Source organism: Rathayibacter sp. AY1F4, from assembly GCF_002931775.1.
GTDB lineage: Bacteria > Actinomycetota > Actinomycetes > Actinomycetales > Microbacteriaceae > Rathayibacter.
In genome coordinates this window covers 57,672-113,597 of the sequence record NZ_PSVE01000011.1, presented here as the reverse complement: position 1 = coordinate 113,597, position 55,926 = coordinate 57,672, and the positions used below count along the sequence as shown (strand labels likewise).

The window sequence follows — 55,926 nt, the reverse complement described above, 5'->3', positions numbered from 1 at the left end:
ACGAGGCGCCCGACGGCTCGGGCCCGATCGAGACCGCCCGCGGCATGGAGATCGGCCACGTCTTCCAGCTCGGCCGCAAGTACGCCGACGTCCTCGGGCTGAAGGTGCTCGACGAGAACGGGAAGCTCGTCACCGTCACGATGGGCTCCTACGGCATCGGCGTGACCCGCATCCTCGCCATCATCGCCGAGGCCACCCACGACGACCGAGGACTGCTCTGGCCCGCGAACGTCGCGCCGTTCGACGTGCACGTCATCGCGACCGGCAAGGACGCGGCGGCTCTCGAGCTCGCCGAGTCGGTCGGCGCCTCCCTCGAGGCCGCCGGCCGCGACGTGCTGATCGACGACCGCCCGAAGGTCTCGCCCGGCGTCAAGTTCGGCGACGCCGAGCTGATCGGGGTGCCCGTGATCGTCATCGCGGGCCGAGGAGCGGCCGACGGGATCGTCGAGCTGTGGGACCGCCGGTCCGGCGAGCGCGAGCAGCTCCCGGTCGCCGAGGCGCTCGCCCGGCTGGGCGCCTAGACCCGACACGCCGAGGGCCCCGCCACCGCTTCCCGTGGCAGGCGGGGCCCTCCGTGCGTCGGCAGGATCCGCGGGTGGAACCCCGGGCCGCGTCGGGTACCCTTGAGGGCTGATCCGGGTGAGAGCCCGGCAGGCGAACGACCGCGGTCACCACCGCGGCATCCAAGTGAATAGAGAGAAAGGCCCGCCCGTGGACATCGACCTGAGCGTTCTGCGACTCATGGAGCGCGAGCGCGAGATCCCCTTCGAGGAACTCGTGCAGATCATCGAGCAGGCGATCCTGACCGCCTACCTCAAGCACATCGGCCAGGCCGACGACGCCGACAAGGCCACCGCCGTCGACGCGCGCGTGCACCTCGACCGCAAGACCGGTCACGTCTCGGTCTTCGTGCCCGAGCTCGACGAGGAGGGCGCCGTCGTGGGCGAGGCCGAGGACTCCCCGCGCGACTTCGGCCGCATCGCCGCCTTCGCCGCGAAGCAGGTCATCAACCAGCGCCTGCGCGACATCGCCGACGAGCACGTGCTCGGCGAGTTCAAGGGCCGCGAGGGCGACATCGTCGCCGGCGTCATCCAGCAGGGCCCCAACCCGCGGATGATCCACGTCGACCTCGGCTCCATCGAGGCGATCCTCTCGCCCGAGGAGCAGGTGCCCGGCGAGGACTACAGCCACGGACGCCGCATCCGCGTCTACGTCACGAGCGTCGGCCGCGGACCCAAGGGCCCGTCGGTCCAGGTGTCCCGCACCCACCCGTCGCTGGTGCGCAAGCTGTTCGCCCTCGAGGTCCCCGAGATCGCGTCCGGCGTGGTGGAGATCGTCTCCCTCGCCCGCGAGGCGGGCCACCGCACCAAGATCGCGGTGCGCGCGACCGAGCCCGGCGTGAACGCCAAGGGCGCCTGCATCGGCGAGCTCGGCCAGCGCGTGCGCGCGGTGACCGCCGAGCTCAACAACGAGAAGATCGACATCGTCGACTACTCCTCCGACCTGCCGACCTTCGTCGCCAGCGCGCTCTCGCCCGCCAAGGTGACCAGCGCGTTCGTGATCGACCAGAGCCTCAAGGCCGTCCGGGCGCTCGTCCCCGACTACCAGCTCTCGCTCGCCATCGGCAAGGAGGGCCAGAACGCCCGCCTCGCCGCCAAGCTGACCGGCGCGAAGATCGACATCCAGCCCGATTCGGTGATGGACGGGGAGTGATCCCCGAGCATCGGCCGTGCGGGGGAGCGGTCCCGGAGGGGAGGGAGTAGAGTGGAAGCCGTCAGAACGTGCGTCGGCTGCCGTCTGCGCGCCCCCCGGGCCTCTCTTCTGAGGCTGGTCCTCCACTCGAACGTCCTCGCGGTAGACCCGCGTGCCGTCCGTCCTGGTCGGGGAGCGTGGCTCCACGACACAGCCGACTGCTACGAGCTCGCGGTCAAGCGCCGCGCGTTCGGAAGAGCGTTCCGGACACGCGAGAGCGTGGACGCGAGCGAGCTGGAGCAGTACATCGCACGATCCGACCGGCTCGGCCCCTCGACCGGAGGGGCCGGAGCAGCGCACGATCACACCATAGAGAACAGGCAGAACGGCCCGTGAACTGATCATGAGCGAAGACTGATGAGCGGCTCGAAATGAGACCCGTCCGTTCGTGACGCCTGCCCCCGTCTTGGGTGCAGGCCCAAGACAGGAGAGAAGTGGCAAAACCACGCGTACACGAGATCGCATCTGAACTGGGTGTCGATAGCAAGGTCGCACTTGCGAAGTTGAAGGAGCTCGGCGAGTTCGTCAAGGGCCCGTCCTCGAGCATCGAACCCCCGGTGGCGCGCAAGCTCCGCCAGGCCCTCCAGGGCCAGGGCGGTTCCTCCGCGGGAGCGTCGGCGACCCCGGCAGCCCCCGCCGCCGGCGCTCGTCCCGGGGCCCCGCGCCCCTCCGGCGCGCGTCCGTCCGCGCCCACGCCCGGACCGGCCAAGCCGCCCGCTCCGGCGCCGGCACCGCCGATGTCGGTCGCCGAGCGCCAGGCCCAGGCTCAGGCCGCCCAGGAGGCCGCCGCCGCTCAGCGCGCTCAGGCAGCCAAGGACGCGCCCGCCGAGGCCGCCGCGGCTCCGGCTCCGACCGAGGCCCCCGCGGCTCCGGCCGCCGCCGAGAAGCCGACGTCCGGCGCGACCCCCGGCGGACCCAAGCCCGTCACCCCGCGTCCGGCTCCGGCCGCGAACACCCCGCGCCCCGGCGGCGCCTCGGGCGGCGCCAACCGCCCCGGCGGCACCCCGCGCCCGGGCAACAACCCGTTCGCCAGCAACCAGGGCATGGGACAGCGTCCCGCCGCCCCGCGCCCCGGCAACAACCCCTTCGCCAGCTCGCAGGGCATGGGATCGCGTCCGACCCCGGGCAACATCCCCCGCCCCGCTGCTCCGCGCCCCGGCGCGCCCCGACCCGGCGGACCCGGCATGGGCCAGCGCCCCGCCGGCTTCGGCCAGCGTCCCGGCGGACCCGGCGGCGGAGCAGGACGTCCCGGCGGTGCCGGTCGTCCGGCCGGCGGCGGCTTCCAGCGCCCCGGCGGCGCTCCCGGTGCCGGTGGCGGGTTCGCCCCGCGTCCCGGTGGCGGCGGCGGTCGCGGTCGCGGCCCCGGCGGTGGAACCGCAGGAGCCTTCGGTCGCGGTGGCGGCAAGAGCAAGGCCCGGAAGTCCAAGCGCACGAAGCGTCAGGAGTTCGAGCTCAGGGAGGCCCCGTCGCTCGGCGGCGTCAGCGTCCCCCGCGGCGACGGCAGGACGGTCATCCGTCTGCGCCGCGGCGCGTCGATCTCGGACTTCGCCGACAAGATCGAGGCCATGACCGGCGTGCCGGTGCCCCCCGGCAACCTGGTCACCGTCCTCTTCGCCCTCGGCGAGATGGCGACGGCGACCGAGTCGCTCGACGAGGCCACCTTCGAGGTGCTCGGCTCCGAGCTCGGCTTCAAGATCCAGGTCGTCTCGCCCGAGGACGAGGACAAGGAGCTCCTCGAGGGCTTCGGTCTCGACCTCGAGCAGGAGCTCGACGACGAGACGGACGAGGACCTCGAGATCCGTCCCCCCGTCGTCACCGTCATGGGTCACGTCGACCACGGAAAGACGCGCCTGCTCGACGCGATCCGCAACGCCAACGTCGTCGCCGGCGAGGCGGGCGGCATCACGCAGCACATCGGTGCGTACCAGGTCGTCGCGGAGCACGAGGGCATCGAGCGCCCGATCACCTTCATCGACACCCCGGGTCACGAGGCGTTCACCGCCATGCGAGCCCGCGGTGCCCAGGTCACGGACATCGCGATCCTCGTGGTCGCGGCGGACGACGGCATCATGCCGCAGACCATCGAGGCGCTGAACCACGCCCAGGCGGCCAACGTGCCGATCGTGGTCGCGGTGAACAAGGTGGACAAGCCCGACGCCAACCCGGCCAAGGTGCGCCAGCAGCTCACCGAGTTCGGGCTCGTCGCCGAGGAGTACGGCGGAGACGTCATGTTCGTCGACGTGTCGGCTCGAGCGGGCACCGGCATCCAGGACCTCCTGGACGCCGTGCTGCTCACTGCGGACGCCGGTCTCGACCTGCGCGCCAACCCCAACAAGGAGGCGCGCGGAGTCGCGATCGAGGCGAAGCTCGACAAGGGACGCGGTGCGGTCGCGACCGTGCTCATCCAGTCGGGAACGCTGCGCGTCGGAGACGCGATCGTCGCCGGAACGGCCTACGGCCGCGTCCGTGCGATGGCGGACGAGAACGGCAACGCCGTCCTCGAAGCCGTGCCGTCGCGTCCGGTGCAGGTGCAGGGACTCTCGTCCGTGCCCCGCGCCGGCGACACCTTCCTCGTCACCGAGGAGGACCGCACGGCCCGTCAGATCGCCGAGAAGCGCGAAGCTGCTCAGCGCAACGCACTGCTGGCCAAGGCCCGCAAGCGCATCTCGCTCGAGGACTTCACCCGTGCTCTCGAGGAGGGCAAGGTCGAGTCGCTCAACCTCATCATCAAGGGCGACGTGTCCGGTGCCGTCGAGGCGCTGGAGGAGTCGCTCGTCAAGATCGAGGTCGACGACTCGGTGCAGCTGCGCATCATCCACCGCGGTGTCGGTGCGATCACGGAGTCGGACGTCAACCTCGCGACGATCGACAACGCGATCATCGTGGGCTTCAACGTCCGCCCCGACCCGAAGGCCCGCGAGCGCGCTGCTCGAGAAGGAGTGGACATCCGCTTCTACTCGGTCATCTACAACGCGATCGAAGAGGTCGAGAACTCGCTCACGGGCATGCTCAAGCCCGAGTTCGAGGAGGTCCAGTCCGGTGTCGCCGAGATCCGCGAGGTGTTCCGCTCCTCCAAGTTCGGCAACATCGCGGGTGTCATCGTCCGCTCCGGCACGATCACCCGCAACTCGAAGGCGCGCGTCATCCGTGACGGCGTCGTGGTCGGGGACAACCTGGCCATCGAGTCGCTGCGTCGCTTCAAGGACGACGTCACGGAGGTCCGTACGGACTACGAGGCCGGTATCGGTCTCGGAAAGTACAACGACATCCAGATCGGCGACGAGATCGAGACGATCGAGATGAAGGAGAAGCCGCGAGGCTGATCCGCTCCACTGGAAGGCCCGGGTCCGCCCGGGCCTTCCGGCGTCTCACGGCGCTGTTCGTGCGGGATCGGGAGGGGACTCTCGTCCTCTCGCGCACTGCGGGAGGAACCGGGGGGCCGCCCTCCTCCCGGAGGTGCGGACCCTCCAGCGGCCGATTCCGCACCTCCGGGCGCAGGATCGAAGAGCAAGCGCTCCCGTCTCGGTGGGTGCGCCCGCTGAGCGAGCAGCTCGCGAGCAGCGAGCCTGCGGGCGACGTCCGGCTCCCGATCCAGCACCTGAGCCTTCCCGCCCCCCGGTCCCCGAGGATCAGGAAGCCGCGAGGAGGCACCCCACCCGCGCCGTCGCAGACGCGCGGTCGAGGGGCATCACGCCCCAGAAGCAAGGCCCCCTCGGACGCGACCGGTCGTCCGGGCGGAGAGTGGTTGAATGGCGAGCTGAACGGTTCGCCGAGAGAGATGTGAGGACCAGCCATGGCAGATCCGGCCCGGGCGAGGAAGCTCGCCGAACGTATCCAGGTGATCGTCGCGAAGCGGCTCGAGCGCGGTCTCCGCGACCCGCGCCTCGGCTTCGTCACCATCACCGATGTCCAGGTGACCGGCGACCTGCAGCACGCCTCGGTGTTCTACACGGTCTACGGCACCGATGAGGAGCGCGCCGATTCGGCCGCGGCCCTCAAGGCCGCCACCGGAATGCTCCGCACCGAGGTGGGCAGGAACATCACGTCCCGGCTCACGCCGTCGCTCGAGTTCATCCTCGACGCGGTGCCCGAGAACGCGAAGCACATCGAGGATCTGCTCGCCGCCGCGCGCAGCCAGGACTCGCAGGTGCAGTCGCTCGCCGCTCAGGCGGACTACGCCGGCGAGGCCGACCCCTATGTGAAGCCCCGCGAGGACGACGAGGACTAGGCGCCGAGCCTGAACACCGCGGAGCCCGTGGCGACGTCGACCGATTCCAGGACGACGACGACACGGGCTCCCGGCGTGAGCGGGGCCGGGACGTCGACGGTGATCTCCGGGTCGAGCAGCTGGACCGAGGAGCGGGTGCGCGCCGAGGAGACGACGATCCCGTGGAAGGAGGCTCCTTCGCGGCCGCGGAGGACGGCGGCCTCGACGATCGCGGTCGCCGCACGGGAGGCGGCTCCGGCCCGGCGGTCGCTCGCGGCGAGGAGCGGCGGGAGCAGGGGCAGCGCCTGGCGCAGCTGCGACGGGATCGTTCCGCCGCGGGAGACCGCGAGGCAGACGGCGAGGCCGAACCGGTCGACCAGGCGCCGCAGCGGCGCGGTGACGTGCGCGTACGGCGCGGCGAGAGCCGCCTGCGCGGGATGCTCCGGCGGGGCGCCGTCGAAGGCGGTGTAGCCGGCGCCGCGGAACAGGCTCGCCGCGGCGTACATGATGGCGAGCTGGGCGGGGTCGGCGGTGTCGAGGCGGCGCAGGTAGGCGCCGTAGGCCTCCTCCTCGGGCCACGGGACGCCGAGCGCCGCGGCTCGGGAGCGGAAGGCCGCGACGGTGGCGGGGTCGGCCTCGGGCATGGTCCGGAGGATGCCCACCCCCGCGTCGAGCATCATCGTCGCCGCGGCCATCCCGGTCAGCAGCGAGACCTGGGCGTTCCAGCCCTCGACGGCCAGGGGAGCGCGGCGCTCGACCCGGTAGCCGCCGTCGGCGGCGACGATCTCCTCCTCGGGCAGCGTCAGGCTCGCTCCTCCGCGCTCGGCCTCGCGCGCCAGGCGCTCGCGTCCGAACCAGGGGAGGAGGGCGAGGGAGGGGTGCGGATCGCCCGCGTCGACGCTGCGCTGCACGCCCTCGTAGTCGAGCCGGGCCACGCTGCGCACGAGCGCCCGCTCGAGGTGCACCGAGCGCGGCTCCGCCCGCTCGTCGAGGGTCAGCGTCCAGACCAGCGCTCGGCGCGTCTCGTCCGGCAGGAGCGACGCGGCCCCCTCGGAGAGGACCGCGGGGTGCAGCGGGACGCGGCCGTCCGGGAGGTAGTAGGTCTGGCCGCGGCGGCGCGTCTCGGCGTCGAGCGCTCCGCCGGTGCGGACGACCGCGGGCACGTCCGCGATGGCGTAGCGGAGGACGACGCCCTCCGACGTGCGCTCCAGGTGGAGGGCCTGGTCCAGGTCGAGCGAGCCGGGCGGGTCGATCGTCACGAAGGGGAGGTCCGTCCGGTCGACGCGGTCCTCGTCGTCCGCTCCGGCGTCCGCGTGCTCGGCCTCGGCCAGCGCGGCCGGCGGGAACGGGCCGGGCAGGTCGTTCTCGACGCGGACCGCGGCGAGGGCGCGCTGGACGTCCTGGGCGAGGTCGACGTCGAGGGCGCGCTCGACAGCGGCGTCGGGGCGGGGGAGGCGGAGGCGGCGACCGGTCACGGCGCCGACCCTACCCGCCTCCTCCGACGCGGACGGCGGTCGACGGGCCCTCAGGAGCCGGGGAGGAGGTAGCCGTCCTCCGGGCCGCCCGTCGCCAGGCCGTCGGCGAGGAGCCCGGCCAGGGCGCGACCGCGCTGGTCGGGGTCCGGCCAGAGAGACTCCACCTCGGCCGCGGTGACCGGGCCGTGCGCGGCGCGCAGCTCGGCGAGGATGAGGCCGCGGACCTGGCGGTCCGAGCCCTCGAACCGCTTCTGCTTCGCCTTCACGGGCCCGGTGTGCTCGGGGTACCCCTCCGCCCGCCAGCGGCAGAGGTCGCGGATCGGGCACTCGTCGCAGCGCGGAGCGCGAGCGGTGCAGACGATCGCCCCCAGCTCCATCGCGCCCGCGTTGAACGCCGCCGCCTCGGAGAGCGACTCGGGCAGCAGCGCCGACATCGCAGCGAGGTCGGCCCTCGCGCGGGGCGGACCGGGCTCCGCCGCTCCGTCGACCGCGCGCGCGAGGACCCGGCGGACGTTGGTGTCGACCACGGGGTGCCGCCTCCCGTAGGCGAACACGGCGACGGCGCGGGCGGTGTAGTCGCCGATGCCGGGCAGCGCGAGGAGGGTCTCGACGTCGTCGGGGACCACGTCGCCGTGCTCCTCGGCTATCGCCACCGCGCAGGCGTGCAGGCGCAGGGCCCGCCGCGGGTAGCCCAGGGACTGCCAGGCGCGCACCGCCTCGCCGGGCGGGACGGCGGCGAGTGCGGAGGGTGTCGGCCAGCGCTCCAGCCATTCCGCCAGACGCGGGACGACGCGGACCACCGGGGTCTGCTGCAGCATGAACTCGCTGACGAGCGTGCCCCAGGCGGGGAAGTTCTCGCGGCGCCACGGCAGGTCGCGGGCGCTCGTGCGGAACCAGGCGGTGATCGCGTCGGCGAGAGCGTCGGAGGGCATCAGCCCACACTAGGCGGCGGCGCGTATCGTGGGCGGATGACCAGGTGGGCTCCGCAGAAGGCCGATGTGCTCGACGCTCTCGCGGCGGAGGTGCTGCACAACTACGGGCGCGGACGGGTCAAGGTCGGGCTCGACGGCGACGACCCCGCGGTGAGCGCGGCGTTCGCGCTCGACCTCGCGGAGGCGCTCCGTCGGGCCGGCAAGGACACGATCGTCGCGCACCTCGCCGACTTCCGACGTCCCCGCGCCGATCGGGACGACCCCGCCGTGCCCGAGGAGCAGCGCTCCTACGCGGCCGGGTACGACTACGAGCTCCTGCGCCGCGTGCTGCTCGATCCGTTCACCCTCGGCGGCAGCACCGGGTTCGTGCTCGCGGGGTTCGACGCGGTGCGCGACGAGGCGCGGCAGGCGCGCTGGCGGACCGCCGGCCGCGACGCGGTGCTGCTCGTCGACGGCGAGTTCGCCCTCCGGCCGGAGCTGCGGGGCGCGTGGAGCACCAGCATCCGCCTCGACACGCAGGAGCCGCCGGTGGACGCGGCGTACCGCGCCACGACGGACCCGCGCCGGCTGGCGGGGATCCTCGTCGACAACCGCGATCCGGAGCAGCCCCGGCGCCTCTTCGCCGACTCCTGCTGAGCCCCGGGACGGAGGCCGCCGCCGCGGGCGGCATCCGTCCGACAGGGCCGCGGGCTCAGACCAGGGCGGCGCGGCGCACGACCTCCGCCGGCGGCACGAAGGCGCCCGCCCGCTCGACCTCGTGCACCAGGTCGACCAGCAGCTGGTTGACCGGCGCCTCGCGCCCGCCGCGGTGAGCGGTGCGGACCACGGCCCCGGCCAGGTGGTCGATCTCGCTCGGCACTCCGCGGCGGACGCTCTGCAGCGTCGACCCGGGGTTCGGCACCTCGCCCATCCGCGCGGCCATCCGGCGGGGGAGCAGCTCGACCAGGGGCAGGGGAGCGGCGGCGAGGGCGCGGACGGAGGCGTTCGAGAGTCCCTGCAGCGAGCCGAAGCGGACGCCCGACGCGAGGCCCGTCCGGGCGGCCTCGCGCATCGACCGGGCGAGGACGCGCCGCAGCCCCGGATCGTCGATCGTCTCCTGGACCGAGAGCCCGGTGATCGCGGGCAGGGCGTTGACCTCGTTGATCAGCAGCTTCGTCCACTGCGCTCCGGTGAAGTCGTCGGTGACGGCGGTGGGGACCGCCTCGCCGAGCACGGCGGCGGCCCGGCGCACGTCGTCGTCGGCCGGGCGGCCGGGGACGCCGAGCGTGGTCGTGGCAGGAGCGGTGACGGTGACCCGGCCGGGTTCGAGGTGGCTCGCGGCGAAGAGGGCGAGAGCACCCACGAGCCGGGCGTCACGCACCTGCCGGGCCGCCGCGGTGAGTCCGTCCAGTCCGTTCTGGACGACGACGACGAGGGTGCCGTCGACCGTGCGGCGATTGGTGCGCAGCGCGTCCTCGGCGTCCTGCGCTTTCGTGCAGACGAAGGCGAGATCGGGTACCAGGTCGAGGGACTCGCCGCAGCGGACCCAGGCGGTGTGCTCGCCCCACGCCCCGTCGAGCCGGATCCCCGACCGGCGGATCGCGGTGAGATGGTCGCCTCGGGCGGTGACCTCGACGTCGTGCCCGGCGCGGTCGAGAAGGGCGGCGATGGTGCCGCCGACGGCGCCTGCTCCGAGTACTGCGATCCTCATCCGGACAGCCTAGGACGGGCGGGGGAGGGCTCCGGCTCCACCCCGGGGGTACTCCCGATCCGTCCGTGTATCCTCGCACCCGTGCTCGAGACCCCCGCCCCGGCTCCGAACGGGATCCTCCTGCTGGACAAGCCCGGCGGCATCACCAGCCACGACCTCGTCTCGCGGACCCGCCGCCGCGCGGGGACCCGCAAGGTCGGCCACGCGGGGACGCTCGATCCGATGGCGACCGGGCTGATGATCCTCGGTCTCGGCCCCTCGACGCGACTGCTCACCTACCTCGTCGGCCTCGACAAGCAGTACGAGGCGACGATCCGGCTGGGCTCCTCCACCACCACCGACGACCAGGAGGGCGAGGTGCTCGCCTCGGCGGAGCCCGCCCTCGTCGCGGCCCTCGCCCCGGAGTCGGTGTCCGACGCGATCACGGCCCTCACCGGAGCGATCGAGCAGGTCCCGAGCACGGTCAGCGCGATCAAGGTCGACGGCCGCCGCGCCTACGCCCGCGCCCGCGACGGCGAGGAGGTCGTGCTCGCCTCCCGCCCCGTGACCGTCTCGGAGTTCGCCGTCCTGGCGAGCCGCCCGGGCGAGGGGTTCCTCGACCTGGACGTGCGCGTCACCTGCTCCTCCGGCACCTACATCCGCGCGCTCGCCCGCGACCTGGGCGCGTCCCTCGGAGTCGGCGGCCACCTGACCGCGCTGCGGCGCACCGCGGTCGGCCCCTTCTCCGTGGCGCAGGCCGGCGAGATCGACGAGCTCGACGTCCCCGCCGCGCTCCTGCCGCCGACGCTCGTGGCGGGCGAGCTGTTCCCCCTGCTGCGCCTCGACGCCCAGGAGGCGGGCGATCTCGCGAACGGCAAGCGCATCCCGGCCCCGGAGGCGGTGGCGGGCGCGAAGGGCCTCCTCGCCGCGGTCGGGCCGGGGGAGCGGCTGATCGGCCTCGCTGAGCGGCGCGGCACCCAGCTCAAGAGCGTCGTCAACTTCCCGACCGAGGACCTGCGGACGGCCGCCTCGTGATCGAGTGGTTCACGATCCTCCAGGTGGGGATCGCCGTCGCGGCCGGCCTGCTCTGCCTCGTGCTCGGGCTGCTCGCCCGCCGTCCCTCGGACGTCTCGGTCGGCGCGACGGCGATCGTCGAGCTGCTGCTGATCGTCCAGCTGGCGGTCGCGATCGTGTCGCCGCTGGTCGGCAACCGCCCGTCGGGGAGCCTGCCGGAGTACTACATCTACCTGATCTCGGCGCTGCTCCTGCCGCTCGCTGCCGGGTTCTGGGCGCTCATCGAGCGGAGCCGCTGGAGCACCGTGATCCTGGGCGTCGCCTGCCTCTCGATCGCGGTCATGGTCTACCGGATGCACCAGATCTGGTTCTTCCAGAGCGCCTGATCGGGCCCGCCACCGGGCCCGGCCCGGCGAGCGCCTAGCATGGACGTGCGATGTCGAAACCAGCCAGCGATGCGTCCGGACGGGCCGCTCACGACCCCTCAGTCCCCTCGGCCCCCGGGAGCGGCGAGCCGACCCGTTCCGCCCGCTCGCGCGGGATCGGCAGCCTCCTGGTCGTGGTCTACGGGATCCTCGCGCTCGCCGCGACGGGGCGCTCCGTCTTCCAGATCATCGACCGGTTCGACGAGGCGCCGCTGGCGTTCTCGCTCTCCGCGCTCTCGGCCGTCGTGTACATCGTCGCGACGGTGGCCCTGATCGTCCCGGGCCGCGCCTGGCAGCGCGTCGCGTGGGTGACGATCACCTTCGAGCTGGTGGGCGTGCTCGTGGTCGGCGCGCTCAGCCTCCTCGCTCCGCAGCTCCTCGGGCTCGCGAGCGCCGACCCGTTCGGGCGCCAGTCGACGGTGTGGGCGGCCTTCGGCGCCGGCTACCTGCTCATCCCGCTCGTCCTGCCCGTGCTCGGTCTCTGGTGGCTCCGCGTGCAGGGGCGGCGCACGGCCCGGGCGGCCGCCTGATGCGCGTCGAGACCCGCCCCGGCGACCTGGCCGGGATCGGACCCTCCGCCGTCACGATCGGCAAGTTCGACGGCGTCCACTCCGGGCACCGGGCCGTCATCGGCCGGCTGCACGAGCGGGCCCGCGAGCAGGGGCTCGCCGCCGTCGTCGTCACCTTCGACCGCAATCCGCTCAGCGTGATCGCGCCGGAGAAATGCCCGCCCGTCCTGGTCGGCAACGAGCAGAAGCTCGAGCTCCTCGCCGGGACCGGCGTGGACGCGACGCTGCTGCTCACCTTCGACGAGGCGTTCCGGGCGCTCTCGCCCGAGCAGTTCGTCGAGCAGGTGCTGGTGGAGGCGCTCGAGGCCCGCGTGGTCCTCGTCGGCTCCGACTTCCGCTTCGGCGCCCGGGGAGCGGGCGACGTCGACCTGCTGCGCGTGCTCGGCGGGCAGCACGGATTCGAGGTGGAGCTGATCGACGACGTGCGGCCCGAGGACGGGCGCCGCGTCTCCTCCACCTGGATCCGCGAGCTGCTGGCCGAGGGCGACGTGGAGCACGCGACGCGCCTGCTCGGGCACGAGCCCGTGGTCCGCGGCGTGGTCGTGCACGGAGCGAAGCGCGGCCGCGAGCTGGGCTTCCCGACCGCGAACCTCTCGCCGCAGTCGCAGGGCCTGATCCCGGCCGACGGGGTCTACGCGGGCCGGCTCACCACCGACGGCGTCACGCATCCCGCCGCGATCTCGGTCGGCAGCAACCCGACTTTCGTCGGAGTGCCGCCCAAGCAGGTCGAGGCGTACGTGCTCGATCAGACGCTCGACACCCTCGACCTCTACGACCGCGTGGTCGACGTGGCGTTCGTCGGCCGGATCCGCGGCCAGGTCGCCTACGAGGGCGTCGAGCCCCTCATCCGCCAGATGAACCACGACGTGGTGCAGGTCCGCGAGGTCCTCGGCATCGACTGAGCGGGATGCCGGGCGCCGCCTAGCAGGGGCCGCGGGCCCGCACCAGCGGGAGAGGTCCCGAGGCCATCGGCGTACCGTGGCCGCATGAGCGAAACCCCCTCCGACTCGGCGCGCCCCCTCGCGCTCGTCACCGGTGCGACCGGCTACATCGGCGGCAGGCTGACGCCGCGCCTCCTCGAGGCGGGCTTCCGGGTGCGCGTCCTGGTGCGCGACCCGCGCAAGCTGGTCGACGTGCCGTGGGCGGAGGAGGTCGAGGTCGCCCAGGGCGATCTCGGCGATCCGGAGTCGCTGGAGGCCGCGGTCGAGGGCGTCGACGTCCTCTACTACCTCGTCCACTCGATGGGCTCGGGCAACGACCACGCCCACTTCGAGGAGGTCGAGAGCCGCGCCGCGCACAACGTCGCCACGGCCGCGGAGTCGGCCGGCGTCGGCCGCATCGTCTACCTGGGCGGCCTGCACCCCGAGGGCCAGGAGCTCTCGAAGCACCTCCGCTCGCGCGCTGAGGTGGGCCGGATCCTGATGGAGTCGGGAGTGCCGACGATCGCCCTGCAGGCGGGCGTGATCATCGGCTCCGGGTCGACCTCGTTCGAGATGGTGCGCCACCTCACCGACGTGCTGCCGTACATGCCCGCGCCGCAGTGGGTGCGCAACTTCATCCAGCCGATCGCCGTGCGCGACGTGCTGCACTACCTGATCGGCTCCGCGTCGCTCGAGGACGCCGCGCTCAACCGCACCTTCGACATCGGCGGGCCCGACGTGCTCCGCTACGGCCAGATGATGAACGGCTACGCGGTCGAGGCCGGGCTCCCGCAGCGGCCGATCGCGTCCCTGCCGGTGTTCACCCCGTGGCTGGCCTCGCAGTGGGTCAACCTGGTCACGCCGATCCCGCGCTCGCTCGCGGTGCCCATCATCGCCTCGCTGCAGTACGACTGCGTCGTGCACGAGCAGGACATCCGCGCGCTCATCCCCGACCCCGAGGGCGGGCTGACCTCCTACCGCCGCGCCGTCCGGCTCGCGCTGGGAAAGATGCAGGCGGGCGAGATCGAGACGAGCTGGCAGAACGCGGAGGTCGTCGGCGCTCCCAGCGACCCGCTGCCGAGCGACCCGGAGTGGGCCGGCCACACGGTCTACGTGGACCTCAAGGAGCGCCGCACCCACGCCGATCCGGCGAAGCTCTGGCGCGTCATCGAGGGTATCGGCGGCACCAACGGCTGGTACTCCTTCCCGCTCGCGTGGGTGATCCGCGGCTGGATGGACCGCCTCGTCGGGGGAGTGGGCCTGCAGCGCGGGCGCCGCGACTCCGCGCGCCTGCACGCCGGCGACGCCCTCGACTTCTGGCGCGTCGAGGAGATCGAGCGGCCGAAGCTCCTGCGCCTGCGCGCCGAGATGAAGGTGCCGGGCGGGGCCTGGCTCGAGATGCGCGCCGAGCCCTCCGGAGACGGCGGCTCGGTCTACACGCAGCGCGCGGTGTTCTTCCCGCAGGGCCTCGCGGGCAGGCTCTACTGGTTCGCGATCCTGCCCTTCCACGGCATCATCTTCAACGGCATGGCCAACCGCATCACGGCCACCGCGGCCGACCTGCCGGACTCCGGCGACGAGCGCTCCCCTGGCGGGCGCCGGGTGCAGCGGTGACAATGGAGGGGTCCGGCGGCGGCGAGGCCGCCCGGGACGCCGACGAGAGGAGCACGATGAGCGAACGGTCGAGTACGGACGCGGGGCGCGGACTCCAGCTGGGGAAGGTCCTCTTCATCGGGGACAGCATCATCCAGGCGGGAGCCTGGGGCGAGTGGCTGACGGAGTCGACGGTCGTCGACGAGGGAGTCGGAGGGGCCACCACGGCGGACGTCGTCGCGCGGCTCGCCGAGCTGGTCGCGCAGGAGCCGGACACGGTGGTGCTGCTGATCGGCACCAACGACCTCGCCTGGCACCGCACGACGGAGCACGTCGTGCGCAACATCGAGACGATCGTCGCGACGTTCCGGCGCGACCTCCCGGACGTGCGCATCCTGGTGACCTCGGTCCTGCCGCGCGGACACGAGTTCGCGCCGCAGATCCGCGAGATCAACCGCCACCTGTGGCAGTTCGCGCCCACGGCGCACGCGGGCTACCTCGACCTGTGGCCGGTGCTCGCGGGCGAGGACGGCGGACTGCTCGAGCAGTACTCGCCGGACGGCCTGCACCTCAACGAGGACGGCTACCGCGCCTGGCGCGAGGCACTGGGCCCGGCGCTCGAGGCGGTCGTGCGGATGCCTCCGCGGACCCGCCCGATCACGCTGCCCTACGACGAGTTCGCGCGGCCGAAGACGGCCTAGCGCAGCACAGTGGAGGGGGAGTCGACCGCAGGGTCGGCTCCCCCTCCGTCATTCCGCGGCCAGGGCGGCCTCGAAGGACGCGAGGGCGTCCGCGGAGAAGAGGACGAACCGGACCTCGTCGAGTGCGCCGTCCGCGGTCGCCTCGCGGACCGTCTCCACCGCGATGCGCGCCGCGTCGTCCATCGGCCAGCCGTAGACGCCCGCCGAGACGGCCGGGAAGGCGAGCGTCCGCGCGCCGAGACCGACGGCGGTGCGCACCGACTCGCGGTAGGCCGAGGCCAGGACGGCGCTGCGGTCCTCCGACCGCGAGTGGACGGGACCGACGGTGTGCACGACCCAGCGGGCGGGGAGGCGGCCGGCGGTCGTGGCGACCGCGGAGCCGGCGGGCAGGCCGTCCGGCAGCTCGGTCCCGCGGAGCCGGCGGCACTCGGCGAGGATCTCCGGTCCGCCCGCGCGGTGGATCGCGCCGTCGACGCCGCCGCCGCCGAGGAGCGACGAGTTCGCCGCGTTCACGATCGCGTCGACGTGCTCGCGGGTGAGGTCGCCGCGCACGGCTCTCAGGGTGGTCACGGCTCCTCCTCCAGGCTTCGTCCGAGGGCAGCGATCGCCGCAGGTCCCACGCGGCAGCAGCCGCCGATCAGATCCGCTCCCGCCGCGCGCCAGGAGGCGACCAGCGCGGGGTCGAAGGCCGCGTCGCCTGCCCAGCGACGCTCGACGGCGTCCCACTCCTCGCCGCTGTTCGGGTACACGACGACCAGCTTGCCGGTGACGGAGCGGGCGATGCGGACCGCCTCGGCGACGTCGCCGGGCGGGCAGCAGTTCACTCCCACGCCGACGACCTCCTCGGAGGCGGCGGCGACGGCGAGCGCCTCGGCCAGGGGCTCGCCGGACGCGGTGCGGCCCGAACGGCCGCTCACGCAGATCCAGGCGGGGACCGAGGAGCCCGCGAGGGCCTTCACGACGGCCCGCACCTCCCGCACCGACGGGATGGTCTCGACGGCGAGCAGGTCGGGCCCGGCCGCGGCCAGGGTCTCCAGTCGCGGGCGGTGCCAGGCGGCGAGCTCGCCGACGGTGAGGCCGTCGTCGCCGCGGTACTCGGAGCCGTCGCCGAGGCTAGCGCCGTAAGGGCCGACGGAGGCGGCGACCCAGCCGCTCTGCGCGCGCCGGGCCAGGTCGACGCTCTCCCGGAGGGCGCGCTCGGCGAGGCCCGGGGCCAGGCCCGCGGCCGCGAATCCGCTCGCGGACACCTGGTAGCTCGCGGTCACCGCGACCCGGGCGCCCGCCTCGGCGAAGGCGCGGTGCGCGTCGACGACCCGGCCGGGCTCCTCCAGCAGGACCCGGGCGCTCCAGAGCGAGGAGTCCACCGCGGCGCCCTGCGCCTCCAGCTCCGTGCCCAGGCCCCCGTCGAGCAGCAGCGGGCGCACCCGCGCCGCGGCGACGAGGCCGGCGGTCACGAGCGGTTGTTGGAGAGCTCGAAGATCTTCACGAGCTCGGCGATCGCCGCCTCGCGGGCGTCTCCGCCCTCCTCGAACATCGCGGTGATGTGCGTGCGGAGGTGGTTCTCGACGATGAGCTTGTTGAGCGAGCCGAGCGACTTCTGGATCGCGAGGGACTGCGTGACGATGTCGACGCAGTAGTCCTCGTTCTCGATCATCCGCTCGAGGCCGCGCATCTGGCCGCCCAGGATCCGGGCACGGTGCAGCGAGCGCTTCTTGAGGTCCTCGATCACTCCTCCAGCCTACGCGCCGCAGGCGGTACCCGGGCGGGGTATGCGCCCGCCTACGATCGAGGGGTGAGCACCCGCAAGCCGTCCCGCGCGACCGCCGCCCGCTACCCCTCGCGCGACCGCGCCCGCATGGCGCTCGCGCCCGGGATCCTCGGCGCGATCGTGCTGCTGGCCGGGCTCGCCCTCGTCGGCTCCGACGCCTACGACTTCATCCGCTACCCGGTCGCGATCCTCGCGGCGGTCATCGGCTGGTTCGCGATCCAGGCGCGCGCACTCCTCTGGCTGATCGGGCTCGTCCCGGTGCTCGTGCTGTGGAACCCGGTGGTGCCGTTCGCGTTCCCGGACGCGATCTGGTCCTCGCTGAGCCTCGCCGCGGTCGGCGTCTTCGTGGCGGCGGGCCTCGTCATCCGCGTCCCGACCCCGGAATGACGACGAGCGCGACCGTCCGCGCGTCTGAGCGCCGACCGGACCGCCCCGAGGAGTAGACTGGCGCCGCACCCGCACGCCGGGGATGCTGCGACCGGGTCCCAGACCCGTTGCTCGGAGCTCTCGACGGCCACCGGATGCACCGACGCCCGACACCTCCCCGGAGGCGATCCGGCGGATGCACGGCGACGGCAGCGCGCGGGAACCCCTCCTCCGCCCCCCGTCACACATCGAGGAGGAGCATGGCTCGCAGCGGCCAGCGTCAGTCCGGTCAGACGCGACGAGCGTCGAACGCCGCCGGGAGCCGACCCCGATCGCGCTCGCGCGGCGTGGACAACGCGGGGATCATCCCGATCCTCGCCCGCCGCGTCCGCGAGGTGGAGGCGAAGGCCCAGACCGGCAAGGTCGGGCCGACCAACCGGACGAAGTTCCTGGTGATCGCCCTCCTGATGCGCGAGGAGCGCAAGCGGGTCAAGGTCGATCCCTCGCTCAGCGACGCGCAGCGCGCCGAGGAGATGAAGCGCCTCGACGGCATCGCCACGATCCTGGCCAAGACGGCCGCCCGCGACACCAGCCTGATCGCGTTGCTCGAATCGGAGGCCGGCGTCACGGCGGCCGCGCAGAAGCTCCGCCGCGACTGGCTGCTCGAGGCGGGCGCGGAGCTCACCCCCGACGAGCTGCTCATCGTGACCGAGCCGGAGCCCAAGCCCGCGGTGCCGGTCAACCAGGTCGTGCCGCAGTCGGTGCGCGCCCGCCAGCTGGCGAACCCCTTCCTCCCCCCGGACTTCTCGATCGCCGAGCCCTCGGCTCCGGCGCCGCGCCGCAGGCTCGACGACTGGGAGCTGCTCGGGCCGCTCTTCAAGGCGTTCGAGTACGGAGCGGGCGGACGGGCCGCGAGCATGGAGCTCCCGGAGCCGCCGAAGCTCGACCGGGTCTCGCCGCGCGGCCGCGAGCTGATGCCGCACCAGGCGCGCTTCATCGAGAGCGCCCGCGAGGGGCACCGCAGCTTCCTGCTCGCCGACGAGCCGGGTCTGGGCAAGACCGCGCAGAGCCTCCTCGCCGCGTCGGTGGTCGGGGCGTACCCGCTGCTCGCGGTGGTGCCGAACGTGGTCAAGATGAACTGGGCGCGCGAGGTGGAGCACTGGACGCCGCAGCGGCGCGCCACGGTGATCCACGGAGACGGCGGCACGCTCGACGCGTTCGCCGACGTGGTCATCGTCAACTACGACATCCTCGACCGGCACATCGGCTGGCTCGGGAGCCTGGGCTTCCGCGGCATGGTCGTCGACGAGGCGCACTTCATCAAGAACCTCCGCTCGCAGCGCTCGCAGAGCGTGCTCGCGCTGGCGTCGAGGATCCGCGAGACCACCCCGGGGCACGATCCGCTGATGATCGCGCTGACCGGCACCCCGCTGATCAACGACGTCGACGACTTCCGCGCCATCTGGCGCTTCCTCGGCTGGATCGACGAGACCAAGCCGGGACCGGAGCTGATGGGCCGCCTCGAGGAGACGGGCCTCACCCCCGCCGACACGGGCTTCTACCCGGAGGCGCGCGAGGCCGTGATCGACCTCGGCATCGTCCGGCGCAAGAAGATCGACGTCGCCGCCGACCTGCCGTCGAAGCGGATCGTCGATCTGCCCGTCGAGCTGGACGACGACCTCGGCCGCTCCATCCAGAAGGCCGAGCGCGAGCTCGGCGCCCGCATGCTGCAGCGCTTCAGGGCGGTCACCTCCTCGATCACGCACGAACTCGACGACGACGAGCGCGAGCGGTTCATCCGCATCGTGGCGCAGAGCGAGCTCGAGGAGTCGAAGTCGGCCAAGACCGGCGAGAACGTCTTCACCATGGTGCGCCGGATCGGCCAGGCCAAGGCGGCGCTGGCCGCCGACTACGCCTCGCAGCTGGCCCGCTCGGTGGGCAAGGTCGTCTTCTTCGCGAAGCACATCGACGTAATGGACCAGGCGGAGGACACGTTCGAGAAGCGCGAGCTCACGTCCGTCTCGATTCGGGGAGACCAGACCGCGGCGTTCCGCCAGACGCAGATCGACGCCTTCAACGAGGACCCCGACGTCTCGGTCGCCGTCTGCTCGCTCACCGCGGCGGGAGTCGGCGTGAACCTGCAGGCGTCGTCCAACGTGGTGCTCGCCGAGCTGTCGTGGACCTCGGCCGAGCAGACGCAGGCGATCGACCGCGTGCACCGCATCGGCCAGGAGGAGCCGGTGACGGCGTGGCGGATCATCGCGGCGCACACGATCGACGCGAAGATCGCCGAGCTCATCGACGCCAAGGCCGGTCTCGCCGCCCGCGCGCTCGACGGCGCGGACGCCGAGACGGCCTCGGCCGACACGGTGCAGCTGGACGCCCTCATGCACGTCCTGCGCGAGGCGATCGGCTGAGTGCACCCGGCCGGGCCGGCTGAGAGCTCAGCCGGTCCGGGCGAGCGGTGCGGCGAAGAAGTCCTTCTCGAACGAGCTCGACCGCAGGAACGCGTCCCTCATCGCGGCGCGCTCCCTCGGTGAGGCGTCGCGGGCGGCCTGCTCCGTGAACTCGATCGCCCGCTCGGTGGCCGTCGCGAAGACCGGGTCGCCGTACGTGAGCAGCCAGTCCGCGTAGGGGTGCTCGGGGTGCCCGGAGGCGGCGAGGCGGGACCCGACGTCGGCGTAGAGCCAGAAGCAGGGGAGCAGGGCGGCGACGATCTCGCCGTAGCCGCCCCGCGCGGCGACCGCGAGCAGGTGGTCGGTGTAGCCGCGGGTCACGGGCGCGGGAGTCGCGGCCCTAGTCCCGAGCCGGTCGCGGTGCAGCTGCGCCTCCGCCGCGAGTGCGGACGCCGAGCCCTCGGCCCAGAAGACCTGCTCGGCGGTGGTCGGCGCGCGCTGCGCCGCCACGGCCAGGACGCGGGCGTACTCGGTGAGGTAGAGAGCGTCCTGCTCGAGGTACCACTCGAAGTCCTTCCGCCCGAGGGAGCCGTCGCCGAGGGCCCGCACGAACGGGAGCGCGTCGATCTCGTCGCGGAGGGTCCGCGTCCGCTCCCAGACGTCCGCGCAGAACGCCGGAGGACGTTGCCGGTGGAAGTGGTCGATCGGGCCGTTGCCGGAGCCGACCTCCAGGGCGTCGGCGGCGCGCAGGGCGCCGGTCAGCCACTCCTTGGCCTCCGTCAGCGCCTCGACCAGGGCGTCGGAGGAGGCGTCGCGCCCGGCCAGGAGCGTCGCCATCGCGGACGAGAGCGAGCACCCGGTGCCGTGCGTGTTGGAGGTGGCGACGCGCTCGCCGGGGACCTCGCGCACGAGGCCGTCGGGGGTGACGATCGCGTCCGGGGTGGCGGGGCCGTCGAGGTGGCCGCCCTTCACCAGCACGGCGGCGTCGAGGGCGCGGGCGAGTGCCGCCCCCTGCGCGAGCGCGGCCGGCCAGTCGGAGGCGGTCGGCTCTCCGGCCAGCACGCCCAGCTCGGGGAGGTTTGGCGTCACCAGGTCGGCGCGGCGGAGCAGGTCGCGCACGGCGTCCTCGGCTTCGGGAGCGAGCAGCCGGTGACCGCTGGTCGCGACCATCACCGGATCTACGACCACGACGGGCGGGCGGACCTCGTCGAGCCACTCGGCGACGACTCCGGCGTACTCGGCCGTGGCGAGCATCCCGATCTTCACCGCGTCGATCGTGACGTCGTCGCTCACCGCGTCGAGCTGCTCGCGGAGGAACGCGGCGGGCGGGAGGTGCACGGAGCGGACCCCGTGCGTGTTCTGCGCGACGAGCGCGGTGACGACCGCCATGCCGTAGCCGCCGAGCGCGCCGATCGACTTGAGGTCGGCCTGGACGCCTGCACCGCCGGTCGGATCGGTGCCGGCGATGCTGAGGACACGGGGGACGCGGGCGCCGGCGGTCACCGGTCCCACTCCGCTCGGATCAGGCGGGCGGCCGCCGCGGGGTCGGCGGCCGTGCAGAGCGCCGACACGACCGCGAGGCCGGCCGCACCGGCGAGGCGGAGTGGCCCCGCGTCCGCGGCTCCGACTCCGCCGATGGCGACGCAGGGCAGCGCCGTGGCCGCGGCGAGGGCGGCGAACCCGTCGACACCGAGGGGAGCGGGGTGGTCGGGCTTGGTCGCGGTGGGCCGGATGACGCCGACTCCGAGGTAGTCGACCGTCCCCGCGGGCAGGGCGCGGACGGCGGCGAGGTGCTCGGGGGTGTTCGCGGTGAGCCCGATCACCGCGTCGGGTCCGAGCAGCGAGCGGGCGGCGGTGACGGGGAGGTCGGACTGCCCGAGGTGGACGCCGTGGACGCGGGCGCCCGCGAGGCGGGCGGCGAGGGCGACGTCGACGCGGTCGTCGACCAGCAGGGTCGTGCGCTCGTCGAGGACGGCGGCGACGGCCCGGGTCAGGGCGACGAGCTCGGCGGCGGAGGCGTCGTGATCGCGGATCTGCACGGTCGTGACTCCGCCCCGGACGGCGGCGGCGACCACGGCGGGCACGCCGCGCGGGCCGCACTGGGCGGTGTCCGTGACGAGGTGGAGCGAGAGGTCGAGGCTCATGCGATCCGCGCCCCGGCCTCGGCGTCGGCCGGCTGGAGGGCAGTGAGGGCGTCGAGGAGGCCGACGGCGAAGGATCCGGGACCGCTGCTCGCTACGGCGGCCCGCTCGGCGGCGAGGCCCCAGACCGCGGAGGCGCTGACGGCCGCGTCGAGCGGGCGGGCGCCCGCGCCGAGGAACGCCGCCATCACGGCGCCGAGCGCGCAGCCGCCGCCGGTCACGCGGGTCAGCAGCGGGTGGCCGCCCGTGACCCGGACGATCCGCTCGCCGTCGGTGACGAGGTCGACCGCTCCCGAGACGGCGATCACGCCGCCGGTGCGGCGGGCGAGGACGCGGGCGGAGTCGAGCGCTTGCTCGGCGGTGTCGACGGCGTCCACGCCGCGCCCGCCCGCACCGGCTCCCGCGAGGGCGAGGATCTCGGAGGCGTTGCCGCGGATGATCGCGGGCCGCGCCTCGAGCAGCTCCACCGCCAGAGCGGTGCGGACGGGCAGCGGGCCGACGGCGACCGGATCGAGCACCCAGGGGGTGCCGGCGCGTCCGGCCGCGGCGACCGCCTCGCGAGCACCCTCGCGCTGCTCCGCTCCGGGCGTGCCGAGGTTGACGAGCACCGCGGAGGCGAGGCCCGCGAAGACGCCCGCCTCGCCGGGCAGGTCGCACATCGCCGGGCTGGCACCGAGGGCCAGCAGGCTGTTGGCGGTGAAGCCGGTGACGACCGCGTTCGTGATGCACTGCACCAGGGGCCCGGCGGCACGGAGCTCGGCGAGATCGCGACCCACGGACACCGGGTCGGGCGCCGTGTCGGCGGGGAGGATCGGGTGGACAGGCGTGCGAATGCTCATTCGCGACATCCCTTCGCTAGTACGAACTAGATCAGGTTCAACGGGTCTTCTCTCAGCCCTGGCGGGCACCCCGTGTCACTGCGCACGACCCTAGCAGCGGGCGCGGGCGCGCTCGCTGCTGCAGTGCGAGAGGAGCCAGCGGGCCGTCGTCGCCCCTTCGCTCGGGAGCGGCCGCTCAGCCGGTGAGGATCGTCGAGTCGCCGCGCGGCCCCACCGCGACGCGGAGGCCGATCGGCAGCCGCTCGCGCATCGCGTCGACGTGGCTGATCAGGCCGATCGTCCGACCGCCCGACCGCAGCTCGTCGAGCGTGCTGAGCGCCGTCTCCAGCGTCTCGGCGTCGAGCGAGCCGAAGCCCTCGTCGATGAACATGGTCTCGAGCGAGATGCCGCCGGACTGCGCCGTCACCACGTCGGCGAGGCCGAGGGCGAGGGCGAGCGAGGCGAGGAACGTCTCGCCGCCGGAGAGCGAGGCGGGCTGCCGGCGGACGCCGGTGAAGGCGTCGAGCACGTCGATCCCGAGGCCGGAGGCGGCGCCGCGGTAGGCGAGCGAGTCGTCGTGGGCGAGCGCGTAGCGGCCGCTGGTCATCGCGTCGAGGCGGAGGTTCGCAGCGGTCACGATCTCCTCCAGGCGTCCGGCGAGGGCGAAGGCCTCGAGGTCCATCCGGCGCGTGTTCTGGCCCCGGCCGGAGACGGTCTCGGCCAGCGCGCGCAGCTCCTCGTGGCGGCGGAGGCGCTCACCCAGCACCGCGAGGCGGCCCGCGGCCGTCGCGGCGAGCTCGACCAGGCGCTCCGAGCGGTGCTCGAGCACGGAGAGGCCGGCTCGCGCCTCGTCGCGACGGGCGGAGGCCTCGCGCGAGCGCTCCTCGGCGGCGGCGAGGTCGACGGCTGCGCCCGGCAGTCCGCGGAGCTCCGGATCGGCGAGCACCGCCTCCGTCGCGCTCCGCCGTCGCTCGTGCTCGGCGACGACGGCCTCGGCCCGCGCCCGGTCCCCGCTGGCCAGCGCGGCCGACTCGGCCTCCTCGGCGGTCGTGAAGCCGCGCTCAGCGAGGACCTCGGCGAGCTCCTCCCGGGCGGCGGCGGCGGCCTCGGACCGCGAGACGGCCGCCTCCTCGGCCTCGACCAGGGCGACGGCACGGCGGCGCTGGGCGCTCAGCTGCTCGACCCGCGAGGCGACGCTCGTCGCGCCGTCGCGGAAGGCCTCGACGCGCTCCCGCAGCAGCCGCAGCGCTTCAGCGGCGAGGGCGGACTCGTCGGCGCGGGCGCGGTGCTCCTCGCGAGCGTCGTCCCGCCCGGTCGTGAGAGCGTCGATCCGGGTGCGCAGCCGGGTGCGCTCGCGCCGCAGCTCCTCCATGCGGGCGGCCGCGGCGCGCGCCGATGCGAGCCGCTGCTCGTGCGCCGGGCGGAGCGACTCCGGATCCGCGTCCCCGCCCACGCGCTCCTCGAGCGCCGCGAGAGCCCGAGCCGCGGCTCCCTCGCGCTCGCGGGCGCCGTCGAGGGCGGCGGCGGCGCGCTCCACCGCGACGCGGGCCCGGTCGAGGTCGTCGGTGCCTACCGTCGTCGGGCCGTCGTGCTCGGCCGGGCGGGGGTGCTCGCACGAGCCGCAGACGGGGCAGGGCTCGCCCGGCTCCAGCCGCTCGGCGAGCTCCCCGGCGAATCCGGCGAACCGGCGCGCGATCAGGGCGGCCTGCTCCGCGGCGCGCTCGCCGTGGACGCGCGCCGCGTCGGCGTAGGCCGTGCGGAGCCGCTGCAGACCCGCCGCAGTGAGATCGCGCTCGAGGGCCGCGGCGATCCTCCGCTCGAGCGCGGCGAGCTCGTCGACGCGCGCGGGGACGGCGGCGGCCTCCCCGGCCAGAGACTCCTCCTCGGCGGCGAGCGCGTCGACGCGGGCGGGCAGCTCGCGCAGCTCCGCCTCGATCCCGGCGAGCTCGGTCGCCGCCGCCTGCTCGGCGCGTACGGACCGCTCGGCGACGCGCTCCGCGTCGGGGAGCCGGCGCTCCTCGGCCAGCGCCTCGGCGAGGGCGCCGAGGACAGCGGCGAGCCGTTCGGCCGTCTCGGCGGCCGGGCCTCTGGACGCGTCCCCGTAGGCGTCGGCGGCGAGGTCGCGCTGCTGCCGGGCGGCCCGCTCCTTCTCGGCGGCTGCCCGGGCGGAGCGGAGCAGCGGCAGCACGCCGTCGGCCCGGCGCGCGCGCCCGATCGCGGCCCGCTGCTGCTCGACGTGCGCCTCGGCGACCGCGAGCTCCTCGGCCTCGATGAGGGCGCGCCGGCGACGCTCCTGGCCCCGGGCGATGCGCCGGGCGTCGTCGAGAGCGGTGCCCGCGGCCTCGTGCGCCGCGTCGGCCGCGGCGGAGCCGGCCCGGGCCGCCTCGAGCGGAGCGGCGAGCCGCGCCGGCAGCCCGGCGAACCAGGCGGCGTCCGGCAGAGGCGGCTCGGCTCCGTCATCGAGGAGCCGGACGGCCTCGTCCGCGAGCGCCGTCACGGCCGCGCGCTCCTCCTCGAGCCCGACGGCGCTCGCATCGCGCTGCTCGAGCAGGCGGCGGCGGAGCAGATCGAAGCGCTCGGTCGCGAAGAGCGTGCGCAGGAGCCGCTGCCGGTCGTCGTTCTTCGCGAGCAGGAACTCGTGGAAGCGGTTCTGCGCCAGCAGGATCACCTGGAGGAACTGGTCCTTCGTCAGGCCGACGATCCGGCCGATGTCGGCGCCCACCTCCTTCGCGCTCGACGAGAGCCCGACCCAGGTGCCCTCGACCTGCTCCAGCAGCTCGACCTTCGCAGGCTGGGTCGTGGTGCCGGTGCCGCGCCGCTTCGGCCGCTCGTACTCGGGCGAGCGCCGGACGCGGTAGACGCGCCCCGCCGCTTCGAACTCGAGCTCGGCGAAGGTCTCGTCCTCGGGGCCGCTGTGGTCGCTCCGGAGGCGCGAGGCGGTGCCGTCGAAGCGGGGGACCGAGCCGTAGAGCGCGAACGCGATCGCGTCGAGGATCGTCGACTTGCCCGCTCCGGTGCGCCCGGCGATGAGGTACACGCCCACGTCCTCGAGCCGGTCGAAGTCGACGCACTGCTCGGCGCGGAACGGTCCGAGCCCGGCGAAGGCGAGCCGGCGGATCCTCACCGCAGAGCCTCGGCCTCGACGGCCGCGAGCGCGTCGAGGGTGAGGGCGCGCTCGGTGTCCGTGGCGCCGTGGCCGCCGCGGACGTGGGCGAGGAAGTCGTCGACGACCTCCACGTCGCTCCGTCCGCGGATCCGCTCGGCGTACGCGCGCGGCTCGGCCGCGGCGTGCGGGGGCCGGTGCTCGAGCGTGGCGCAGCCGGGGAAGCGCGACTGCAGGCGCGCCATCGCGTCGAGCGGGCGCACGGGATCGGTGAGCACCGCCGAGACCCAGTCGCCCTCCACCTCGGCCAGGGAGGGATCGCGCAGCAGCTGCTCGAGCTCGCCCTCGATCACGCTGAGCCTCCTCGGCACGGGGAGCGGCGACCACTCGACGCCCTCGAGCCCCTCGGGCCCGATCGTCACCAGCCAGGCGCCGCGCGGCTTCGACGCCTCGCCGAACGAGTAGTGCAGCGGCGCTCCGGAGTAGCGCACTGCCGGCAGCAGCTCGGCGCGTCCGTGGATGTGCCCGAGCGCCGCGTAGTCGGCCGCGGCGAAGTGCTCGACCGAGACGTAGTCGAGCCCGCCCGCCGTGATGTCGCGCTCGAGGACCGCGGCCGGGGCTCCGACCGCGAAGCAGTGCGCGAGCACGACCCAGGGACGGCCCGCCGCCTCGGCGGCGGCGCGCACCCGCGCCATCGCGAAGGCGAGCACGTCCTCGTGGCGGCGCAGCTGCTCCTCCGGGTGCCGGTGGCGGTAGAGGGCGGGCTCGAGGAAGGGGATGCCGTGGACGCCGACCTCGAGGCCGGACGCGTCGCGCAGCAGGACCGGCTCGGCGTACGCCTCGGGGTCGGTGAGGACGTGGACGCCCGCTCCGCGCAGGAGCCCGGCCTGGAAGCCGAGCCGGGCGGGGGAGTCGTGGTTGCCGCTGGTGAGGACGACCTCGGCGCCGGCCGCGCGGATCGCCTCGAGCGTGCGGGTGAGGAGGGTGTAGTGCTCCGCGGCGGGCACGGCGGAGTCGAAGACGTCGCCGGCGATCAGCACCGCGTCCACGCGCTCGGCCCGCACCGTCTCGACCAGGGCCTCGAGCACGGTCGCGAGCGCCGCCGTCGTGGAGTGCCCGTGGAAGGTGCGGCCGATGTGCCAGTCCGAGGTGTGCAGCAGCTTCACGGTCGTCCTTCCTCTGCGTCGTCCGGGGGAGCGACTCCAGGCTAGTGAGGCCCTCCGACACCGGCGGCGCAGCGGACACCTCCCGTTCACCGGGAGGTGCACAATAGGGCGTCGGTCGAGCAGAGGAGATGGTCGTGAAGCTGCCCCGCGTCCCCGCGACGATCCTGGGTCTGGGCTCGCGCACCCGCGCCGCCGCCGAGGACACCGCTCCCATCCAGCGTCTGCGCCCGGACGACGAGCCGGCCCGCACCAGCACGGTCGACAACGCGATCTACCAGGACGGCCGCCGGGTCGTCTCGCCCGGCAGCATCCCGGAGGCGCTCGCCGCCCTGCAGAAGCTGCCCGACGCGATGGCGTGGATCGGGCTGTACCGGCCGAACGCGGCCGAGCTCGCCGCGCTCGAGGACGAGTTCTCGATGCACCCGCTCGCCCTCGAGGACGCGATCAGCGCGCACCAGAGGCCCAAGCTCGAGCGGTACGGCAGCGACATGTTCGTAGTGCTGCGCGCCGCCAGCTACTCCGACCAGCGCGAGGAGGTCGACTTCGGCGAGCTCCACCTGTTCGTGGGGTCGAACTTCGTCGTCACGGTCCGCCACTCCGAGAAGCCCGACCTCTCGCTGGTGCGGCGGCGGATGGAGGCCGATCCGGAGCTGCTGCGCGTCGGCCCGGTCGCCGTGCTGTACGCGATCCTCGACGCCGTCGTGGATCAGTACTCGCCCGTCGTCGCCGGTCTCGAGAACGACATCGACGAGATCGAGGCGCAGGTCTTCGAGGGCGACCCGGCGGTGTCCCGCCGCATCTACGAGCTCAGCCAGGAGGTGCTGGACTTCCAGCGTGCGGTCGCTCCGCTGACCGGCATGCTCGGGCGGCTCGTCACCGACTTCGAGGTGTTCCAGTCGGATGTGGAGCTGCGCCGCTACATCCGCGACGTCGCCGACCACGTCGCGCTCGTCACCGAGCGGGTCGACGGCTTCCGCACCACGCTGCGGGAGATCCTGGCGGTGAACGCGACCCTCGTCGCCCAGCGCCAGAACGAGGACATGAAGAAGCTCGCGGAGGTGGGCAACCAGCAGAACGACGAGGTCAAGCGGATCTCCGCCTGGGCGGCCATCTTCTTCGCGCCGACCATGATCTCGAGCATCTACGGCATGAACTTCGACGTGATGCCCGAGCTGCACGTGGCGTGGGGGTACCCGGCGGCGCTCGCGGCGATGCTCGCCTCGAGCGTGGTGCTGCACCGGCTCTTCAAGCGGTGGGGCTGGCTCTGAGCCCGCGTCCCGCGACGTGTCAACACCGTGACGGTCCCGGAGGCTCCGCGTAGCGTCGGTCGCGGGCCGTCCGGCCCCTGAGCGGAGGGACTCCCGATGACTCCGGAGGACACGACCACGACGGCCCCGCGGCCCCGCTCCCTCTGGCGGGCGGGCGCGGCTCCGATCCCCTCCGACGAGTTCGTCCCGGGCGCGCACTTCGATGACGTCGTGGTCGGCGCCGGACTCACCGGGCTGGTCACCGCGCTCCTCCTGCAGCGGACCGGCCGGCGCGTGCTGGTGCTGGAGGCGCGGGAGGTCGGCGCGGTCACGACCGGGAACACGACGGCGAAGCTCAGCCTCCTGCAGGGAGCGCACCTCTCCCGGATCGCGGAGCGCAACATCCCCGCGGTGACCGAGGCCTACGTCGCGGCGAACCTCGCGGGCTTCCGCTGGCTGCTCGACTACTGCGAGGGCGCGGGCGTGCCGGTGCAGAGGCGCACCGCCTACAGCTACGCGCAGACGCCCGAGGGCGTGGACGCCGTCCTGAAGGAGCACGCGACCGCGCGCCGCTTCGGCCTCGCGACCCGCCTCGTCGGCGAGCTCGACGTGCCGTTCCCCAGCACGGCGGCCGTCGCCCTCGACGACCAGGCCCAGTTCGACCCGATGGACGTCCTCACGGCGCTCGCCGCCGACTTCCGCGCCGCCGGGGGCACCCTGGTGCAGGGCGTCCGGGCCCTCGGGATGCGAGCGACCGCTCCCGTCCGGGTCCGCACCAGCGCGGGCCCGGTGACCGGGGACCGGGCCTACCTGCTCACGGGGGCGCCGATCCTCGACCGCGGCCTGTACTTCGCCAAGATCGCCGCGCTGCGCTCGTACGCGGTCGCGTTCCGCACCGACGCGCCGATCCCCGACGGCATGTACCTCTCGGTCGACGAGCCGTCCCGCTCGGTGCGCGACGCCGAGCGCGACGGCGAGCGGCTCCTCCTGATCGGCGGCAACGGCCACCCCGTGGGGCGCAGGCCCGTCACCTCGGAGGCGGTGGACGACCTGGTCGCCTGGACGCGGCGGTCCTTCCCGGGGGCGGAGCCGGTCGCGCAGTGGAGCGCCCAGGACTACGAGCCGTTCCACCGTGTGCCGTTCGTGGGCTGGCTGCCGCGGGGCCGCGGACGGATCTTCCTGGCGACCGGCTACGACAAGTGGGGGATGACCAACGCGGTGCAGGCCGCGCTGACGCTCGTCGCCGACCTCGAGGGCGGGACGCCGGCCTGGGCGAGGACGCTGCACCGCCGGCCCACGCTGCCGCGGGTGATGGCGGAGGGGCTCGGCGCCGGGCTGGCGGTGGGCGCCTGGTACGCCCGCGGCTGGTCGGCAGTGCTCCGCGCGCCCCGGTCGGCCGGGGTGGTGCCGGCGGAGGGCCAGGGCTCGCTCGCCCGCGACGGCCTGCAGCCCGTCGCGGTCTCCACCGTGGAGGGGAGGCGCTGCGCGGTGTCGGCGGTGTGCCCGCACCTCGGCGGGATCGTCACCTGGAACGACTCGGAGCGCAGCTGGGACTGCCCGCTGCACGGCTCCCGCTTCGCAGCCGACGGGACGGTGCTGGAGGGGCCGGCGGTCGAGCCGCTCGCCCCGCTGGGCTAGGCCGGCCGCCGGCTCCGCAGAGCCGAGCCGGCGGCCGGCCCCGCAGAGCAGGCGGCTCAGTCCTCGTCCGCTCCGGGCTCCGCGACCTCGTCGCCGTCCGCGCCCGAGGCGTCGCCGGTCGTGTGCAGATCGGTGTCGCCCGGGATGCTGAAGTCGCTCAGCGGGTCCAGGGGCTTCTTGTCGTCGGTGTCGTCGCTCATGCCTGCCACCCTACGAGCGTCCGGCGAGGCGCTGCACCGCGGCGACCGGGATCGACAGCCACTCCGGCCGGTTGCGCGCCTCGTAGATCGCCTCGTAGACGGCCTTGTCGAGCTCGAACGCGTCGAGCACCGCCCGGTGCGCGGTGACCGCGTCGCCCGCTCGCTCGGCGTAGCCCTCGAGGAACGCGGCACGGCTCGCCGCCGCCCACGCCGCCCTCGAGGCGCCCGGCTCGGCCTGCTCGTGCGCACCCGCCGCGTAGTCGAAGGAGCGCAGCATCCCCGCCACGTCGCGCAGCGCCACGTCGGGAAGACGGCGCTCGTGCATGGGCCGCAGCGGCTCGCCCTCGAAGTCGAGGAGCACCCAGCCGCGATCGGGCACGGACAGGACCTGCCCGAGGTGGTAGTCGCCGTGGATGCGCTGGAGCCTCGGCCACGGCGCGGTCTCGGCGGCGCGGAACACGGCCTCGATCGCCTCCGAGTCCTCGGCGATCACGGGGACCTCTGCCGAGGCGATGCGCAGGCGACGGCGCATGGCCGCGACCATCCGCTCGACGACCTCGGACGTGGTGTCCTCGGTCGGCATGACCTCCGCCAGCGTCGCGTGCACCTCGGCGGTGGCGCGGCCCAGCTCGCGGGCGGGTCCGGTGAAGTCGGAGTCGGCGGCGACCGCCTCGAGGGCGACGCGCCACGCGTCCTGGACCCCGGGGAGGAACTCCTGGGCGAAGGCGAGGTGCCCGAAGGCGCGGCCCGTCTCCTCGCCCTCGTCGTCCCACTCGCCGGTCACGTTGCCGAGCACGGGCGGGACGAGGGCGCTCCCGGCGGCGTTGAGCGCCGACTGCACCGTCACGTCCGGGTTGTCGCCGTGGTGGAGGGCGCGGAAGACCTTGACGATCACCGGCGTCGCGTCGGATCCGTCGTCGGCCGTGGTGCGGACGATCACCGAGGTGTTCGACTGCTCGCCGCTGAGCACCTTCGAGGACGCGAACGCCCCGATCGCGGCACCCGGCTGCCGGTGGCCCTCGGCGCGGGCGCCGCCCTGAGCGCCGTCCTCGTCGGAGCGGCCGCCGTCGGCGATCATCCCGAGCAGGGCGCGGGCGAACACCGGGTCGCGCGGAGCGTCGTACACGTAGTGCGAGTCGTCGGAGTAGACGAGGGCGTCCTCGAGCCCGGGCACCGGAGCCGCGTGGACGGTCACCGGCACCTGGTACAGCACCGGGCTCGTGCCTGCCCGGTCGATGAAGAGGTGGTCCACCACCTCCGCCTCGCCGGGGTGCAGCGACCAGGCGCCGCGGACCTCCAGCTCGGGGCGCCGCCCCTTGCTCGCGTACCACCTCTGGTCCGCCACCCATGCGGCGATGCGGTCGATCGACAGGCCTGCGCTCATGCTCTTCCCTCCGTCGGCACCCCGAACCCTACTGGCCGCGGGCGACGGGCGGAGGGGCTTGCGGCGGGGCGCTCAGGCCAGCTCGAGCACGTCCAGCGTCCAGGCGTACTCGAACGCGATCTCGCGCCAGCGCTCGTAGCGTCCGCTCACTCCGCCGTGTCCCGCGGTCATCTCGGTGCGCAGCAGCGCGGGAGCGCCGACCTCGCGGAGCCTGGCCACCCACTTCGCCGGCTCCACGTAGAGCACCCGGGTGTCGTTGAGGCTCGTCGTCGCGAGGATCCGGGGGTACTGCACATCCTCGCGGACGTTCTCGTAGGGCGAGTACGACTTCATGTAGGCGTAGACCTCGGCGTCGTGCAGCGGGTCGCCCCACTCGTCCCACTCGATCACCGTGAGCGGGAGCGACGGGTCGAGGATCGAGGTGAGCGCGTCGACGAACGGGACCTGCGCGAGGACGCCGGCGAACGCCTCCGGGGCGAGGTTCGCGACCGCGCCCATCAGCAGGCCGCCGGCCGACCCTCCCTGCGCGACCAGGCGGTCCGGAGTGGTGAAGCCCGCGTCGACCAGGTGCCGCGCCGCGGAGACGAAGTCGGTGAAGGTCGTCCGCTTCGCCAGCGTCTTCCCGTTCTCGTACCAGGAGCGGCCCATCTCCCCGCCGCCGCGGACGTGCGCGACGGCGAAGACGACGCCGCGGTCGAGCAGCGAGAGGCGCGCGATCGAGAAGCCCGGGTCGATGCTCGCCTCGTACGAGCCGTAGCCGTAGAGGAGGAGCGGCGCGGGGGCCGAGTCCGGATCGGCGGCGTCGCGGCGCCAGACGAGCGAGAGGGGCACCCGCGTGCCGTCCTCCGCCACGGCCCACTCCCTCCTCTGCACGTAGAGCGCGGGGTCGTAGTCGCCGAGCACCGGCTGCTGCTTGAGCACCGTGCGCTCGCCCGTCGCGACGTCGAGCGCGAGCACGGTCGAGGGGGTGACGAACGAGGTGTAGGCGAGGCGGAGGGAGGGTTGCTCCCACTCCGGGTTCCCCGCCAGGCCCGCGTCGTAGAGCGGCTCGTCGAAGACGATCTCCTCGAGCCGCGCTCCGGCGCCGTCCTCGCGGAGCAGCCCGAGCCGGGTGGCTCCGTCGGCCCGGTAGGAGACGACGACGTGCCCGGCGAAGGCGTCGACGCCCTCGATCCGGCGGCCCTCGCGGTGCGGCACCACCACGCGGCGCTCGCGGGCCCGGGCATCGGCGTCGAGCGACAGGTCGGCCGGCTCCTCGACGATCTCGAAGTCGAGGGCGCCGTCGTTGTGCACGATCAGCAGGCGGTCGCGTCCGTCGACGACGGCGTGCTCGACCTCGTACTCCACGCCCTCGCGGCGCGGCCACACCGAGCGGAAGGAGCCGGTCGGGTCGGACGCGTCCAGCAGCAGGCACTCGCTCGTGATCTTGCTCCCGATCTCGATGACGAGGAAGCGGCGGCTGCGGGTGAGGCCCACGCCGATCCAGTAGCGCTCGTCGGGCTCGGCGAAGACGACCTCGTCCGGGGTCCCGGCGCCGACCTCGTGCCGCCAGATCGTGTCGGGGCGCCAGGAGTCGTCGACGGTCGGGTAGAAGACGAAGCGCGCGTCGGCGCCGAACGTCGCTCCGCCGCCGGTGCCCTCGATGACGTCCGGCAGGTCCTCGCCGGTCTCGAGGTCGCGAATGCGGAGGGTGTAGCGCTCGTCGCCCTCGACGTCGGTGCCGAAGAGCAGCCGTCGGCCGTCCGCCGAGACGTCGAAGCTGCCGAGCGAGAAGAAGTCGTGTCCCTCCGCCTCCGCGTTGCCGTCCAGGACGACCTGCTCGCCCTCGAGCGGGCCGCCCTCGGCGATCGACGGCGGCGTCCAGTCGTCCGGCCCGCTGATCGGCGCCCGGCAGTGCACGGCGTACTGGCGGCCCTCGTAGGAGCGCGAGAAGTACCACCAGGAGCCCTCCCGGACGGGGACCGAGAGGTCGGTCTCCTTCGTCCGCGAGCGGATCTCCTCGAACAGGCGCTCGCGCAGCGGAGCGAGAGGAGCCAGCACCGCCTCGGTGTACGCGTTCTCGGCCTCGAGGTGCGCGATCACCTCGGGGCTCTCCTTCTCGCGCAGCCACTCGTAGTGGTCGACCACCACGTCGCCGTGGTGGCGGCGCTCGAGGGGGACGCGGCGGACGACGGGCGGAACGGGCGCGGTCATCGCTCCAGCCTAGGGCGAGGGCGCCCCTGGCGGCCCCGGGGTGCCGCAGCGGCGCCGGGCGTGATCACAATGGAGCATGGCCAGCGGTGCGGAGAACGAGTCGGCGACGTCCCGGGCGGGCGGTGCGCGGAGAGTGCAGACCGAGGTCGAGCGCAAGTACGACGTCGACGCGGGCACCCGGCTGCCCGACCTGACCGGCACCGGGAGCGTCGCGAGCGTCCGCACGGAGGAGCCGGTGACCCTCCGCGCCGAGTACTTCGACACCGCCGAGCGCGCTCTGTCCCGGGCGCGGATCACGCTGCGCCGCCGCGAGGGCGGATCCGACCAGGGCTGGCACGTCAAGCTGCCCGGCTCCTCCGGCCGCACCGAGATCCACGCGGAGCTCACGGCCTCGCGCACGGTCCCGTCCGCCGTCCGCGAGCCGGTGCTCGGGCAGGTGGGGCGCGCGCCGCTCGAGCCGCTGGCGCTGCTCGAGACGGTCCGCTCGATCACCCGCGCCCTCGACTCCCACGGGCGGGAGCTCGCCGAGATCGCCGACGACCTGGTGACCGCGCGCGATCAGCGCACCGGCCGCGAACGGCGCTGGAGGGAGTGGGAGGTCGAGCTCGTCGACGTCCCGGGGGACGAGGGCGAGCGGATCCTCGACGCGATCGAGCAGCGCCTCCTCGCCGCGGGCGCCCGCCCGGCCGCCAGCGCCTCCAAGCTCGCCCGGGCCACCGGCGGCCCCATCGAGGAGACGGTCCCGGATCCGCGCAACGGCGGGGAGGCGGCGCTCGCCGCGGTCCGCTCGCTCCTGCGCGAGCTGCGCGCCGTCGACCCGCGGGTGCGCCTCGAGGCCGACGACGCCCTGCACCGGATGCGCGTGCTCGCGCGCCGGCTCCGGTCCGTCCTCGCCGCCTCCCGCTCCGTGCTCGACCGTGCGGCGACCGACCCCGTGCGGGACGAGCTGCGCTGGTTGGGAGGGGTCCTCGGCGCGGCTCGCGATCAGGAGGTGCTCGCCGAGCGGTTCCGCACCTCCCTGGCGGCCGTCGAGGGCGCCCCGAGCACCCCCTCCGCCCTGCTGGAGGAGATCGAGCACCGGCACGCCTCGGCGCTGCGCCGCGTCGACCGCACTCTGCGCGGCGGCCGCTACCTCGCGCTCCTCGCCTCGCTCGACGCCCTGCTCGCGGACCCGCCCCGCACCGCGCGTGCGGGCTCGAGCGCGACGGCGCTGGTGCGCCGCTCCGTCGCGAAGGACCTCGCGCGCATCTCCGCGGCGGGCTCCGCGGCGGCCGGCGGCTCGCTCGAGGCTCGTCACGACCTGCGGAAGGCGGCGAAGCGGCTCCGCTACACCGTGGAGGCGTGGCGGGCGGTCGTCCCCGAGGCCGTCGGCGCCCGGCGCCGCTCGCTCGCCGAGGCGGGCGAGGACCTCGCCGACGCCCTGGGGGAGGAGCGCGACGCGCTCGCCGCCCGTGCGCTGATCCTGGAGGAGGCCGATCGCAGCGGGGAGGGGGCCTTCGCGCTGGGGGTCGTCGCCGCCGAGGAGCGGCACCGCGCCAGGCGGGCCGCGAAGGCCGCGGAGAAGGCGGGGGACCGTCTGGGGTCGCTCTCGCGCTGACCGTGCGGCCCCGCGGTCGCTGTCAAGCCGACGGCCCGGTCACACGGACGAAATCCACGGCGGATAATGTGAATCATGCCTTCCGTCCGTGCTCTTCCGTCACCGCTCCTGCGCCCGCGCCACTTCGACCGCGACGACGTCGTGGTCCATGCCGGCCTGTTCTCGCTGGTGAACTCGAGTACGACGCCCCGCGCGGCCTGGACCGAGGACCTGATCGCCATCGGCGAGGTCCTCGACGCCGCCGAATTCCCCTACCGCCTCATCCGCGGCACCGACGGCTCGCCCTTCCTCGCGGTGGACCGCGTGCTCGGCGCCGAGCTGGCGACGCTGCTGGCGCGCGCCTTCGCGACCGAGCCCTTCTACGCCAAGACGGTCGACAAGCGGGGCACCCCGCCGCAGCTCCTGGCCGAGGGCGTGCTCGCGCCGTATCCGCGCGCCTCCGTCTTCAAGCTCTTCCGCCCGCGCGTCTCCTCCACGGGATCGCTGCGCTACGGCGCCCGCAGCGGCGTCCGCCTCGAGCTGTGGAAGGTGGGCGAGGAGGAGATCATCACTCCCGCCGAGAACGCGCTCATGCGCAACAGCCTCCCCGTCGCCGAAGCCATCGACGCCCACGTCGAGGCGTACGGCCGCACCTGGCCGACGTTCGAGGGCATGTTCGAGCCGCTCGTCAGCGACATCCGCTTCGAGGTGGACATCGTCTTCTCGTGGGTCGACGGCACCGACCTGGAGTTCCAGCGCGCCCGTGCGGCCCGCATGGCGAGCTACGTGGTGGGCGAGGGCGACGACGCTCCGGCGCGCTTCCGCCAGATCGACGAGCTCAAGTACGCCCTGCGCAGCGTCTACATGTACGCGCCGTGGATCCGGCACATCTACATCGTCACCGACTCCCCGCGCCCGCGCTGGCTGGACGAGCACCCGGACGTCACCCTCGTGCGCAGCGAGGACCACTTCCGCGACCTCTCGGTGCTGCCGACGCACAACTCCCACGCAGTCGAGAGCCAGCTGCACCGCATCCCGGGGCTGGCGGAGCACTTCCTCTACTCCAACGACGACATGTTCTTCGGGCGCCCGGTCGACCCGTCGATCTTCTTCTCGCCCGGGGGCATCACGAAGTTCATCGAGGCGACGACGCGCATCGGCATGGGCGACTCCAACGCCTCCCGCAGCGGCTTCGAGAACGCGGCCCGCGTCAACCGGCGCCTGCTCCGCGAGCGCTTCGGCGCGATGACGACCCGTCACCTCGAGCACGCCGCCACGCCGCTCCGCAAGACCGTGATGGCCGAGCTCGAGGCCGAGTTCGAGCCGGAGTTCACCGCGACCGCCGCGAGCCGCTTCCGCTCCGCGAACGACGTCTCCGTCACCAACTCGCTCTACCACTACTACGCGCTGATGACCGGGCGCGCGGTCGTGCAGGAGAACGCCTCGGTGAAGTACGTCGACACGACGATGCACCAGGGGTTGAAGGACATGCGCAAGCTCCTCAAGAACCGCGGAGTCGACTTCTTCTGCCTCAACGACGGCAGCTTCCCCGAGATCTCGGCGGAGGCGCGCACCAAGGCCGTCATCGGGTTCCTCGAGGAGTACTACCCGATCCCGGCTCCGTGGGAGCGCGAGGTCTGACCGTGGGCTGGGCCGTCGGGGGAGCGGTGGCCGGGCTGCTGCTCGGCCTGGCGAGCTCGCTCGTGTTCCCGGGCATCGGCGTGGGAGCGGGCGTCGGCGTGGGCGTCGCGCTGGCCGCGGCGTTGGCGTTCGCCGGGTGGCTGTTCGCACGGGACCGCGCCGGCGGGCGCTGACACCGTCGGCCGTGTCCGAGGACGCGGTCGACGCGGCGCCCGGAGGCGTGGGAGCGACCCCGACGCCCCGCCGCGCCGCTACGCGCTGACGCCCACCCGCTCCACGAGCGGCGGGTAGAGCTCCTCGTCCCGGGCGACGGGGGCCGCCGTCGCCGCGGCGATCTCGACGCCGTGGTCCGCGAGGATCCGCTGCGTCTCGTTCGCCGAGACGTAGGACACCTCGGTCGAGGCGCCGATCGGCACCACCGAGTGCAGCACCGTGCCGTCGTAGACGTGGATCAGGTTGAACGCCTGGGCGCCGTTGCGGGCGCGGGTCGCTCCCACCGGCACGTTGAGGTCCTGGGTGTAGCAGGTGGCCGACGCGACCGAGACCGGGATGCCGGCGAACATCGCCGTCGACGAGTAGTGCAGGTGGCCCGCGATGATGCTGCGGACGTCGGAGCCCTCGAGCACCTCCGCGAGGGCGGGCTGGTCGCGCAGCTCCACGAGGACAGAGAGGTCGAGCACGCTCGGCACCGGCGGGTGGTGCAGTGCGAGGATCGTGCCGTGCGGGGCCGGGCTGGAGAGCTCCTCCGCCAGCCAGTCGAGCTGCGCGTCCGAGATCTCGCCGTAGTGGGCGCCGGGCACGGTGGAGTCCAGCGCGATGATCCGCAGCCCGTTGACGTCGTGCACGCGGTCGACCGGCTGCGTGGTCGGGAGCTGGTCGAGCAGCCCCGAGCGGAACGCGCCGCGGTCGTCGTGGTTGCCCATCACCCAGATCACCTCGGCGCCGAGGCGTGCGGCCGCGGGCTCGACGACGGCGCGCAGCTTCGCGTACGCCTCCGGCTCGCCCTTGTCGGCGAGATCACCCGTGATGACGACGGCCTCCGGACGTCCGCCGGACGCCTCCAGCTCGTCGAACAGGAGCCGCAGCTGGGCCTCGCTGTCGACGTCGGAGCCGTACAGGCCGCCGTCTCCGGCGATGAAGTGGGTGTCGCTCAGATGAAGGATGAAGTGGTTGGGCCGGGGGTACTCGGCCTGGCGGAGGGACATGATCCTCGGGTTCCACGATCGGCGGGAGCCGGATCACGCGACCCGGCGTCGGCACTTGCGCACTGCTCCAGCGGAGGCGACCCCGCTGCGATCAGTCCATCATCGCGGGGTGAACTCCGGGCCAACACCGGTCGGCGCGTCATCGAACGGTTCTCCCAGGTTGCCGGTCGCTGCGCGGTCCTTCCGGGCCCCTGAGGACCGCCGCGATCAGAGCCGGGCGAGCAGCCGCGCGTAGAACTCGATGGCGCGCTCGAACTGGTCGGCCTCGACCGACTCGTCGACCCCGTGGATCCCGAGCTGCTGCCGAGGGCTGATCTCGAACGGGATGAAGCGGTAGACGTGGTCGCTGATGGCGTGGAAGTGCCGGGCGTCGCTGCCACCGGTCTGCACGTAGGGGGCGACGACCGCGTCCGGGAACGACTCCTGCACGACCGCGCGGAGCAGGTCGTACGGCCCGCCGTCGCCGGGCTCGCCGGTGGGGGAGACGGGGGAGGGCTCGTGGGCGACCTTCACCTCGACCTCGACCTCCGGGTCGTCGATGACGGCGCGGATGCGCTCGACCACGCCCGCCACGGTGCCGCCCGGGTTGATCCGCACGTTCGCGGTGGCGCTGGCGCTGGAGGCGAGGACGTTCGCTCCGGTGCTGCCGCGCAGCTCGGTGATCGCGACCGTCGTCCGCAGCATCGCGGCCGAGCGGTTGGAGTGGGCGGCGAGCGCGCCGACGACGGCGTCCGGGTGCTCGTGCGGTCGTGCGTACCAGACGGCGTGGGCCGTGTCCGCGTGGTCGGCCGCCGCACGCACCAGCTGGGCGATCGGCTCCGGGAGGGTCGAGGGGAACGGGTTCTCGGTCAGGCGGTGGATCGCCCTCGCGAGCCGCTGGGTGGCGAGCAGCCCGGGCGGGGGCGGCGGAGCGGAGGCGTGGCCGCCGACGTCGCGGCAGGTCAGCTCGAGGTTCATGATCCCGCGCTCGGTGACGCCGATCACGGCGATCGGGGTGGTGACGCCGGGCAGGATGCCGCGCCGCACGTTCCCGCCCTCGTCGAGCACGAGGCGCGGGCGGACCCCGCGCGCGCCGAGCAGGGCGACGACCGAGGGGGCGCCGTCGCCCGCCGTCTCCTCGTTGTGCGTGGAGAGGAGGTACACGTCGTGCCGGGGCCGCTCGCCCCGCAGGACCGCCGCCTCGACCGCCTCGAGGAGGGCGACGAGCGAGCCCTTGTCGTCGAGTGCGCCGCGCGCCACGACGGAGGTGCGGCCGTCCGCGGCGACGACCGTCTCGGCCGCGAACGGGTCGTGCGACCACTCCGCCGCCGTCACGCTGACGACGTCGTAGTGAGCCATCAGCACGGCCGGCTCGCCCGGCTCCTCGCCGCGCCAGCGCCAGAGGAGGGAGTGGCCGGCGACGGTCTCGGACTCCAGCGCCGCGTGCAGCGCCGGGTAGAGCTCGGCGACGAGCTCCCGGAAGGCGTGGAAGCGGCTCCAGTCGGTCGCCGACTCGTCCGAGTGGGACACGGTGTCGACGCGCAGCAGGGCCTGGAAGCGCTCGAGCGCGGTCGTCGTCACCGGGCTAGCCTACGACGGCGGTGCCGGGCCCCCGGCCCGCCGGAGCGGAGGTGCGCGGTGGGGCTGCCCGAGGTCTGCGTCGTCTACGTCCTCCGCGACGGCCCGCGGGGTGCGGAAGTGCTCCTCGGCCGGAAGCGCAGGGGCCTCGGCGAGGGCCGCGTGGTCGCCCCCGGCGGCAAGCTCGAGCCCGGGGAGTCGCCCGTCGACGCGGCCGTCCGCGAGCTGCAGGAGGAGGCGGGGCTGGTCGCCCTCCCGGCCGACCTGGAGCCGCGCGGCGTGCTCGACTACTCCTTCCCCCACCGGCCGGCGTGGAGTCAGCGCTCGCACGTCTTCCTCTGCCGCCGGGTCGCCGGCGAGGTCACCGAGTCGAGCGAGCTCGCCGCCGCCTTCGTCCCGGTCGACGAGGTGCCGTTCGACCGCATGTGGGACGACGCTCGCCTGTGGCTGCCGGACGTACTGCGCGGCGGCCCGCCCGTCCGCCTCCGCATCGAGTTCGGCGCCGACCTCGCGAACGTGACCTCCTGGGGCCCGGGAGCGGGGCCTGCAGCGGGGTCGTGACCATCTGCTCGAGCACCCGGCGGAGCGCACTCCGGCCGGGCCGCTCCCGCCGTGGGACGGGGAGGGTCCGCCGCGCCTGCCGCCGCGGGGCCATCCGCTAGGCTTCCGCTCGGCCGGGGCCCCGCCCATGGCGTCTCTGGACACCACGAAAGGGAAAGAATGACCAGCACGACGGTGATCGAATGGCGTGAGCAGGCTCCTGCCGAGGCAGTGGACGCGCTCGCCGCTCCCGGTGGACTGGTCGTCTGCGCGACCAAGGTCGGCTACATCCTCATGACGACCGACGGTGCGGGCCTCGAGCGCAAGTTCTCGGCCAAGCAGCGCAACCGCAACAAGCCCGGCGTCGTGCTCTGCTCCAGCATCGAGCAGCTCGTCGAGCTCGCGGAGCTCAACGACGAGGTCCTCGCCTTCTACCAGAAGCACTGGGACCAGGACGTCCTGCTCGGCTGCATCCTCCCGTGGAAGGCCGAGGCGCTCGAGCTCATCGACGAGGACGCCCGCGAGCTGGTCCGCGACGGACGAGGCACGAGCTGCTTCGTCATCCGCTTCGGCCGCCCCGCCGAGCAGCTGGTCGCCACCCTGTGGGAGCGCGACCGCACCCTCACCTTCGCCAGCTCGGCCAACCCCTCGGGTGTGGGCAACCGCGGCCGGGTCGCGAACATCGGCGAGCGGATCGAGAACGAGGCGGACGTCATCGTCTCGGCCGACTCGTACGTCTCCTCCATCCAGCCGGACAAGGACGAGGACTCCCGCCACGAGCAGGGCGTCATGGTCTCGATGGTGGACGCCTCGGGCGCCCTCATCCCCGTGCAGGGCAGCGAGCGCTCGATCACCCCGGGCCCCGTGCTGATCCGCCGCGGCCTCGACTACGAGCGCATCATGCTGAACCTCGCGGAGCAGTTCAACTCCTGGGACTACCGCCAGGGCGAGTACTACTGATCCGCTAGCGGATCGCGACGACGGCCGGGCCGGGCTCATCCCCGACCCGGCCGTCGTCGTCCCCGGCGTCAGAGCTCGAGCACATCGCCGGGCTCGAGCGCGTGGTACTCCCCGCCGCCCTCGCGCACGGCCCAGCCGAGCCGGTCGTGGCCGAGCGCGCGTCCCGCCTCCGAGAGGACCTGCTCGTGGGTCGCGAAGGCGTGCCGCGGCGCGATCTCGAGCACGTAGTCCATCGCCTCGGCGATCTTCATCCACGGCGCGCCCGACGGGGCCGCGAGGACCTCGACGTCGACGCCCTCGGGGACGGTGAAGGAGTCGCCGGCGTAGTAGACGCGGCCGCTGACGAGGACGCCCACGTTGTCGATGACGGGGATGCTCCGGTGGATCACCGCGTGGCGGGCGCCGAAGAAGCGCAGCTCGAACGGGCCGACCGTCACCACGTCGCCGTCCGCGACCGTCTCGACGTCGAAGCCCTCGGCGGCGGCGGCGACCCCGGCCGGGCCGAGGATCCGCAGCGACGGGGCCGCGTCGCGCAGGCGCTGCAGCTGCTCCGGGGTCCAGTGGTCGGCGTGCTCGTGGGTGAGCACCACGGCGACGGTGTCGGCCGTCCCCTCGACGGGCCGGGTGAAGGACCCCGGATCGATCACCAGCCGGGCGCCGTCCTCCTCGATCAGGACGGCGGCGTGCTCGAGTTTCGTCAGTCTCATGACCCGAGCCAACCGCTTCGGCGAGCGGCGGGCAAGGCCCGGGCCGAGCGGAGACCGGGTGGGCCGGGCGCTCGATTTGCATCGATGCGGATCCGTGTGCAACACTCTTCGAGTTGCAAAAACGCGGCCCCATCGTTTAGCGGCCTAGGACGTCGCCCTCTCACGGCGGTAACGCGGGTTCAAATCCCGCTGGGGTCACCACGGCAACACGAGAAGAACCCCCGGTCTGACCGGGGGTTCTTCTCGTTTAACACCCGGGTGCTCGCCACGCGGCACCCGCTCGACGCATCGCGCCGATCGCCTCGTTCCCGCTCCGCCGCCCCGGGGCCGCATCCGGCCGGATCGGCGCTAGGATCGCATCCGCGAAGGGGAGTATCCCGCCTTTCCGCTCCCGTCAGTACGCACCGCCCCTGCGCGGCGCCGGGGGCGGGACGGGTGACGCGGACCGGCACGGCCGTCCGCTCCCCGGGGAGAGACTTTCGGCCCCCCACCCACTCGGAAGGCCCTCATGCTCGATCTGCCCGTCTGGTTCGTGATCGGCTCGTTCGTCGTCCTGAGCCTGATCCTCGCCGCCGACCTGCTGCTGGTCTACAAGCGCCCGCACGTGCCGAGCCTGAAGGAGTCCGGCCTCTGGGTCGGCTTCTACGTCACGCTCGCGCTGATCTTCGCGCTGGCGATGCTGATCCTCGGCGGCGGCGAGCTCGCGGGCCAGTTCGTCGCGGGCTGGCTGACCGAGTACAGCCTCTCGATCGACAACCTGTTCGTCTTCGTCATCATCATGGGCCGCTTCGCGGTGCCGGCGAAGCTGCAGCAGGAGGTGCTGATGGTGGGCATCATCATCGCGCTGGTCTTCCGCGGGATCTTCATCCTCCTCGGCGCGCAGCTCATCGAGAGCTTCAGCTGGATCTTCTACCTGTTCGGCGCGTTCCTGGTCTACACGGCGTGGAACCAGGCGTTCGGCAAGGAGGACGAGGACGAGGGCACGGACAACCTGCTCATCCGCCTCCTGCGCAAGCGCGTGAGGATCTCGGACGAGTTCGACGGCTCGAAGATCCGCACGGTCAAGAACGGCACGACGTTCTTCACCCCGATGCTGATCGTCTTCCTGGCGATCGGCTCGACCGACCTGCTCTTCGCGCTCGACTCGATCCCCGCGATCTTCGGCATCACGGAGAGCCCGTTCATCGTCTTCACCGCGAACATCTTCGCCCTGATGGGGCTCCGCCAGCTCTACTTCCTGCTCGGCGGCCTCATCGACAAGCTCGAGTACCTCAAGTACGGCATCGCGTTCATCCTCGCCTTCATCGGCGTGAAGCTCGTCCTGCACGCCCTGCACGAGAACGACCTGCCCTTCATCAACGGCGGCGAGCCCGTACCGGTGTGGGACATCGACACGATCACCTCGCTGGTGGTCATCGTCCTGAGCATGACCGTCGCGACGCTCGCGAGCCTGGCGAAGATGCGCCGCGAGCACCGCCACATCGAGATGCACGACGGGCACCCCGAGGTCGTCTCGGACGACGCCCGCTCGGCCGCCGAGGAGAAGTGACCCCGCGATGACGACCACCACCGTCGACCTGCCCCAGGGGGCGCTGCGGCTCGCCGTCAGCAGCAGCACCGACGTCGGAGCCGTCCGCCGGGTCAACGAGGACTCCCTCCTCGCCGACGAGCTGCTGCTCGCGGTCGCCGACGGGATGGGCGGGCACGCCCGCGGCGACCTCGCGAGCGCTGCGGCGGTCGGGGCTCTGCACAAGAACCGGCCGACGGCCCTCGGACCGGTCGACGCGGTGTTCGACCTGGTCGAGGGCGCCAACACGGCGGTGCGCGCGCTGGACGTGGGCGGTGCGCTCTGCGGCACGACGCTCACGGGGCTGATGCTCGTCCTGCCCGAGCCCTCCGGGCCCGCCCGCTGGGCGCTCTTCAACGTCGGCGACTCCCGCGTCTACCGCTGGGACGGGACGGAGCTCGAGCAGCTGACCGTGGACCACTCGGCCGTGCAGGAGCTCGTCTCGGCGGGCCTGCTCACGCGGGAGTCCGCCGAGTCGCACCCGGACCGCAACATCGTCACCCGCGCCCTCGGCGCCGACGAGGAGGTCGAGACGGACGTCTGGACGCTGCCCGTCGTGCCGCGCGCCAGCTACCTGCTCTGCTCCGACGGGCTCACCAAGGAGCTCTCGGACGAGCGGATCGCGGCGCTGTTCGCGCGCCGCGACTCCGGCGACCCGGCCGACCTCGCCCAGGCGCTCGTGGGCGCGGCGGTCGACGCCGGCGGGCGGGACAACGTGACCGTGGTCGTCGTCGACGCGGTGCTCGACGCCCGCGCCTGAGCCGTCGACCGCGCGCCGCCGGCTCCCGGGAGCGGGGGAGCGCGGTGCTATTCTCGGTCCATGCTGAGCGGCCCGCACCTCCTTCCGTGCCGCGACGAGACCTCGATCTGACGGCCTCCCTCGTCGCGGTGCCTCGCCTGGCCGAGCAGCGACTCCTGAAGGAGAAGGAACCGTCATGACCGAGAAGTCACCCGGCGCAGCCGCGCCCGCGTCGAGCGGAGCGGAACCCCGCTCGCTCGCGGACACGATCCGCACCCCGAGGCCCCGCACCCTCGCCGAGAAGGTCTGGGACGACCACGTCGTCGTCAAGGGCGAGAACGGCGCTCCGGACCTCGTCTACATCGACCTCCACCTCCTCCACGAGGTGACGAGCCCCCAGCCGTTCGACGGGCTGCGCGCGGCCGGGCGCCCCCTCCGCCGCCCCGACCTCACCATCGCGACCGAGGACCACAACACGCCGACCCTGCAGATCGGCCGGCCCATCGAGGACCCGACCAGCCGGGCCCAGATCGACGCTCTGCGCCGGAACGCCGGCGAGTTCGGCGTCCGCCTGCACTCCCTCGGCGACGTGGAGCAGGGCATCGTGCACGTCGTCGGCCCGCAGCTCGGCCTGACGATGCCGGGGATCACCGTCGTCTGCGGCGACTCGCACACCTCGACGCACGGCGCGTTCGGCGCGATCGCCTTCGGCATCGGCACGAGCGAGGTCGAGCACGTGATGGCCACGCAGACGCTGCCGCTGCAGCCCTTCAAGACGATGGCGATCACCGTCGAGGGGACGCTGAAGGAGGGGGTCACGGCCAAGGACGTCATCCTCGCGGTCATCGCCCGCATCGGCACCGGCGGCGGCCAGGGCTACATCCTCGAGTACCGCGGCTCCGCGATCCGGGCGCTCTCGATGGAGGGCCGGATGACGATCTGCAACATGTCGATCGAGGCCGGGGCGCGCGCGGGCATGGTCGCGCCGGACGAGACGACGTTCGCCTACCTGCAGGGCCGTCCGCACGCCCCCGCGGGCGAGGACTGGGACGCCGCCGTCGCCTACTGGCGGACGCTGCCGAGCGACGAGGGCGCGGTGTTCGACGCCGAGGTCGTGATCGACGCCGACGCGCTCGAGCCGTTCGTCACCTGGGGCACCAACCCCGGCCAGGGCGTGTCGCTCTCGCAGTCCGTCCCCGACCCCGAGGCCATCGACGACCTGAACGAGCGCACCAGCGCCCTGCGCGCGCTGGAGTACATGGCGCTCGAGCCCGGGACGCCGATGAAGGAGATCCCGGTCGACGTCGTCTTCATGGGCTCCTGCACCAACTCCCGGATCGAGGACCTGCGGGCCTTCGCCGCGATCGTCGAGGGGCGCACCAAGGCGCCGGGCGTCCGCGTGATGGTCGTCCCCGGTTCCGCCCGCGTGCGGCTCGAGGCGGAGGCCGAGGGCATCGACCGGATCGTCACGGCGTTCGGGGCGGAGTGGCGCTTCGCCGGCTGCTCGATGTGCCTCGGCATGAACACCGACCAGCTGCTCGAGGGGGAGCGCGTCGCCTCCACCTCCAACCGCAACTTCGAGGGCCGTCAGGGCAGGGGGGCGAAGACCCACCTCGTCTCGCCGCTCGTCGCTGCCGCCACGGCCGTGCGCGGCACGCTCTCGAGCCCCTCCGACCTGCAGCCGGCGCGCGAGAGAGCAGGAGTCTGACCGTGCAGAAGTTCGAGACCGTCACCGCGATCGCCGCGCCCCTGAAGCGCGCCAACGTCGACACCGACCAGATCCTCCCCGGCGTGTACCTCCGCCGTATCACGAAGACCGGCTTCGAGGACGCCCTGTTCCACGGCTGGCGCCAGGAGGAGGACTTCGTCCTCAACCAGGAGCGGTACCGCGGGGCCGGCATCCTCGTGGCCGGACCGGACTTCGGCACGGGCTCCAGCCGCGAGCACGCCGTCTGGGCCCTGCGCGACTACGGCTTCCGGGTCGTGATCTCGCCCCGCTTCGGCGACATCTTCCGCGGCAACGCCGGCAAGCAGGGACTCCTGGCCGCCGTCGTGTCCGAGGCCGACGTCGAGCGCCTGTGGGAGATCATCGAGAGCACCCCGGGAATAGAACCGACGGTGGATCTGGTTGCGCGTACGGTCACCGCCGGTGACGAGGCCTTCGACTTCGAGATCGACGACTACACTCGATGGCGCCTGATCGAGGGCCTGGACGACATCGGCCTGACCCTGCGCGACGAAGCGCTCATTTCCGAATTCGAGACCCGCCGCGAGAGCTGGCGGCCCAAGACATTGCCGGTGAAATAGCGTGAACACACTTCTTCAGGACGCCAAGGCCCTCCAGGACGCCAAGGCCTCGGGAGCCCGCGTGGGGATGACGACGGAGCGGATCACCATCAAGGGCGGTCGGCCGCTGGTGGGGCGCATCGAGCTCAAGGGAGCGAAGAACCTCGTCACCAAGGCGATGGTCGCGGCGCTCCTCGGCGAGACCGCGTCCACCCTCCGCGACGTGCCCGACATCAGCGACGTCCGCGTCGTGAAGGGCCTCCTCGAGGTGCACGGCGTCAAGGTGAAGCAGGGCGCCGAGGTCGGCGAGCTGATCCTCGACCCCTCGAACGTCGAGTCCGCGCACTTCGCCGACATCGACGCGCACGCCGGCTCCAGCCGCATCCCGATCCTCTTCTGCGGCCCGCTGCTGCACCGCCTGGGCGAGGCGTTCATCCCCGACCTCGGCGGCTGCCGCATCGGCGACCGCCCGATCGACTACCACCTCGAGGTCCTCCGCAACTTCGGCGCGGTGATCGAGAAGCTTCCCTCCGGGATCCGGATGTCGGCCCCCGAGGGCCTGCACGGCGCCAAGGTGTCGCTGCCCTACCCGAGCGTCGGAGCGACCGAGCAGGTCCTCCTGACCGCGGTGCGCGCCTCCGGCATCACCGAGCTCTCGGGCGCGGCGATCGAGCCCGAGATCATGGACCTGATCAACATCCTGCAGAAGATGGGCGCCATCATCTCGGTCGACACCGACCGCGTGATCCGCATCGAGGGCGTGGACCGGCTCACCGGCTACTCCCACCGCGCGCTCTTCGACCGCAACGAGGCGGCCTCCTGGGCGGCCGCGGCCCTCGCGACCGACGGCGACATCTTCGTCGGCGGCGCCCGCCAGCAGGAGATGACCACCTTCCTCAACGTCTTCCGCAAGGTCGGCGGCGCGTTCGAGATCGCCGAGGACGGCATCCGCTTCTACCACCCGGGCGGCGAGCTCAAGCCGGTCATCATCGAGACCGACGTGCACCCCGGCTTCATGACCGACTGGCAGCAGCCGCTGGTCGTGGCGCTCACGAAGGCCAAGGGCGTCTCGATCGTGCACGAGACCGTCTACGAGCAGCGCTTCGGCTTCGTCGACGCGCTCGTCGAGATGGGCGCGACCATCCAGATCCACCGCGAGTGCCTCGGCGGGCAGGCCTGCCGCTTCGGGCAGCGCAACTTCATGCACTCGGCCGTGATCTCGGGACCCTCGAAGCTGCACGGCGCCGACATCGTCGTGCCGGATCTGCGCGGCGGCTTCTCGCACCTGATCGCGGCGCTCTCGGCCGAGGGCACCTCGACGGTCTCGAACGTCGGCATCATCAGCCGCGGCTACGAGAACTTCCTCACCAAGCTCGAGCTGCTGGGCGCCGACTTCTCGCTCGACGCGTAGCCGCCCACCGGGACCCCGGTGCCGAGGAGCACGACCGTCCTCAGCGGCCCGGGGTCCTGTCGCGTCTGGGCGCGCCCCACGCGGGCGGTTCCGCGGCCTCCTCCAGGCGTCCCCGGATCCGCTTCTCGAGGAGCGCGAGCGTCGTCTCCGGCGCGGGCCGGAGGCCCAGCGGTCCGGGCGACTCGACCAGGACCAGCGTCAGGCGTCCGCGCCGCGTCCCGGCCAGGACGACCTCGAGGGCCTCGCGCGGACGCAGGCCCACCAGCACCCACCGCCGCTCCAGCCGTGCGATCCGCGCCCAGGGCACGACGACGCCCCAGTCGCCGAAGGAGACGGTCAGTCCCCGGCGGCGCGGCACGACCACCGCGTAGGGCCGCAGCGTCGGCAGCGGGAACCGCGGCTCGATGCGACGGAGGCCCGCTCCGAGCCGGCCGCGTCCGAGGACCGCGACGCCGCCGGTCGCCTCCGCCTCGACGTGGGCGAGCGGTGCCACCGCCACGCGCCAGAGGGCGTCGACCCCGCCGATCACGAGGGCGACTGACGCCGAGCCGCCGACGAGGACCGCGAGCGTCAGCAGGAGGCCGTCGCCGAGCGCGGCCGCATCGCGTCCGGCCTGCGTGGCGAGCAGCACGACTCCCCACACGATCAGGAGCACCAGGCCGGACAGCGCGATCGGCGAGTCGGCGAGGCGGCCGAGGGCCCTGCCGACGGCGTCCCACGGCGACGGGCGGCGACGCGGACGGGGCATGCCGGTACCGTACCCGGCGGCCGGGCCGCTCCTCCCACCGCGGGGCCCCGCTGCTCCCGGGCGTGGGGACGCGGCCCCTCCGATGCGGGATGCGAGGATGGGCGGGTGTCTGAGCGAAGCCGTCCGTCCATCTTCTGGTTCCTCGCGGCGGCGGTGATCCCCGTGATGACCGCCTCGGTCGACCTGCGGATCCGGAACGGCGACAGGATCCCGAGCACCGGGGCCTTCGTGTTCGCGCCGAACCACTACAGCGAGATCGACCCGATCATCACGGGCTGGACCCTGTGGCGCGCCGGCCGCGCACCGCGCTTCCTCGCCAAGGCCTCGCTGTTCTCGGTGCCCGTGCTCGGCTCGATCCTGCGCGGCTCCGGGCAGATCCCTGTCGAGCGCTCGGGCTCGGTCCGCGGCAGCGAGCCGCTGAAGACCGCCAAGGCTCTCGTGGACGAGGGCCGCTCGGTCATCATCTACCCCGAGGGCACCCTCACCCGCGACCCCGAGCTCTGGCCGATGCGCGGCAAGACGGGAGCGGTGCGGATGGCGCTGCAGTACGGGCTGCCCGTCGTCCCGGTCGCGCACTGGGGTGCGCAGCAGCTGATGGGCCGCTACTCCAAGCGGATCACCCTCTTCCGCCGCAAGCGCGTCGACGTGATCGTCGGCGACCCCGTCGACCTGTCCGCCTTCCGCGGACGCAGCCTCGACTCCGCCACACTCAACGAGGCCTCCGCGGTCGTGATGGCGGCGATCACCGCCCTGCTCGAGGAGCTGCGCGGCGAGGCGGCGCCCGAGAAGCGCTGGAACCCCTCCGAGCACAACCAGAAGGGCACGGGTCGCTTTGAGTCCGAGCAGTAGGAAGGCGCCCATCCCCGTGCCCCGCCGCGTCGCCGTCCTCGGCGCCGGCAGCTGGGGCACCACCTTCGCGAAGATCCTCGCCGACGGCGGCTCCGACGTCGTGATGTGGGCGCGCCGCGCCGAGCTGGCCCGCGAGATCACCGAGGCCAAGCGCAACAGCGACTACCTCCCCGGCATCAACCTCCCGCGCAACATCCGGGCCACGCCGCGCATCGAGGAGGCGCTGGAGGGCGCGGACCACGTCTACCTCTCCATCCCGTCGCAGTCGCTGCGGAGCAACCTCGAGGCGATCACGCCGTTCCTCACCGAGCGCACGGTGCTGGTGAGCCTGATGAAGGGCGTCGAGAAGGGCACCGGCCAGCGGATGAGCGAGGTGATCGCGCAGATGCTGCCGGTCTCTCCCGACCGGATCGCCGTCGCCTCCGGGCCCAACCTCGCCCTCGAGATCGCCAAGGAGCAGCCGACCGCGGCGGTCATCGCCTCCGAGAGCCTCGTCACCGCGCAGGAGGTGGCCCTCGCGGCGACCAACCGCTACTTCCGCTCCTACGTCAACACCGACGTGATCGGCACCGAGTTCGGCGGCGTGCTGAAGAACCTCATCGCCGTGGCGATCGGAATCGTCGACGGCGTCGGCTACGGCGAGAACACGAAGGCGTCGATCATCACGCGCGGTCTCGCCGAGATGACCGACTTCGCGGTCGCGTACGGCGGACGGGCCGAGACCATGGCCGGACTCGCGGGGCTCGGCGACCTCATCGCGACGTCGAGCTCGTCCCTCTCGCGCAACAACACGGCCGGGCGCCTGCTCGGCCAGGGCTACAGCTTCACCGACGTGGTGAAGTCGATGCAGCAGACGGCGGAGGGGCTCGCCTCCGTCGCGCCGGTCCTCGAGCTGGCGCGCGCCAGGGGAGTCGACATGCCCATCGTCGAGCAGGTGTCGCAGGTGCTCGCCGGTACGCTCGATCCGAAGGACATCGCGCCGCACCTGACCACGGATTCGGACGAGCCACAGGGTGAGAGGAACCTCGATGACCAGCAAGCTCCGCGTGGCCGTTCTGTTCGGGGGGCGCTCCAGCGAGCACTCGATCAGCTGCGCAACGGCGGCCGGGGTGCTGCGGGCGATCGACCGTGACCGCTTCGAGGTGATCCCCGTCGGGATCACCTCCGACGGCGCCTTCGTGCTCGAGGAGGACCGTCCCGAGAAGTTCGCTCTCGACGCCGCGTCTCTGCCCCGCGTCGAGGACGACGGCTCCCGCGTGCGCTGGCCGGAGTCGGCCCTCTCGCGTGAGCTCACCGTGACCCGCGAGGACGGCGCGACGCGCTCGCTCGGCGAGGTCGACGTGGTGCTGCCGATCCTGCACGGCCCGTGGGGCGAGGACGGCACCGTCCAGGGGATGCTCGAGCTCGTCGGGCTGCCCTACGTCGGCTCGGGCGTGCTCGCGTCGGCGCTCGGCATGGACAAGCACTTCACCAAGACGGTGCTGCAGGCCGCGGGCCTCGCGGTGGCGCCCTGGTACCTCGTGACGGAGGCGGAGTGGCGCGCCGACCCGGGCGACGCCTCCTCGGCCCTCGACGAGCTGGGCCTGCCCGCGTTCGTGAAGCCGGCGCGGGCCGGCTCGAGCGTGGGCGTCAGCCGGATCGACGAGCGCGAGCAGCTCGAGGCCGCGCTGGAGGAGGCGTTCGCGCACGACTCGCGGGTGCTGATCGAGTCGGGCATCGTCGGCCGCGAGGTCGAGATCGGCGTGCTCGGCGGCCGCCGCGGTGCTCCGGCCCGCGCCTCCGTCGCCGGCGAGGTGGTCGTCTCCGGCCGCGGCTTCTACGACTTCGAGGCGAAGTACCTCGGTGCGTCCGGCATCGAGCTGGTCTGCCCGGCCGACCTCACGGACGGCGAGCTCTCCGAGATGCGGTCCCTCGCGATCCGCGCCTTCGACGCGATCGGAGCCGAGGGCCTCGCCCGGGTCGACTTCTTCCTCACCGCCGACGGCTTCGTCGTCAACGAGATCAACACCATGCCCGGCTTCACGCCGGTCTCGATGTTCCCGCGCATGTGGGGCGCGAGCGGCGTGGACTACCCGGACCTGATCAGCGAGCTGCTCGACTCGGCGCTCGACCGCGTCCCGGTCGCCGCCCGATGACGCCGGCGCTCGCGCTCCGCGTCGAGGCGGGCGCGGCCGCGGCGCCCTTCGAACAGATCCGCGAGCAGATCACCGCTCTGATCGCGGCGGGCGAGCTGCCGGTCGGCACGCGGCTGCCGCCGGTGCGCGCGCTGGCCGAGACGCTGGGCGTCGCCGCGGGGACGGTCGCTCGCTCCTACCGGGAGCTGGAGTCGGCGGGCCTGGTTGAGACGCGCGGCCGGGCGGGCACGGTCGTCGCGGGAGGCGTGGACGCGCTGGAGCGCGAGCTGCAGGCCGCGGCCGCCGTGTTCGCGTCGCGCGCGCGTGAGCTGGGGGCGACCGCCGATGGTGCGCTCACCGCAGCGAGTCGAGCCCTCGGCGTCTGACCGCTGAGACTCAGCCGGTGGGCGTGTCCGTCGGATCGAGGGTGTCGGCGTCCGAGACGTCGGTGCACTCGCGCGTCTGCGGGACGTAGGAGACGGCGTTCGTCAGGTCGAGCGCGGCGGAGGATCCGGACGCGCGGCTCTGGTCGACGGTGATCTCCACCGCGGGATCGCGCCCGTAGGTGGTCAGCGTGTAGATGTCCTCGTCCTTCTGCGTCTCGTCGATGATCCAGTCGACTCCGCTGACGTTCACGCAGAGGTCCGTCGTCGGGCCGGGCACCTCGACTCCGCAGTGGAGGATGACGGCGGCCGGGGTGCCCCAGGCGGCGGTGCCCTGAGCGTTCGTCTCGCGCTCGGGCTGCTCCGCGACCACATCGGGCAGGCGCACCGAGACCTCCGCGCATCCGGTGCTCGTCGCATCGGCGGCGGGCTCGAGGGCGACGCTGGCCGAGCAGCCCGAGAGCAGCAGGACGGCGGCGGCGGCGGCGAGGAGGGGGGAGCGGAGTCGGCGGGAGGACATCGCCGTCAACGCTAGCGTGTGAACCATGGCAGAGGATCGGAGTCCCACCCTGGCCGAGCTCAGCGAGGGCGAGGTGCTCGCGAGGGTGCTGGCCCGGCTCGGCGGCCCGGGCGCGGAGACCCTGGTCGGGCCCGGCGACGACTGCGCGGTGCTGCGCGCTCCCGACGGCCGCTTCGTGGTGACCACGGACATGATGGTGCACGGCCCCGACTTCCGGCTGGCCTGGTCGAGCCCGGCGGACCTGGGATGGAAGGCGGCGGCCTCGAACCTCGCCGACGTCGCGGCGATGGGGGCCCGTCCCACCGGGCTCGTCGTCGCGCTCGCGGCGCCCCAGTCGCTCGGCGTCGACGTGCTGGAGGGGATCGCGGGCGGGCTCGCCGCCGGCTGCGCCGCGATGGCGCCGGGTTGTGGAGTCGTCGGGGGGGACCTGTCCGCCTCCGCGACGCTGACGCTCGCGATCACGGCGTTCGGCTCGCTCGACGGACGACCGCCGGTGCTCCGCAGCGGTGCGAGGCCGGGGGACGTGCTCGCCGTGGCCGGCCCGCTGGGACGAGCGGGGCTCGGGCTGCGCCTGCTGTTCGAGCAGGCGCGGCGGGACGGGGAGCCGTCGGCCGACCTCGCCGCCCGGCTCCGCGAGCGGCATCCGTCCCTCCTCGAGGCGCAGCTGCGCCCGACCGCGCCGATCTCCGCGGGCGAGGCCGCGGGCGGAACCGCCACCGCGATGATGGATGTCTCGGACGGCGTGGTGCTCGACGCCCGTCGGATGGCGCGTGCGAGCGGAGTGGCGATCGACCTCGATCCCGCGGCGGTCGACGTGCACGCGCGCGGGCTCACGGGAGTGGAGGGCGTGGACCTCGACCTGGCGAGGGCGCTGGTGCTGGGAGGCGGCGAGGACCACGCGATGCTCGCGTGCTTCCCGCCCGCCGCGGCGCTGCCGGAGGGCTTCGTCCCGCTCGGGGTCGTCCGCGAGGGGGACCCGGAGGTACGCCTGGGCGGGGTCGCGCTCGAGGGGCGCGGGGGCTGGGACCCGTACCTCGGCTGGGACGGCGCGGCGGGCTGAGGCCGGTCAGCCGGCCGCGGAGGAAGCCGGCGACGCGGGCGACGCAGGCGAAGCCCACCAGATCGTGGTCTCGCCGTAGTCCTTCCTCCTCTCCCGCTCCAGGCCTGCAGGCCAGCGCGGCTCCGGGCTGCGGGAGCTCCGCTCCACGACGACCACCGCGTCCTCGCGCAGCAGTGGCAGCACGCCGGCGAGGTCGGCGGCCAGATCGTCCTCGCCGAGGTCGTAGGGCGGGTCGAGGAACACCGTGTCCGTGTTGAGGGCCGGGGAGGCGTCGAGGAAGGAGCGGACCGAGCCGGTCACCACCTCGATCCGCGGGGCGGGCCGCTTGTTCTTGGCAGCCGCGGTCGCGATCGCCCGTGCGTTCTCGCCCGCGGTCCGCGCGGCCTTCGGGTCGCGCTCGACCAGGACGACCGCGCTCGCTCCGCGGCTGGCCGACTCGAGCCCGAGGGCGCCGGAGCCCGCGTAGAGGTCGACCACCGTCGCGCCGTCGAGGGCGTCCCGGGCCTCGAGGGCCGAGAACACGGCCTCGCGCACGCGGTCGCTGGTGGGGCGGGTGCCCGCGCGCGGGACCCGGAGGGTGAGCGAGCCGGCGAATCCGGCGATGATCCTGGTCACCGGACCGAGCATAGGGCGGCACCCCTGCCTGCGGCGTCCGGTGGCCGCCGCGCGGCTCCCGCCTGGCGGCACACTGCGAACTCGCGGAACCTGGACCCTTTTCCCGTCAGGACTGCGAGAATCCGTAGCTATGACGTCGCTCGAAGACACCCGCTCCGCTGTCGGCCGCCGAGCGGCACCCGAGACGCCGCTGACCCGCGAGGAGTTCACGGCGCACTGCGGCGCCGTCCTCGGGAACCTCACCAGCGTGATCGACGGCAAATCGGCCGAGGTCTCGATGGCGCTGACGGTGTTCCTCGCCGGTGGGCACCTCCTGATGGAGGACGTCCCCGGCACCGGCAAGACGGTCCTGGCGAAGTCGCTGGCGGCCTCGGTCGGCGGCAGCGTCGCGCGCATCCAGTTCACGCCCGACCTGCTCCCCTCCGACGTCACGGGGGTCTCGGTCTACAACCAGGCGACCCGCGACTTCGAGTTCAAGCCGGGCCCGGTCTTCGCGAATATCCTGATCGGCGACGAGATCAACCGGGCCTCGCCCAAGACGCAGTCGGCGCTGCTGGAGTGCATGGAGGAGCGCCAGGTCTCGGTCGACGGCACCACCCACCTCCTCCCGCGCCCCTTCGCCGTGATCGCGACGCAGAACCCGGTCGAGATGGAGGGCACCTACTCGCTGCCCGAGGCCCAGCGCGACCGCTTCATGGCCCGCCTCTCGCTCGGCTACCCCGATGAGCGCGCCGAGCTCGAGATGATCCGCACCCGCGACTCGGCCAGCCCGCTCGAGGAGCTGCGGCCCGTCGTGGGCCTCGCCGAGCTCGAGCGGATGATGGCCTACGTGCGCTCCGTATACGTGGCACCGCCCGTGCAGGAGTACGTGGTGGCGATCATGCAGGCCACGCGGGTGGACCCCGAGCTGCGGCTCGGGGGGAGCCCGCGCGCCACGCTCCAGCTGATCGCCGCCGCGAAGGCGCTCGCCGCCCTCAGCGACCGCGACTTCGTGGTGCCGGACGACGTGGACGCGCTCGCCGTCCCGGTGCTCGGACACCGCCTCCTGCCCGCCACGCGCCTCCCCGGCCGCTCCGGCGCCGGATCCTCGCACTCGGTCACCGAGATCGTGCAGCGCATCGTCGCGGCCACCCCTGTCCCCTTCGGCAACCGTGGCGACTGAGGCCCGCCCGGCCGAGACGCCGTCGTCCCGTCTCGGCGGTCTGCCCGCGCTCCGCGGGGTCGCGCTGACGCTGCGCGGCTGGGCGCTCGTTCTGCTGGGCGTCGCGGGAGTGGTGATCGCGCCGCTGTCGGAGTTCCGCGAGCTGCTGTTCGTCGGCCTGGTGCTGCTGGGCCTGCCCCTGGGCGCGCTCGTCTCCCTGCTCCTGACGCCGGCGTCGTTCCGGGTGCAGCGCCGCTTCGCTCCTCAGACCGTCGCGGCCGGCGACGTGGTGGAGGTCGACGTGCTGCTCGAGAACCGCGGCCGCGCCGTCCGCAGCGGGGCCCGCGCCCACGACCGGCTCGAGCGCGTGGAGCGCGGGGTCGTCGTCGGCCGGCCGGTCGCCGAGGGCGTCTTCGGGCTGCCGGGCGTCCCGTCGGGCGGCCGCGTGCGCGCCCGCTACCGTCTGCCCGCCGAGCGGCGCGGGATCCACCGCATCGGCCCGCTGCGCCTGGTGCGCGGCGATGGCCTCGGGCTCGCGCTCCGCGAGAGCGTCGTGGGGGCTGCGCAGCCGTTCGTCGTGACTCCGCGGGTCGTGCCCCTCCAGAGCGACGTCCTGGACGCGCACGGAGC

Annotated in this window: 53 protein-coding genes, 1 tRNA gene and 1 riboswitch (2 of these 55 running past the window's edge); of the genes, 34 read left to right on the top strand and 20 right to left on the bottom strand. The window is 73.6% G+C overall.

All coding sequences use genetic code 11. From position 1 onward, the window contains the following. The 5 genes from C5C59_RS09010 to rbfA form a co-directional block, all read left to right on the top strand. A protein-coding gene (locus C5C59_RS09010; protein WP_104239493.1) for a proline--tRNA ligase crosses the window boundary here: on the top strand, positions 1-521 show its end. The gene continues 1,246 nt to the left of window position 1, outside the view; 521 of the gene's 1,767 nt are visible here — the last part of the coding sequence; its start codon lies beyond the left edge, outside the window; its stop codon occupies positions 519-521. 190 nt (positions 522-711) lie between these two features. Then, complete coding sequence (gene nusA, locus C5C59_RS09005; RefSeq protein WP_104225180.1) at positions 712-1,713, top strand: transcription termination factor NusA; 1,002 nt, start codon at positions 712-714, stop codon at positions 1,711-1,713. Between the two features lie 51 nt (positions 1,714-1,764). Continuing rightward, a complete protein-coding gene (locus C5C59_RS09000; protein WP_104225593.1) occupies positions 1,765-2,088 on the top strand; it encodes a YlxR family protein in 324 nt (107 codons plus the stop codon). A gap of 98 nt (positions 2,089-2,186) precedes the next feature. Continuing rightward, a complete protein-coding gene (infB, locus tag C5C59_RS08995) occupies positions 2,187-5,075 on the top strand; it encodes a translation initiation factor IF-2 (RefSeq protein ID WP_104239492.1) in 2,889 nt (962 codons plus the stop codon). A 470-nt stretch (positions 5,076-5,545) separates the two neighbouring features. Further along, complete coding sequence (gene rbfA, locus C5C59_RS08990) at positions 5,546-5,980, top strand: 30S ribosome-binding factor RbfA (RefSeq protein ID WP_104223052.1); 435 nt, start codon at positions 5,546-5,548, stop codon at positions 5,978-5,980. On the opposite strand, the gene C5C59_RS08985 is transcribed toward rbfA, so the two are convergent. Continuing rightward, a complete protein-coding gene (locus C5C59_RS08985; RefSeq protein ID WP_104239491.1) occupies positions 5,977-7,434 on the bottom strand; it encodes a ribonuclease catalytic domain-containing protein in 1,458 nt (485 codons plus the stop codon). The two genes, rbfA and C5C59_RS08985, sit on opposite strands and share 4 nt — an antisense overlap. 50 nt (positions 7,435-7,484) lie before the next feature. Continuing rightward, on the bottom strand, positions 7,485-8,366 hold the full coding sequence (locus tag C5C59_RS08980) for an A/G-specific adenine glycosylase (protein WP_104239490.1): 882 nt from the start codon (positions 8,364-8,366) through the stop codon (positions 7,485-7,487). Between the two features lie 36 nt (positions 8,367-8,402). On the opposite strand from C5C59_RS08980, the gene C5C59_RS08975 reads away from it, so the two are divergent. Then, complete coding sequence (locus C5C59_RS08975) at positions 8,403-9,002, top strand: hypothetical protein (protein ID WP_146082893.1); 600 nt, start codon at positions 8,403-8,405, stop codon at positions 9,000-9,002. A gap of 55 nt (positions 9,003-9,057) precedes the next feature. Here C5C59_RS08975 and C5C59_RS08970 read toward each other — a convergent pair whose 3' ends face one another. Next, positions 9,058-10,056 (bottom strand): ketopantoate reductase family protein, encoded by a 999-nt coding sequence (locus tag C5C59_RS08970; protein ID WP_104239488.1) that lies wholly within the window; start codon positions 10,054-10,056, stop codon positions 9,058-9,060. An 81-nt stretch (positions 10,057-10,137) separates the two neighbouring features. Between C5C59_RS08970 and truB the strand changes: the two genes are divergently transcribed. The 6 genes from truB to C5C59_RS08940 all read left to right on the top strand — a co-directional run bounded on the left by truB (position 10,138) and on the right by C5C59_RS08940 (position 15,257). Next, complete coding sequence (truB, locus tag C5C59_RS08965) at positions 10,138-11,070, top strand: tRNA pseudouridine(55) synthase TruB (RefSeq protein ID WP_258062676.1); 933 nt, start codon at positions 10,138-10,140, stop codon at positions 11,068-11,070. Then, on the top strand, positions 11,067-11,435 hold the full coding sequence (locus C5C59_RS08960; RefSeq protein WP_104223058.1) for a hypothetical protein: 369 nt from the start codon (positions 11,067-11,069) through the stop codon (positions 11,433-11,435). The genes truB and C5C59_RS08960 overlap by 4 nt, the downstream gene beginning before the upstream one ends. A gap of 50 nt (positions 11,436-11,485) precedes the next feature. Next, complete coding sequence (locus C5C59_RS08955; RefSeq protein ID WP_244229447.1) at positions 11,486-12,004, top strand: hypothetical protein; 519 nt, start codon at positions 11,486-11,488, stop codon at positions 12,002-12,004. Next, positions 12,004-12,945 (top strand): bifunctional riboflavin kinase/FAD synthetase, encoded by a 942-nt coding sequence (locus tag C5C59_RS08950; RefSeq protein ID WP_104225670.1) that lies wholly within the window; start codon positions 12,004-12,006, stop codon positions 12,943-12,945. The genes C5C59_RS08955 and C5C59_RS08950 overlap by 1 nt, the downstream gene beginning before the upstream one ends. Before the next feature lie 84 nt (positions 12,946-13,029). Then, a complete protein-coding gene (locus C5C59_RS08945) occupies positions 13,030-14,577 on the top strand; it encodes an SDR family oxidoreductase (protein WP_104237875.1) in 1,548 nt (515 codons plus the stop codon). 56 nt (positions 14,578-14,633) lie between these two features. Beyond that, complete coding sequence (locus C5C59_RS08940; protein WP_104225671.1) at positions 14,634-15,257, top strand: GDSL-type esterase/lipase family protein; 624 nt, start codon at positions 14,634-14,636, stop codon at positions 15,255-15,257. Between the two features lie 48 nt (positions 15,258-15,305). On the opposite strand, the gene C5C59_RS08935 is transcribed toward C5C59_RS08940, so the two are convergent. The 3 genes from C5C59_RS08935 to C5C59_RS08925 are packed head-to-tail and all read right to left on the bottom strand — an operon-like array spanning position 15,306 to position 16,986. After that, positions 15,306-15,827, bottom strand: a complete 522-nt coding sequence (locus tag C5C59_RS08935; protein ID WP_104237876.1) for an O-acetyl-ADP-ribose deacetylase — start codon at positions 15,825-15,827, stop codon at positions 15,306-15,308. Next, positions 15,824-16,711, bottom strand: coding sequence for a homocysteine S-methyltransferase (gene mmuM / locus C5C59_RS08930; protein WP_104237877.1), 888 nt, complete (start codon positions 16,709-16,711; stop codon positions 15,824-15,826). The genes C5C59_RS08935 and mmuM overlap by 4 nt, the downstream gene beginning before the upstream one ends. Beyond that, complete coding sequence (locus C5C59_RS08925; RefSeq protein ID WP_104223062.1) at positions 16,708-16,986, bottom strand: metal-sensitive transcriptional regulator; 279 nt, start codon at positions 16,984-16,986, stop codon at positions 16,708-16,710. The genes mmuM and C5C59_RS08925 overlap by 4 nt, the downstream gene beginning before the upstream one ends. A gap of 63 nt (positions 16,987-17,049) precedes the next feature. On the opposite strand from C5C59_RS08925, the gene C5C59_RS08920 reads away from it, so the two are divergent. Continuing rightward, complete coding sequence (locus C5C59_RS08920; protein ID WP_258062675.1) at positions 17,050-17,412, top strand: DUF6804 family protein; 363 nt, start codon at positions 17,050-17,052, stop codon at positions 17,410-17,412. Positions 17,413-17,651: 239 nt separating this feature from the next. Continuing rightward, a complete protein-coding gene (locus tag C5C59_RS08915; RefSeq protein ID WP_104237878.1) occupies positions 17,652-19,808 on the top strand; it encodes a DEAD/DEAH box helicase in 2,157 nt (718 codons plus the stop codon). Between the two features lie 27 nt (positions 19,809-19,835). On the opposite strand, the gene thiD is transcribed toward C5C59_RS08915, so the two are convergent. From thiD to C5C59_RS08890, 5 genes are all read right to left on the bottom strand, one after another. Continuing rightward, positions 19,836-21,290, bottom strand: a complete 1,455-nt coding sequence (gene thiD, locus C5C59_RS08910; RefSeq protein WP_104237879.1) for a bifunctional hydroxymethylpyrimidine kinase/phosphomethylpyrimidine kinase — start codon at positions 21,288-21,290, stop codon at positions 19,836-19,838. Continuing rightward, positions 21,287-21,931 (bottom strand): thiamine phosphate synthase, encoded by a 645-nt coding sequence (gene thiE / locus C5C59_RS08905; protein ID WP_104237880.1) that lies wholly within the window; start codon positions 21,929-21,931, stop codon positions 21,287-21,289. The genes thiD and thiE overlap by 4 nt, the downstream gene beginning before the upstream one ends. Further along, positions 21,928-22,767 carry a hydroxyethylthiazole kinase gene (gene thiM / locus C5C59_RS08900; protein ID WP_104237881.1) on the bottom strand — a complete coding sequence of 280 codons (840 nt, stop codon included), beginning with the start codon at positions 22,765-22,767 and terminating at the stop codon, positions 21,928-21,930. The genes thiE and thiM overlap by 4 nt, the downstream gene beginning before the upstream one ends. Then, a riboswitch (TPP riboswitch) is annotated at positions 22,759-22,850 on the bottom strand. Its footprint overlaps the gene before it by 9 nt. A gap of 92 nt (positions 22,851-22,942) precedes the next feature. Continuing rightward, positions 22,943-25,870 (bottom strand): AAA family ATPase, encoded by a 2,928-nt coding sequence (locus C5C59_RS08895; RefSeq protein ID WP_104237882.1) that lies wholly within the window; start codon positions 25,868-25,870, stop codon positions 22,943-22,945. Further along, positions 25,867-27,015 carry an exonuclease SbcCD subunit D gene (locus tag C5C59_RS08890; protein ID WP_104237883.1) on the bottom strand — a complete coding sequence of 383 codons (1,149 nt, stop codon included), beginning with the start codon at positions 27,013-27,015 and terminating at the stop codon, positions 25,867-25,869. Before C5C59_RS08890 ends, C5C59_RS08895 begins: the two co-directional genes overlap by 4 nt. Before the next feature lie 128 nt (positions 27,016-27,143). On the opposite strand from C5C59_RS08890, the gene C5C59_RS08885 reads away from it, so the two are divergent. Continuing rightward, positions 27,144-28,283 carry a magnesium and cobalt transport protein CorA gene (locus C5C59_RS08885; protein ID WP_104223070.1) on the top strand — a complete coding sequence of 380 codons (1,140 nt, stop codon included), beginning with the start codon at positions 27,144-27,146 and terminating at the stop codon, positions 28,281-28,283. A 96-nt stretch (positions 28,284-28,379) separates the two neighbouring features. Further along, positions 28,380-29,900: an FAD-dependent oxidoreductase gene (locus C5C59_RS08880; protein WP_104237884.1), complete on the top strand. Its 1,521-nt coding sequence runs from the start codon at positions 28,380-28,382 to the stop codon at positions 29,898-29,900. 56 nt (positions 29,901-29,956) lie between these two features. On the opposite strand, the gene C5C59_RS17215 is transcribed toward C5C59_RS08880, so the two are convergent. The 3 genes from C5C59_RS17215 to C5C59_RS08870 form a co-directional block, all read right to left on the bottom strand. Then, a complete protein-coding gene (locus C5C59_RS17215; protein WP_159914626.1) occupies positions 29,957-30,100 on the bottom strand; it encodes a hypothetical protein in 144 nt (47 codons plus the stop codon). A 10-nt stretch (positions 30,101-30,110) separates the two neighbouring features. Next, positions 30,111-31,484, bottom strand: a complete 1,374-nt coding sequence (locus tag C5C59_RS08875; RefSeq protein ID WP_104237885.1) for a phosphotransferase — start codon at positions 31,482-31,484, stop codon at positions 30,111-30,113. Between the two features lie 72 nt (positions 31,485-31,556). Then, positions 31,557-33,677 (bottom strand): S9 family peptidase, encoded by a 2,121-nt coding sequence (locus C5C59_RS08870; RefSeq protein ID WP_104237886.1) that lies wholly within the window; start codon positions 33,675-33,677, stop codon positions 31,557-31,559. Positions 33,678-33,753: 76 nt separating this feature from the next. Here C5C59_RS08870 and C5C59_RS08865 point away from each other — a divergent pair, with 76 nt between their 5' ends. From C5C59_RS08865 to C5C59_RS17020, 3 genes are all read left to right on the top strand, one after another. Further along, positions 33,754-35,274 carry a CYTH and CHAD domain-containing protein gene (locus C5C59_RS08865; protein WP_104237887.1) on the top strand — a complete coding sequence of 507 codons (1,521 nt, stop codon included), beginning with the start codon at positions 33,754-33,756 and terminating at the stop codon, positions 35,272-35,274. A 75-nt stretch (positions 35,275-35,349) separates the two neighbouring features. Next, positions 35,350-36,894, top strand: a complete 1,545-nt coding sequence (locus tag C5C59_RS08860) for a stealth family protein (RefSeq protein WP_104237888.1) — start codon at positions 35,350-35,352, stop codon at positions 36,892-36,894. Next, positions 36,876-37,067 (top strand): hypothetical protein, encoded by a 192-nt coding sequence (locus tag C5C59_RS17020; RefSeq protein ID WP_104237889.1) that lies wholly within the window; start codon positions 36,876-36,878, stop codon positions 37,065-37,067. The genes C5C59_RS08860 and C5C59_RS17020 overlap by 19 nt, the downstream gene beginning before the upstream one ends. A gap of 78 nt (positions 37,068-37,145) precedes the next feature. On the opposite strand, the gene C5C59_RS08855 is transcribed toward C5C59_RS17020, so the two are convergent. Both C5C59_RS08855 and C5C59_RS08850 read right to left on the bottom strand, forming a co-directional pair. Continuing rightward, entirely contained in the window at positions 37,146-38,099 is a 954-nt protein-coding gene (locus tag C5C59_RS08855; RefSeq protein WP_104237890.1) for a phosphodiesterase, read from the bottom strand. A gap of 207 nt (positions 38,100-38,306) precedes the next feature. Then, the gene (locus C5C59_RS08850) at positions 38,307-39,659 is read right to left on the bottom strand and encodes a M20/M25/M40 family metallo-hydrolase (RefSeq protein ID WP_104237891.1); all 1,353 of its coding nucleotides are present in this window, start codon (positions 39,657-39,659) and stop codon (positions 38,307-38,309) included. Positions 39,660-39,716: 57 nt separating this feature from the next. Here C5C59_RS08850 and C5C59_RS08845 point away from each other — a divergent pair, with 57 nt between their 5' ends. Further along, entirely contained in the window at positions 39,717-40,217 is a 501-nt protein-coding gene (locus C5C59_RS08845; RefSeq protein ID WP_181134867.1) for an 8-oxo-dGTP diphosphatase, read from the top strand. Positions 40,218-40,376: 159 nt separating this feature from the next. After that, positions 40,377-41,156 carry an L-threonylcarbamoyladenylate synthase gene (locus C5C59_RS08840; RefSeq protein WP_104237893.1) on the top strand — a complete coding sequence of 260 codons (780 nt, stop codon included), beginning with the start codon at positions 40,377-40,379 and terminating at the stop codon, positions 41,154-41,156. 68 nt (positions 41,157-41,224) lie between these two features. Here the strand turns inward: C5C59_RS08840 and C5C59_RS08835 are convergent, their stop codons facing one another. Continuing rightward, positions 41,225-41,863, bottom strand: coding sequence for an MBL fold metallo-hydrolase (locus C5C59_RS08835; protein ID WP_104237894.1), 639 nt, complete (start codon positions 41,861-41,863; stop codon positions 41,225-41,227). Between the two features lie 125 nt (positions 41,864-41,988). On the opposite strand from C5C59_RS08835, the gene C5C59_RS08830 reads away from it, so the two are divergent. The 6 genes from C5C59_RS08830 to murA all read left to right on the top strand — a co-directional run bounded on the left by C5C59_RS08830 (position 41,989) and on the right by murA (position 47,866). Then, a tRNA-Glu gene (locus C5C59_RS08830) sits at positions 41,989-42,064 on the top strand. 307 nt (positions 42,065-42,371) lie between these two features. Next, positions 42,372-43,412, top strand: a complete 1,041-nt coding sequence (locus tag C5C59_RS08825; RefSeq protein WP_104237895.1) for a TerC family protein — start codon at positions 42,372-42,374, stop codon at positions 43,410-43,412. Between the two features lie 7 nt (positions 43,413-43,419). Beyond that, positions 43,420-44,190 (top strand): PP2C family serine/threonine-protein phosphatase, encoded by a 771-nt coding sequence (locus C5C59_RS08820; RefSeq protein ID WP_104237896.1) that lies wholly within the window; start codon positions 43,420-43,422, stop codon positions 44,188-44,190. Between the two features lie 175 nt (positions 44,191-44,365). Continuing rightward, on the top strand, positions 44,366-45,877 hold the full coding sequence (gene leuC, locus C5C59_RS08815; RefSeq protein WP_104237897.1) for a 3-isopropylmalate dehydratase large subunit: 1,512 nt from the start codon (positions 44,366-44,368) through the stop codon (positions 45,875-45,877). Positions 45,878-45,879: 2 nt separating this feature from the next. Continuing rightward, positions 45,880-46,476, top strand: a complete 597-nt coding sequence (gene leuD / locus C5C59_RS08810) for a 3-isopropylmalate dehydratase small subunit (RefSeq protein ID WP_104237898.1) — start codon at positions 45,880-45,882, stop codon at positions 46,474-46,476. A 67-nt stretch (positions 46,477-46,543) separates the two neighbouring features. Next, entirely contained in the window at positions 46,544-47,866 is a 1,323-nt protein-coding gene (gene murA, locus C5C59_RS08805) for a UDP-N-acetylglucosamine 1-carboxyvinyltransferase (protein ID WP_167299052.1), read from the top strand. A 40-nt stretch (positions 47,867-47,906) separates the two neighbouring features. Here the strand turns inward: murA and C5C59_RS08800 are convergent, their stop codons facing one another. Beyond that, on the bottom strand, positions 47,907-48,614 hold the full coding sequence (locus tag C5C59_RS08800; protein WP_104237899.1) for a hypothetical protein: 708 nt from the start codon (positions 48,612-48,614) through the stop codon (positions 47,907-47,909). A gap of 165 nt (positions 48,615-48,779) precedes the next feature. Here C5C59_RS08800 and C5C59_RS08795 point away from each other — a divergent pair, with 165 nt between their 5' ends. The 4 genes from C5C59_RS08795 to C5C59_RS08780 are packed head-to-tail and all read left to right on the top strand — an operon-like array spanning position 48,780 to position 51,963. After that, positions 48,780-49,463 carry a 1-acyl-sn-glycerol-3-phosphate acyltransferase gene (locus tag C5C59_RS08795; RefSeq protein ID WP_104237925.1) on the top strand — a complete coding sequence of 228 codons (684 nt, stop codon included), beginning with the start codon at positions 48,780-48,782 and terminating at the stop codon, positions 49,461-49,463. Positions 49,464-49,479: 16 nt separating this feature from the next. Next, positions 49,480-50,595 (top strand): NAD(P)H-dependent glycerol-3-phosphate dehydrogenase, encoded by a 1,116-nt coding sequence (locus C5C59_RS08790; protein WP_181067828.1) that lies wholly within the window; start codon positions 49,480-49,482, stop codon positions 50,593-50,595. Next, on the top strand, positions 50,492-51,598 hold the full coding sequence (locus C5C59_RS08785) for a D-alanine--D-alanine ligase family protein (RefSeq protein WP_104237900.1): 1,107 nt from the start codon (positions 50,492-50,494) through the stop codon (positions 51,596-51,598). Before C5C59_RS08790 ends, C5C59_RS08785 begins: the two co-directional genes overlap by 104 nt. Next, positions 51,595-51,963, top strand: a complete 369-nt coding sequence (locus C5C59_RS08780) for a GntR family transcriptional regulator (protein ID WP_104237901.1) — start codon at positions 51,595-51,597, stop codon at positions 51,961-51,963. Before C5C59_RS08785 ends, C5C59_RS08780 begins: the two co-directional genes overlap by 4 nt. 10 nt (positions 51,964-51,973) lie before the next feature. Here C5C59_RS08780 and C5C59_RS08775 read toward each other — a convergent pair whose 3' ends face one another. Beyond that, positions 51,974-52,480 (bottom strand): DUF3515 domain-containing protein, encoded by a 507-nt coding sequence (locus C5C59_RS08775; protein ID WP_104237902.1) that lies wholly within the window; start codon positions 52,478-52,480, stop codon positions 51,974-51,976. A gap of 25 nt (positions 52,481-52,505) precedes the next feature. On the opposite strand from C5C59_RS08775, the gene thiL reads away from it, so the two are divergent. Next, positions 52,506-53,540, top strand: coding sequence for a thiamine-phosphate kinase (gene thiL / locus C5C59_RS08770; protein WP_104237903.1), 1,035 nt, complete (start codon positions 52,506-52,508; stop codon positions 53,538-53,540). 6 nt (positions 53,541-53,546) lie between these two features. On the opposite strand, the gene rsmD is transcribed toward thiL, so the two are convergent. Next, positions 53,547-54,155 carry a 16S rRNA (guanine(966)-N(2))-methyltransferase RsmD gene (rsmD, locus tag C5C59_RS08765; RefSeq protein ID WP_104237926.1) on the bottom strand — a complete coding sequence of 203 codons (609 nt, stop codon included), beginning with the start codon at positions 54,153-54,155 and terminating at the stop codon, positions 53,547-53,549. Between the two features lie 130 nt (positions 54,156-54,285). On the opposite strand from rsmD, the gene C5C59_RS08760 reads away from it, so the two are divergent. Both C5C59_RS08760 and C5C59_RS08755 read left to right on the top strand, forming a co-directional pair. Next, a complete protein-coding gene (locus C5C59_RS08760) occupies positions 54,286-55,317 on the top strand; it encodes a MoxR family ATPase (RefSeq protein ID WP_104237904.1) in 1,032 nt (343 codons plus the stop codon). Then, positions 55,307-55,926, top strand: the beginning of a protein-coding gene (locus C5C59_RS08755; protein WP_104237905.1) for a DUF58 domain-containing protein. It continues 676 nt past the right edge of the window; the window shows 620 of its 1,296 coding nt (coding positions 1-620); the start codon lies at positions 55,307-55,309; the stop codon falls past the right edge of the window. The genes C5C59_RS08760 and C5C59_RS08755 overlap by 11 nt, the downstream gene beginning before the upstream one ends.

What these genes read in the sequence shown, in the direction of transcription:
- rbfA (WP_104223052.1), top strand. Translation starts at nt 5,546, where the DNA reads ATGGCAGATCCGGCCCGGGCGAGGAAGCTCGCCGAACGTATCCAGGTG.
- C5C59_RS08980 (WP_104239490.1), bottom strand. Translation starts at nt 8,366, where the DNA reads ATGCCCTCCGACGCTCTCGCCGACGCGATCACCGCCTGGTTCCGCACG.
- C5C59_RS08975 (WP_146082893.1), top strand. Translation starts at nt 8,403, where the DNA reads ATGACCAGGTGGGCTCCGCAGAAGGCCGATGTGCTCGACGCTCTCGCG.
- C5C59_RS08970 (WP_104239488.1), bottom strand. Translation starts at nt 10,056, where the DNA reads ATGAGGATCGCAGTACTCGGAGCAGGCGCCGTCGGCGGCACCATCGCC.
- C5C59_RS08955 (WP_244229447.1), top strand. Translation starts at nt 11,486, where the DNA reads ATGTCGAAACCAGCCAGCGATGCGTCCGGACGGGCCGCTCACGACCCC.
- C5C59_RS08950 (WP_104225670.1), top strand. Translation starts at nt 12,004, where the DNA reads ATGCGCGTCGAGACCCGCCCCGGCGACCTGGCCGGGATCGGACCCTCC.
- C5C59_RS08945 (WP_104237875.1), top strand. Translation starts at nt 13,030, where the DNA reads ATGAGCGAAACCCCCTCCGACTCGGCGCGCCCCCTCGCGCTCGTCACC.
- C5C59_RS08940 (WP_104225671.1), top strand. Translation starts at nt 14,634, where the DNA reads ATGAGCGAACGGTCGAGTACGGACGCGGGGCGCGGACTCCAGCTGGGG.
- C5C59_RS08915 (WP_104237878.1), top strand. Translation starts at nt 17,652, where the DNA reads ATGGCTCGCAGCGGCCAGCGTCAGTCCGGTCAGACGCGACGAGCGTCG.
- thiE (WP_104237880.1), bottom strand. Translation starts at nt 21,931, where the DNA reads ATGAGCCTCGACCTCTCGCTCCACCTCGTCACGGACACCGCCCAGTGC.
- thiM (WP_104237881.1), bottom strand. Translation starts at nt 22,767, where the DNA reads ATGAGCATTCGCACGCCTGTCCACCCGATCCTCCCCGCCGACACGGCG.
- C5C59_RS08885 (WP_104223070.1), top strand. Translation starts at nt 27,144, where the DNA reads ATGGTCGTGAAGCTGCCCCGCGTCCCCGCGACGATCCTGGGTCTGGGC.
- C5C59_RS08880 (WP_104237884.1), top strand. Translation starts at nt 28,380, where the DNA reads ATGACTCCGGAGGACACGACCACGACGGCCCCGCGGCCCCGCTCCCTC.
- C5C59_RS17215 (WP_159914626.1), bottom strand. Translation starts at nt 30,100, where the DNA reads ATGAGCGACGACACCGACGACAAGAAGCCCCTGGACCCGCTGAGCGAC.
- C5C59_RS08875 (WP_104237885.1), bottom strand. Translation starts at nt 31,484, where the DNA reads ATGAGCGCAGGCCTGTCGATCGACCGCATCGCCGCATGGGTGGCGGAC.
- C5C59_RS08870 (WP_104237886.1), bottom strand. Translation starts at nt 33,677, where the DNA reads ATGACCGCGCCCGTTCCGCCCGTCGTCCGCCGCGTCCCCCTCGAGCGC.
- C5C59_RS08865 (WP_104237887.1), top strand. Translation starts at nt 33,754, where the DNA reads ATGGCCAGCGGTGCGGAGAACGAGTCGGCGACGTCCCGGGCGGGCGGT.
- C5C59_RS08860 (WP_104237888.1), top strand. Translation starts at nt 35,350, where the DNA reads ATGCCTTCCGTCCGTGCTCTTCCGTCACCGCTCCTGCGCCCGCGCCAC.
- C5C59_RS08855 (WP_104237890.1), bottom strand. Translation starts at nt 38,099, where the DNA reads ATGTCCCTCCGCCAGGCCGAGTACCCCCGGCCCAACCACTTCATCCTT.
- C5C59_RS08840 (WP_104237893.1), top strand. Translation starts at nt 40,377, where the DNA reads ATGACCAGCACGACGGTGATCGAATGGCGTGAGCAGGCTCCTGCCGAG.
- C5C59_RS08835 (WP_104237894.1), bottom strand. Translation starts at nt 41,863, where the DNA reads ATGAGACTGACGAAACTCGAGCACGCCGCCGTCCTGATCGAGGAGGAC.
- C5C59_RS08825 (WP_104237895.1), top strand. Translation starts at nt 42,372, where the DNA reads ATGCTCGATCTGCCCGTCTGGTTCGTGATCGGCTCGTTCGTCGTCCTG.
- C5C59_RS08820 (WP_104237896.1), top strand. Translation starts at nt 43,420, where the DNA reads ATGACGACCACCACCGTCGACCTGCCCCAGGGGGCGCTGCGGCTCGCC.
- leuC (WP_104237897.1), top strand. Translation starts at nt 44,366, where the DNA reads ATGACCGAGAAGTCACCCGGCGCAGCCGCGCCCGCGTCGAGCGGAGCG.
- murA (WP_167299052.1), top strand. Translation starts at nt 46,544, where the DNA reads ATGACGACGGAGCGGATCACCATCAAGGGCGGTCGGCCGCTGGTGGGG.
- C5C59_RS08800 (WP_104237899.1), bottom strand. Translation starts at nt 48,614, where the DNA reads ATGCCCCGTCCGCGTCGCCGCCCGTCGCCGTGGGACGCCGTCGGCAGG.
- C5C59_RS08795 (WP_104237925.1), top strand. Translation starts at nt 48,780, where the DNA reads ATGACCGCCTCGGTCGACCTGCGGATCCGGAACGGCGACAGGATCCCG.
- C5C59_RS08785 (WP_104237900.1), top strand. Translation starts at nt 50,492, where the DNA reads ATGACCAGCAAGCTCCGCGTGGCCGTTCTGTTCGGGGGGCGCTCCAGC.
- C5C59_RS08780 (WP_104237901.1), top strand. Translation starts at nt 51,595, where the DNA reads ATGACGCCGGCGCTCGCGCTCCGCGTCGAGGCGGGCGCGGCCGCGGCG.
- C5C59_RS08775 (WP_104237902.1), bottom strand. Translation starts at nt 52,480, where the DNA reads ATGTCCTCCCGCCGACTCCGCTCCCCCCTCCTCGCCGCCGCCGCCGCC.
- thiL (WP_104237903.1), top strand. Translation starts at nt 52,506, where the DNA reads ATGGCAGAGGATCGGAGTCCCACCCTGGCCGAGCTCAGCGAGGGCGAG.
- C5C59_RS08760 (WP_104237904.1), top strand. Translation starts at nt 54,286, where the DNA reads ATGACGTCGCTCGAAGACACCCGCTCCGCTGTCGGCCGCCGAGCGGCA.